A 56,441-nucleotide genomic window follows, 5' to 3' on the forward strand; every position below is an offset into this window, starting at 1 on the left:
GGAGGCAGGGGGGATGCCCAGAGCCGGCCATGGATGGCCGGCGGCCGGAACTGGGAGCAGGATGCGCATATTCCGGCTGGGCATCCCCCCTGCCTCCACGGCGGGCAGCGCACTCCCTCCCGCGGAAGACGACCAGCGGGGCGTATCACCCGAAAGCCCCACGCAATCGGGAGAAGGACCTTTCTTTCGCCCGGCCAGCAAGGTTCTGGAAAATCGGCGCAACGCCCCCATCCAAGGGGCTGGTAGGCTGGTTGATCGCCCACCCCCTCCTTCCCCCGGAATACCCGATGGCGCTCGACCTCATCCGCATCCGCGGAGCACGTACCCACAATCTCAAGGACATCAGCCTCGACCTGCCGCGCGACCGATTGATCGTCGTCACCGGACTGTCCGGGTCCGGCAAGTCCTCGCTCGCGTTCGACACGATCTACGCCGAGGGCCAGCGCCGCTACGTCGAGTCGCTGTCGGCCTACGCGCGCCAGTTCCTGAGCGTGATGGACAAGCCCGACATCGACCACATCGAAGGCCTCTCGCCGGCGATCGCGATCGAGCAGAAGTCGACCTCGCACAATCCGCGCTCGACGGTGGGCACCATCACCGAGATCTACGACTACCTGCGCCTGCTCTACGCCCGCGTCGGCCAGCCGCGCTGCCCGGACCACCACTACCCGCTCGAGGCGCAGACCGTCAGCCAGATGGTCGACCAGGTGATGGCCCTCGGCAGCGACCCGGCGCGTGCCGAGCAGCGCTGGATGCTGCTGGCACCGGTCGTGCGCGAGCGCAAGGGCGAGCATGCCCAGGTCTTCGAGCAGCTGCGCGCGCAGGGCTATGTGCGCGTGCGCGTGGACGGCGCCGTGCATGAAATCGACGCGGTGCCGCCGCTGGCGCTGCGCCAGAAGCACACCATCGAGGCCGTGATCGACCGCTTCCGCGTGCGCGATGACATGCAGCAGCGCCTGGCGGAATCCTTCGAGACCGCGCTAAAGCTGGGCGACGGCATGGCCGAAGTGCGCCCGCTCGACGATGCCTCGGCCGAGCCGCTGCTGTTCTCCTCGCGCTACAGCTGCCCGGTCTGCGACTACGCGCTGCCCGAACTCGAGCCGCGCCTGTTCTCGTTCAACGCGCCCGCCGGCGCCTGCCCGACCTGCGACGGCCTGGGCGTCAGCCAGTTCTTCGACCCGGGGCGCGTGGTGGTGCATCCCGAGCTGTCGCTGGCGGCCGGCGCCGTGCGCGGCTGGGACCGCCGCAACCACTATTATTTCCAGCTCATCGCGTCCCTGGCGCGGCACTATGGTTTCGACGTCGACAGCCGCTGGCAGGAGCTGCCGGAAGCGGTCCGCCAGGCGGTGCTGTTCGGCAGCGGCGGTGAGCGGATCCCCTTTACCTACGTGACCGAGAGCGGCGTGCGCAGCAAGCGCAGCCACGCCTTCGAGGGCATCGTCCCCAACCTCGAGCGCCGCTACCGCGAGACCGAATCCTCGGCGGTGCGCGAGGAGCTGTCCAAGTACATCAGCGAACAGCCCTGCCCCGACTGCGGCGGCGCGCGCCTGAACCGTTCGGCGCGCAACGTGTTCGTGGCGGAGCGCGCGATGCCGTCGATCGTGGTCCTGCCGATCGGCGAGGCGCTGCAGTTCTTCACCGGTCTCGAATTGCCCGGCTGGCGCGGCGAAGTGGCCGAGCGCATCGTCAAGGAGATCCGCGAGCGCCTGGGCTTCCTGGTCGACGTCGGCCTCGATTACCTGACCCTGGAGCGCAAGGCCGACTCGCTGTCCGGCGGCGAGGCCCAGCGCATCCGACTGGCCAGCCAGATCGGCGCCGGCCTGGTGGGCGTGATGTACGTACTCGACGAGCCCTCGATCGGCCTGCACCAGCGCGACAACGAGCGCCTGCTGGGCACGCTCACCCGCCTGCGCGACCTCGGCAATACCGTGATCGTGGTCGAGCATGACGAAGACGCGATCCGCCTCGCCGACCACATCGTCGACATCGGCCCCGGCGCCGGCGTGCACGGTGGCGAGGTGGTGGCCCAGGGCAGCTACGAGGACATCCTCGCCGCGCCACGTTCCCTGACCGGCCAGTATCTGTCCGGCAAGCGCCGGATCGAGATCCCGGCCACCCGCCACGCGCCGAATCCCAAGCTGGAACTGCGCCTGCTCGGTGCCAGCGGCAACAACCTCAAGGGCGTCGACCTGGTCATCCCCAACGGGCTTTTCACCGTGGTCACCGGGGTTTCCGGCTCGGGCAAGTCCACCCTGATCAACGACACCCTGTACGCCCTGGCGGCCAACGAGATCAACGGCGCCTCGCATACCCCGGCGCCGTTCCGTTCGGTCGAGGGCCTGGACCTGTTCGACAAGGTGGTCGACATCGACCAGTCGCCGATCGGGCGTACGCCGCGATCCAACCCGGCCACCTATACCGGCCTGTTCACGCCGCTGCGCGAGCTGTTCGCGCAGGTGCCCGAATCGCGCGTGCGCGGCTACGGCCCCGGCCGCTTCAGCTTCAACGTCCGCGGCGGCCGCTGCGAGGCCTGCCAGGGCGACGGCCTGATCAAGGTCGAGATGCACTTCCTGCCCGACATCTACGTGCCCTGCGACGTCTGCGGCGGCAAGCGCTACAACCGCGAGACGCTGGAGATCCGCTACAAGGGCCTCAACATCCACGAGGTGCTGGAGCTGACGGTCGAGGCCGCGCTGGATCTCTTCCACGCCGTGCCGACGCTGGCCCGGAAGCTCGAGACCCTCACCGACGTCGGCCTGGGCTACATCCGCCTCGGGCAGTCGGCGACAACGCTGTCCGGCGGCGAGGCGCAGCGGGTGAAGCTGTCGAAGGAGCTCTCGCGCCGCGACACCGGGCGCACGCTGTACATCCTCGACGAGCCCACCACCGGCCTGCACTTCCACGACATCGACCATTTGCTCGGCGTGCTGCACAAGCTGCGCGACGACGGCAACACGGTGGTGGTGATCGAGCACAACCTGGACGTGATCAAGACCGCCGACCGGGTGATCGACCTCGGGCCCGACGGCGGCCACCGCGGCGGCGAGATCATCGCCCAGGGCACGCCCGAGGAAGTCGCGGCGATGCCGCAGTCGCATACCGGGCGCTTCCTGGCGAAGCTCCTGGCCGAACACGCGGTGCGCTCCGGAGCGCCGGTGGTCGGCGAGGCGCCGCGCCCACGCTCGCGCGGAAAGACCGGAACCCCCACCCGTCGCCGCAAGGCCAGGGACATCACATGAACCGCGAACCCGCCGAACACGGCAAGCTGCTCCACCGCCTGCCCATCGAACTGCGCTGGCGCGACCTCGACGCCTTCAACCACGTCAACAACTCCAACTTCATGACCTACCTGGAGGAGGCGCGGATCCGCTGGTTCGAATCGTTGGGCACCGAGTGGGTCACCGACGCCACCGCCCCGCTGCTGGCGGCGGTGCAGATGAACTACCGCCAGCCAATCCCCTATCCCGGCTCGATCGTGGTCGAACTCACCGCCGACCGCGTCGGCACCAGCAGCGTCACGCTCGGCCACCGCATCACCAGCGCGGACGGCGCGGTGCTGCACGCCGATGGCCACGTGGTGATGGTCTGGATCGACCGCGCCAGCGGCCGCCCGACGCCGCTGCCCGAAGTCGTACGGACGATCGCGGCCGGCTGAGTCCGCCGCCCCTGCAGGCGCGGCAGCGCTCAGGCCGTGCCGGCTTCGTCTGCGCCGCCACGCAGGCCATGGCGATTCATCAGCCTGTACAGCGTGACCCGCGAAATCCCGAGATCGCGCGCCGCCGCCTGAAGGTGGCCGCCGTTGCGGACCAGGGCACGCTCGATCGCCACCCGCTCGCCCTCCAGGCGCGCTTCGCCCAGGGTCTGCAGGCTCACGCCGGCATCGTGCAGGCGCAGGTCGCGGGCGGTGATGCGCGCCCCCTCGGCCATCACCACCGCTTGGCGCACGCGATTGACCAGCTCGCGGACGTTGCCGGGCCAGGGATGGTCGTGCAGCGCACGCAGGGCGTCACGGGTGAAGCCGCGCACCCGGCTGCCACCCTCTCCTGCGTGCCGCGCAAGCGCCCAGACCGCGAGCAGTGCGATGTCGCTCCCACGCTGGCGCAGGGGCGGCATCTGCAGTTCGATCACGCGCAGGCGGTGATACAGGTCCTCGCGAAAGCGCCCCTTCTCCACCGCGGACTCCAGGTCGACGTGGGTCGCACAGATGATGCGTGCGTCCACGCCGATGTCCTCGTGGCCGCCCAGGCGCTGGATCGTGCCCTGCTCCAGGAAGCGCAGCAGCGAAGCCTGTGATTCCAGCGGCAGGTCCCCGATCTCGTCGAGGAACAGCGTGCCGCCGTCGGCATGTTCGAAGCGCCCGCGCTTGCGCTGGCTGGCGCCGCTGAATGCACCGCGTTCGAAGCCGAACAGCTCGGACTGCACCAGGCTTTCGGGGATCGCGCCGCAGTTGATCACCACCAGCGGCGCACCGTGCCGTTCGGAATGGCGATGGATCGCCGCTGCCGCGAGCTCCTTGCCGGTGCCGGTCTCGCCACCGATGCAGACCGGGGCCGCGGTCATCGCCGCCCGCTGCAGCTGGCGGTAGAGGGCGTGCATCACCGGGCTGTCGCCGATCATGCCGTCGGGCGTCGGGACCGGACGCAGTCCGACGCGGCTGCAATCCTCCAGCCGCGCCATGCCACAGGCGTGGCCGAGCACGGTCGCCAGCAGCAGGCCGTCGCAGGGCAGCACCACGTAGTCGTGGCAGTGGTCGCGGACCAGCTGGCGCACCGGGTCCAATCGCACCTGCCCAGAGGCAAGGCCGGCCACCCAGCCCCGGCCACCACCGGCCAGGACTTCACTGATGTGCTGCAGGCGGCGTGCCGAGAACGGATCGCAGCCCCGGAGGTCGAGCAGACCGGCGTGCCAGGCGTCGTCGCCATCGGCGTCAAGCGTCGGGATGACGCCCGTCCGGGGCACCATCCGCGGCCGCCAGCCACGCGCCTCAAGACCTTCGGGCAACGCCTCGACCAGTCCGCCGTCGGCGACCACCCAGTGGATGAACTCCCGCACTCCTGTGCAACCAGGCATTCGTCTCGCGCTGCACCCGCCCCCCTGCGGATGGCCTCCGTCGGTGTCCACCCCATCCAACGCCGAGGCAGGGGGCGGCCGGACATCCATCCGGCTGAACGGGGCGCCCGGGCTCAGAACCGGATCGGCAGTCGCGCCACCAGGGTCACGTCCGGGGTATCGCGGGTCATGCCTGCGCCCAGTGCGATGTTGATGCTCGTGCGATCGCTGATGCGGTACGTGCCACCAAGCAGCAGCGTGCCCAGCACCACGCGCACCGAACCCGGCAGGTCGCTGCCGTTCTGGCGCGAGCGCTGGACCATGCTGTGGTCATAGCCGATGCTGATCGCGGCGCGGTCGTTCAGGGCCAAGCCGACACCGAGGTTGAAGCCGAAGATGTCGCCGGCATCGATCTCGCCCAGGAACTCGGTCGTGGTTTGCGGGAAACCTTCCGGCGCGCCGCTGAGCGTCGTGCGCGAGACATCCTCACGGGCGAAGTTGTGCAGGTAGCTCAGGCTGCCGAAGAACACCACCGGGTCGGATGCGTACATCCAGGTGACGCCAGGCTGCAGCGCCGCGAAGCCGCTGCCGGTGGGCAACTCCAGGGGCAGCCCGGTGCCGGTGGCGTTGGCCACGCAGCGCGTGATGCAGTCGGTGGTGACCTCGAACAGGTCCTTGCCGGTGCGCGTCTTGTAGCGCAGCCACACGACGTAGAACGGCCTGTCCGCGCCCTTGTTCGGCAGCTGGTAGCGCGCGGTCAGCTCGAGGTCGCCGAGGCCGCTGCCATCCGCGCTGAAGACGCTGTCCTGCGCGGATCCGGTGAATATCTCCCGGCTCACCGTGTCGCCCCGGATGTACATGTAGGGGACCTTGAGTTCGAGCTCGAAGCGGTTGCCGACGCCATAGCGCGCAGCCAGCCCCGCGGTCACGCCGGTGGTCTTGACCTGGCGCACGTCGATCAGGCCGATCAGGATCGCCGGGATCACGGTGTACCCGATCAGCGCCACGCGGTCGTTGGAGTAGTAGCCGGTCTGCAGCGACGGCTCCAGGATCAGCGTCCCGGCCGGCGTCAGGACGCCGGGCTGGTCGAAAATCTGCGCCACCTCCGGGGGCCGGGTCGCTTCTTCCGGCGCTTGCCCGACCGGCATCGGTTCGCCTTGCTGCTGCGCCGCGGCCGCGGCTGCCGCGCCCGTGGCCGGCGCCGCCACGGGCAGCGCGCCCGCCAGCCCGCCGCGCGCGCGCAGCGCGTCGAGCTGCCACACATCGACGCCATTGGTGTCCGTCTCCCAGTCCGCCTGCCGGCCCGAGAGATAACTGCGCAGCGCCTCGATCTCCCGCGCCTGCACATCCAGGCGGGCCTCGAGCGCGCTGATGCGGCCTTCGGTGTCCTCGGGCGCCGCGGCCACTGCAGCCACCTGCGGCCACGCCGGCAGCGGCATCGCCAGCGCGGCGGCCAGCAGCGCGATTCCCCTCCATCCCCCGGCACCCATCAGGGTGTTCCCGCCGCCGACAGGCCCGAGCGGCCAAGGGCATCGTTGAAGTTGATCGCCTGCAGCAGGCCCAGCGTGTTGCTTGCCGCATCGATGGTGGTGGACACGCGGATGTGCACGCCGTCCAGGGTGTTCTGGAGCACCAGGCCGGCACCCGCGCCCGCGCCGCCGGCATCGAAGGTATTTCCCGGACCCACCTGCACCACGTGCACCTGGCGCAGCTGCGCGAGCTCCTGCGCCTGCGCCGGAGTGATGCGCGCGACGTCGGGGATGTCGATGCGCAGCGATGCGACCAGCTCGCCGTCGACCCAGGCCAGCCGCTCGAAGCCGAACGAGACCACCAGCCCCGAAGGCAGGGCGAAGCCGCCGCGCATCGCGTCAAGCCTGGCCGCATCCAGCGGCGTCCAGGTGTCCGGCAGTCCGGTTCCCGAGGCGCTGGCCTGCGACGGCCAGCCGACGGCCGCCAGCGCAAGCAGCGCGGTGACCAGCAGCTGCCACCCGATCCGGCTTGCGATTGCGCTTGGGCTCTTCATGATCAGATGTCCCCGGGGCCGCGACGGCGGATGACCACGTCCTGCAGCCCCTGCCGCTGGACCGCGGTGGCCAGGGGCGCCAACGGCGCCAGGCGCCAGTCGCGCGGATGGTTGAAGGCCGCCAGTGCGCGGCGGTTGTGGACGACGAACAGCACCCGGTTGTCCCACAGCCGGTCGAATTCGCGCCGCGGCAGCAGCCTGGTCCCGCGTGCCGGATCGCCAACGAGCACGCGCCCGTGGCGCATGCCCTTCACCACGACGAAATGCCGGTAGCCGCGGTCGTTCAGCAGGACGATCGCGGGCAGGCCTTCTTCCAGCAGGCGGTCGAGTGGCACTTCGAAGCCGTCGGCCGCGTAGCCCTGCGCCTGCAGGTACGCACGCATGTCCAGCATCGAGAAGCCTTCGCGTCGGATCCGGGCCTGGTCCCCGCGCTCGTACATGTGCCGGAACACGTCGGCCTCGCCGACCGACTGGCCGTACTGGAACGTCAGCAGCGTCGCCACGGACGCCGAGCCACAGCTGTAGTCGTACTGCTGCGGGATGGTGGTGCGATAGCGCGCGGCCTTCAGGCTGGTGACCTGCATCGAGTAGCTGCCGCCATAGGGCACGCGCACCTCGGCCCGCCCGGCCAGCGCCGCGCCCGGAAGCACCGCCAGCCCCACGATGCAGGCGACCGCCAGCCAGAGTCCGCTTGCGGCGCCTGCGCGGGTCACGGACCGGACCCGCCGAGCTGCACGTTGACCGCGGTGCCGTTCTGGATCAGGACATTGGCACCGCTGTTCTGGATGACGGTGTTGATGCCCGCGGCGTTGCCGAACGCACCGCCGGTGACGGTGTTCGGACCGCCGACGGTCCCGACCGCGGTGTTGCCGTCGACCTGGCCCTGGTTGTCGGTATGGACCACGGTGGTGATGGTGGAGTCACCGCCGCGCAGGGTCTGCAGGGCGGGAACGGAGACCGCCTGCCCGAAGCCTTCCACAGGCACCGGTGCGGTGGACGACGATGCCAGCGCGAGCGCGCCGGCGAGGACAGGAATCACGATGACAGGCATGGCAGCCTCCTTGACCGGATCAGGCAGCACACCGCGGGCATGCACCCGCGATGCGCGCCCGTGCCCGGATTACGGACCGCTGGTGCCGAGGTTCAGGTTGGCCTGGACCGTCACGCCCTGCTGGATCAGGGAAGATGCGCCGCTGTTCTGCGCCATGACCATGATGCCCGCGGCCGCGTTCGCCGAACCGTCCATCGAGTTGGACATGTCGAAGGCGCCGCCGTCGGCCCAGCTGGTGCCGCCCGCGCCGCCCGCGCCGCCCGCGCCGCCGGTCCCGGCACCGCCCGTCGCCGAGCCGCCCGCGCCGTCGCCACCCGCGCCGCCGGTACCGGCCATGGCCGTCGCGTCGCCGCTGCTGCCCGAGTTGTCGGCCGTGGTGTCGCCACCGGTCGCGCTGGCGTCAGCCATCGCGTCGCTGTCGCCCGACGCACTGTCCCCGATGGCAGCAGTGGAATCGCCCGATGCCGAGCCGGCAGCGCCAAGCGCACCAGCGAGGCCCGCTGCGGCGGCATCACCGTCGCGCGCGCTGATCGCACCGGCGTCACCACTGGAGCCGCCCTCGCCGCCGTCACCACCGCCAGCCAGGGCAATGCCGCCCAGGCCCGCACCACCGGCACCACCGGCACCACCATCGGCACTGCCGCCGTTGAGCGCGACGTTGCCCAGCACCAGCACGCTGTTGCCAGTCACCGTGCCCAGGAGGTTGGTTTCCGCGACCGCCGTGGAGGTGTTGAACGAGCTCGCGATGCTCGTGGAGGCCGTGCTGCCGTTGTTCGCCGAGGCGTTGGACATGCCGATGCCCGCCGCGCTGCCGGCGTTGTCGCGGCTGTCGCCGCTGCTGTTGTCTTCGGTATTGCTGGCGTTGTTGTCGCCGCGTCCGGTTTCGGTCTGATCCTGTGCCGATGCCTGGGCGGACAGGCCGATGCCAAGCAGCACCGCTGCTGCCAACATGCTCTTGTGGATGCGCATTGTCGTTCTCCTGGGGGGATGTCGCGCCAGCGCACAAGGGGGAGGTGCAGCACGCCGGTGCGACCCTGCCTTACGCAGGTTTGGTGCCAATCCAAAGAGGGTTACGCAAGCAATTGATAAGGCTGGATTTTTCGAGCCCGGGTCGCTGCTGGCCGCGGCCATGCCGCATTCATCGGCATCGACCGGCAAGGAAGTGATGCATCGCTGCAACATGTCGCGGCGCGCCACGCCCGGAGGCGCGCGACCAGGTGCGCTGGACCCGCAGCGGACATGGGCCGACGCCTGCGGAAAACGCAGCTGCCCGATGTTTCATTCCTGAGAATCGCGCCCCGGTGTCCGTCCGGCGCCCGGCCCTCGACCTCAGCGCGCGTTGGCGGCGCGCACCTCGAAATCGGCACCGATGCTGCGGCCGTCGGCGAGGGTGAATTCGACGCGTGCCGAGCCACCGCTCTGCAGCGGCGCCACCGGACGCATCAGCATCAGGTGCAGGCCGCCCGGCTGCAGTACCGCTTCGCCGTCCGCGGCCACGGCCAAGCGAGGCACTTCGCGCATCCTGCTGACGCCATCGACAACCCGGGTTTCATGCAGCTCGACGCTTGCGAACGCGTCGCTGTGCGCGCTGACGATTTCGACGCCGGTCGCGCACGGATTCTCGATGCGGGCGAAGCCCGCCATCATCGGCATCGGCATCGGCGGCGAACGCAGCCAGCCCTCGACCACGCGCGGGGCGCAGGCGTCGGGATCGGCGGCGGCTTCGGAGTCATTGCCAACAGGGCCGGACGCGAACGCGCCTGCGGTGGCTGCACACAGCAGCATGGCGGGAACGAGCGTGCGTAGGAGACTGGTCATGCACCTATGATAGCCATTCACTCCGGCGCGGACCCGACGACGCATGACAGCATTCATCGAAACCATCGACCACGGCGCGATCACCGAACTCAGGCTCGCGCGCGCTCCGGTCAACGCGCTCAATCCCGAACTCTGCCGCGCGCTGGCAGCAGCCGTGACCGCGGCCGTCGACGCCGGCGCGCAGGGCCTCGTGCTGTCGGGCGGCGAGAAGGTGTTCTCCGCAGGGCTCGACGTACCGCACCTCATGTCGCTGCAGTCGCGCGAAGCGCTGGGCGCGGCCTGGACCGGCTTCCTCGACGCCGCGCGCACGCTGGCAGCATCGAAGGTGCCCGTGGCCGCGGCGATCACCGGCCACTCTCCGGCCGGCGGCTGCGTGCTCGCCCTGTGCTGCGACTACCGGGTGATGGCCGAAGGGCCGTTCCGCATCGGCCTCAACGAAACGCAGGTTGGCCTGGTCGCGCCCGATGGCATCCAGCACCTGATGCGCCGCGTGATCGGTCCGCATCGCGCCGAGCGCATGCTCGTGGGTGGCGAGCTGGTCGAAAGCACGCGCGCCTACGAGATCGGACTGGTCGACGAACTCGCCGCTCCAGGCGAGGTGGTGGCGCGCGCCCGCGCCTGGCTGGAAGCGCTGCTGGCGCTGCCGCGCCGGCCGGTGCTGCACACGCGCGCGATCGCACGCGCCGACCTGCTCGCCGCGCTGGCGCCGGAGCGCATCGACATCGATACCTTCGTCGACGCCTGGAACGATCCGGATACCCAGGCCGGCCTGCGCGCGCTGGTGGCGCGGCTGGGCAAATAGCGCGGCGCTCAGTCCTTGCCGGTGGCGACCGGACGCGCGGGGTCTTCGATCCACCCGCTCCACGAGCCGGCGTACAGCCCGGCGCCATCCAGCCCGGCATGCGCCATCGCCAGCAGGTGATGGCAGGCGGTCACGCCGGAGCCGCACATCGCCACCACGCGCGCAGGGGCGTCGTTGCCCAGCAGCGCGCTGAACTCTTCGGCCAGCACGCCGCGCGGCTTGAAGCGGCCGTCGACCAGATTGAGCGCGTAGGGCCTCGACGTCGCGCCCGGCACGTGTCCGGCGCGCGCGTCGATGGGCTCGATCTCGCCGCGGAAACGCTCGCCGCCACGGGCGTCAAGCAGCCGGCCACCGGTGGCAAGATGGGCTTCGACACGCTGGCCATCGAACAGCCGTGCACGGTCGAAGGCCACCGGATACGGCGCGGTCGGCGGCGCGTGCGGAATGGCGCTGTCCAGCGGCAGGCCTTCCGCGCGCCAGGCGGCCAGGCCACCGTCGAGCACCGCCACCCGGGCGTGCCCGGCCAGGCGCAGCAGGCACCAGGCGCGCGCGGCGAACGCACCGTCTGCGGCGTCATAGGCGACCACCTGGTGAGCGGGGGTAATGCCAAGCGCGGCAAGCGTGCGCCCGAACTCCGTGGCGTCGGGCCAGGGGTGGCGACCGGCGCCCGGCAAGTGCGACCCGGACAGGTCGCGGTCCAGGTGGACGTAGAGCGCACCCGGCAGGTGGCCATCGCGCCACGCCGCCTCGCCGGCCGCGGGGTCGGCGAGCGAGAAGCGCGCGTCCAGCAGCACCAGCATCGGGTCTCCAAGACAGGCGGCCAACTCCACGGGCGAGACCAGGGTGCTCCAGTCCGGCGTTGCATTCATGGCAGGCCTCCGGCGGCCAGCAGGCGCTGGCGCAGGTTGTAGAGGATCGACGCCGTCGCGCCCCAGACGCGCTGGCCCGGTGCGGCATCGTGGCGATGGTATTCGAGCACGTGGCGCTCGCGCCCAAGGTAGTTGATCACGATGCGGTCGAGGTTCTCGGGGGCCATCAGCCACGCCAGCGGCAGGCTGAACACCTCCGCCACCTCACCCGGCCGCGGACGCGGCTCGAAGCCCGTCGGCACCCGCGCCACCACCGGCAGCACCCGGAAGCCGGAGACGGTCGCCAGCGGATCCAGATAGCCGAGCACGCGCGCATCCGCGGGCCGCAGGCCGATTTCCTCGTCGGCTTCGCGCAGTGCGGCGGCGAGCGGACCGGCATCACCCGGATCCACCCGCCCGCCGGGAAAGCTGACCTGCCCGCCGTGCTGGCGCAGGCCATCGTGGCGCCGGGTCAGGATGACGCTGGTCTCGCCTTCGCCGACCAGCGGCACCAGCACCGCGGCATCCGCCAGCGCGGCGTGCGCCGGAAGCAGATCGCTCAGTTCGTCGAGGTTCCAGGCCGGCCCGGCGGGTACCGCGCTCAGCGGACCCAGCGCGGCCTGCAGCGCGGCGTCGGCGGGCATGCCGGCCATCAGCCCCGGCGCGCCTCGCGCTCCGGCAATACCGAGTCCATGAGGTGCTCGCGCTCAGCGTCGTCCATCGCCAGCCAGCCCGCGATCTCGTCGCCGGTCCGCAGGCAGCCGTCGCAGAAGCCGTGCGGATCAAGGGTACATACGCCGGTGCAGGGGCTCTGCACTGCGCGGAAGGCGGTGTTCATCGCGGTATCCGGATCGTGGCGCGGGCCCCGGACACGAACGCGCCGGCACGGGGCCGGCGCGTCCTTGGAGCAGCAGCGTGCGCGGCGGAGGCCGCGCAGCTGGACAAGGGGCGCCGTCGGCGCCCCGCGGTCACTTGACGCTGACCAGCTTGACGTCGAACACCACCGCCTGGTTGGCCATGCGGCCGGCGCGGATGTCATTGCCATAGGCCTTGTCGCCCGGCAGCACCACTTCCCAGCGCGAACCGGCCGGCATCTGCAGCAGCGCCTCGCGCAGGCCGTCGAGCGGCACCTGGCTGACCTTGAGCTCGACCGGGCCCGGGGTCTGGCCCTGCGGCACCTGGTTGGTGTCGATCAGCACGGTGCCGTCGGGCAGCGAGCCCTTGTACGTCAGCGCGACGTCGCTGGCCTGCGTCGGCTTGGCGCCGTTGCCGGTTTCGATCACGCGGTACTGGACGCCGCTGGCCAGGGTCTTCACGCCGGGCTTGGCCTTGTTCTGGGCAAGGAAGCTGTCGCTCTCCGCCTTGTTGGCGTCGGACACCTTCTTGAACTCGGCTTCCATCTTCGCCTGCTGGCGCTTCTGCATGTTCTCGACGGCAGTGCGCAGCTGGTCGACGGCGACCACGGGGTCCTTCTTGCCGTAGGCATCCTGCAGCGCCTTGACGACGGTATTGATGTCGATGGCTTCGCCGCGCTCGGTCAGCTCCGCGAGCTCCGCGCCCGTGTTGTAACCGATCGCATAGCTGAGCTTTCCCTTCTCAGAGGTGGTGTCCTGGGCTGCGGCGGTGCCGGCAACCAGGGTGGTGGCCGCAAGGGCGATAGCGAGCAGGCGCAACTTCATTCGTGGGACTCTCCGGAATTGCCGATTGGTTGGGTCCAAGATGCGGCAGGGCGGCCTGGCCGCCCCGTCTGGACACGTTAGGATACCGGCCCCAGTGCTTAACCGCCACTGACACCGTCCACTCCGACCCCGCGCGGCGACAGAAGTTCCGCCCGGCCCGACACCGAGGATTCCATGTCCGAACTCATCCTGGCCGCCGACCACGGCGCCGTCCGCGTCCTCACCGTCAACCGCCCCGACAAGCTGAATGCGTTGAACCGGGGCACACTCGAGGCCCTGCAGCTTGCATTCGATGCCGCCGCGGCCGACGACGGTGTCCGCGCCGTGGTGCTCACGGGCAGCGGCGGCAAGGCCTTCGTCGCCGGCGCGGACATCGCCGAGATGTCGGCGCTGAGCGCCGTGCAGGCGCGCGATTTCTCGCTGGTCGGCCAGCGCCTGATGCGGCGCATGGAGCGCATGCCCAAGCCGGTGGTGGCGATGGTCAACGGCTTCGCGCTGGGCGGCGGGCTGGAGCTGGCGATGTGCTGCCACCTGCGCATCGCCGCGGACACCGCGAAGCTCGGCCTTCCCGAAGTCACCCTGGGCCTGCTGCCGGGCTTTGGCGGCAGCCAGCGCCTGCTGCGCCTGTCGGGCCGCGCCGCGGCGCTCGAACTCACCCTGCTCGGTGCGCCGGTGGATGCGGCCCGCGCCTTGCACCTGGGCATCGTCAACCGCGTGGTGCCGGCTGCGGAGCTCGAAGCCGAAACCATGGCGCTGGCCGCGAAGCTGGCCGGCAACGCACCGCTGGCGATGCGCGGCATCCTCGACGCGATCCACGTCGGCGGCGAGTGCGCGATCGACGACGGCCTGGAGTACGAGAGCGCGCAGTTCGGCCTCGCCTTCTCCACCGAGGACGCGCGCGAAGGCATGGGCGCGTTCCTCGAGCGCCGCAAGCCGGCGTTCACCGGCCGCTGAGCGGGGCATGTCCGGGCGTGACGCCACCCGCGATCCCGTTGGCCACGGCGGCCGCACCTATCCGACCGGCGACCCCGGTCAGGTAGAACACGGTGCCGGCGCGGATGCGCCGGATGCCGTGCAGGCCCGGCGCCTCTGCGACCTGCTGTGCGAAGACCAGTTGGACGCGGCGATCGATGGCGGCCTGGCGCGCTTCCAACCGCTGCCCGCGCTCGATGCCGCCTGCAACGCCATGCTGTCGGCCGCCCGCGACCGGCTGCTTGCGGCCTGGGCGGCGCGTGAGCGGTATCGCGCCCGCGACGCACGCCTGGAACGCATCGCCACGGAGCGCTTGCGCGCCCGCGGCGGGCTGCCGGCAGGCCATCCTGCAAACGAGGCGGCCGCGGGCGAAGCAGCTGCCGGCGGTGCAGCGCAGTCCGGCCACGGCATGAGCACCGACACTGGCGTTGGCACACTCCCGGCGCCCTCCCGCCCCGCCCTGCCCGCCGCGGCGGCCGCGGCGCTGGCACGCGCCAGGGCGCGCGCATCGGGCCAGCAGCCGTGAGCGCCGTTCCCGAGCGGCGCGGCCGGATCATGCCCAATGCCGACGTGCGCGAGATGTTCGCGCGCCTGCAAGCGCTCAACCCGAAGCCGGTCACCGAGCTCGAGTACGCCTCGCCCTATGAACTGCTGGTGGCGGTGACGCTGTCGGCGCAGGCCACCGACGTCGGCGTCAACAAGGCCACCCGGCGACTGTTCCCGGTTGCCAACACGCCTGCGGCCATCGCCGCACTCGGCGAGGACGGGCTGAAGCGCTACATCAGCACCATCGGCCTGTACAACGCCAAGGCCGCCAACGTGGTCGCGATGGCGAAGCTGTTGATCGAACGCCACGGCGGCGAAGTGCCGCGCACGCGCGAGGAGCTCGAAGCGCTGCCGGGCGTGGGCCGCAAGACCGCCAACGTGGTGCTCAACACGGCCTTCGGCGAACCGACGATGGCGGTCGATACCCATATCTTCCGCGTCTCCAACCGCACCGGCCTGGCCCACGGCAGGAACGTCCGCGCGGTGGAGGACCGGCTGCTGAAGCGGGTGCCGGCAGACTACCTGCTGGACGCCCACCACTGGCTGATCCTGCACGGCCGCTACGTGTGCAAGGCGCGGCGCCCGGAGTGCGGACCCTGCGTCATCCGCGACCTGTGCACGTATCCCGACAAGACGCCTGTTGACGGCCGGCCTGTTGACGGCACGCCTGCGGACGAGGCGAAGCCCGGCGCCTGAGCGCCGGGTGTCGCACTGGACTCAGCGCGCCGCCGTCCAGGTCACGGTGACGTTGGGCTGCAGCGGCAGCACGGTCTTGCTGGAGAAGCGCTGCGCATCGGGACCGGTCCAGCTGCAGGCCGATGGCGACGACCAGGGGCCGAGGTAGCACACCGGCCACAACAGCGTTGAGGCCACCGGCTCGCCGCCGACCTGCTCGCTGGAGAACCGCCACTGGCGCGAAGCATCCGCCGCGGCATCGGCCATCGCGCGCGAGACGGTACCGGTGGCGGCGTGCACGTCGGCATCCTTCACCGAGCCGTCGGCGGCGACCTCCAGCCGCAGCACCACCATGCCCTCGTTGCCGGCGAGCTGGTCGCGCATCGGGTATTCGGGTGGTGTCATCGCCGCCAGCGCCGGCCCGGTGGTGGCGGACACCACCTCGTGGCCACCGCCTGCGGCCTCGTCGACCACGACGCGGAGGAAGGTGCGCGAGGCGCCGTCGGCCGCACCGGAGTTGAACACCCAGTCGCGGATCTCCGCGGCCAGGGCGGACGTGGTGGGGCCGGGCGCGCTGCCGTGGGGCTCGAGGCTTGCGATGCGGCCGTCGGCGTCGAGCTCGACCGCGTAGGTGTAGACCTGCTGGGTCGACTGTGGCGCGGTGTCGGCCGCGGTGGCGGCGAACGGAAGGGCCACGGAGAGGAGAAGGGGGATTGCGATCCGCTGCATGTCGGTGCTCCTGCGCACGAAGCGCCTGTAGGTGATGCGGTGATCACACTACGCGCGGCGCTGCGTTGGGTTACACCTCGATGACAAAGCATCTTTCGATTGATGAGCGGTGCAAATACTCCGACAAGCGGTCGGTCACCGGTGCGGCCCGACTCGCAGCCACTTGGTCGCCACCCACTTTTCGCCCTCGATCACCGGTGCGCCGCCATGCAGGCTGCCGGTCATCGGATGCGGTCGATCGTAGGCGAAGAACACCGCGTTGCCCTTGACCGCCGCGACTTCAAAGCGGGCGTCGGGAAACGTGGTCGCACCACCGCAGTCGGGCGTATTGAGGTACATGACGATCGAGGCCACGCGCTGGCCGCCACGCGACAGCGCCACGTGTGCGCCGGGGCGGTCGGGATCGAAGTAGTCGTAGTGCGGCCTGTACTGCGCACCCGGGCCGTAGCGCAGCAGCTGCAGGCCTTCGCCGTTCTCGAGCGGCCAGTCGACCAGCGCCGCCAGGCGGCGTTCGATGCGCGCACAGAGCGCATTCTCGCCGCGGCTGAAGAACGTGCCTTCGCTGCTCCGCGCCTCGTGCGACTCGTCGGCGCCGGTGTCCGGGTTGAACACCGCCGAGGGTCGCAGGCGCTGCCGCCCCATTTCCACCAGGGCGTCGCACTCCGCATCCGACAGCACGCTGCCAAACACCACCACGCGCGGATGCAGCATGTTCGCCAGCACCGGCACACGCCGGTCCCCGGCATCGATCAACGACGGACCGTTCATCACGATCGGCGCGGGCACCCGTTCCGGCGGCGGCAGGTCGTTGGCGCGCGCATGGGCGTCGAGGTGCCCGCGCATCGCATCCTCGAGCGCGGCGACGGCATCGTCCTCCGCCCAGCCACGCGCGACCATCGAGGCCACCACGTCCTCTGGCGACGCGCCCGACTGCACCTGTCCCAGCAGCCACTGCAGCAGCGCGTGATCGATCACCGGTGTGTCCATGGTCATGCCCGTGAGGAATCGCCGGATGGAGCAGACACCGGGCACATGACCGCGCGATGACAGCCGTCTTCCGGATGTCACGCGATTGCCATGCATGAGCACTCGCCGCCGTGCGACTTGTCCCTGAAAGAAAGCTGTAACGGGACGCCCCTAGCCTTCATTTCCGATTCATCCGGAACGCAGCGGACGCCGCCCATCCAGGGGCGAGCAACGGCCGCGGTTCCATCGCTGCGTTCGCAGTCCATTCCTCCCGGAGACCCAACCGATGTCCATGCGCCATAGTTCCAAGGCCCTCCTCATGACCTTTGGCGCGGTGCTCGCGCTCAGTGCCTGCGGTGGCGGTGCCGACCGCGTCGCTTCGCCCGGCGAGGGCGCATTCCCGCCGCCGCCGACCACTCCGCCGCCCCCGCCGCCGACCACTCCGCCGCCGCCTCCGCCGCCGCCGACCAGTGGTCCGGCCGAGAACTGCCCGGAGGGCTTCAGGAACATCGGCACCATCGCCGACTTCCGCGCCTGCGAACTGCCGGAGCGGATCATCGGTGAACTCACGGTCCCGAAGGCTGCCGGCACCGTCTACGCCATCAATGGTGCCGTCCACGTCGGCGAGGACATGGGTGGCGACCCGGCCGCTCCGAGGGCCGGTGCGCGCGAAGGCATCCTCAACATCGAGCCGGGCGTGACCGTGTACGCCTCCGCCGGCCCCGACGCCCTGGTCGTCAACCGCGGCTCGAAGATCTATGCGCTCGGCACCGCCGAGCAGCCGATCATCCTGACCGCGAAGATCGACGTCGAAGGCAATGCCGACGCCGAGACCGACGGTCGCTGGGGCGGCCTGGTGCTCGCCGGCCGTGCGCCGGTCAACACCTGCATCGGCGACTTCGAGCCGGGCAGCGCAGCCTGCGAGACCAGGATCGAGGGCGGTGACCTCGGCATGTACGGCGGCAATTCGACCACCGACAACTCCGGCACCGTGCAGTACATGCAGATCAAGTACTCCGGCTTCGCCTTCTCCGGCGGCAACGAGCTGCAGGGCCTGACCATGGGCGGCGTCGGCAGCGGCACCACCATCGAGTACGTGCAGGTCCACAACAGCTCCGACGACGGCATCGAGATCTTCGGCGGCTCGGTCAACGCGCGCCGCATCGTGGTCACCGGCGCCAGCGATGACAGCCTCGACATCGACTCCGGCTGGAACGGCGGCGTGCAGTTCGGCGTGGTGGTCCAGCGCGACAGCACCGGCGACAACATGAACGAGTGGTCCGGCACCAACAGCAGCAACCCCATCCCGCTCACGCCCGAGCAGTACTCGAACCCGCAGGTCGCGAACTTCACCTACGTCGGCCGTGCCGGCGGCAGCAGCGGCAACGGCTCCGGCTTCACCGTCAACCTCGGCAGCCGCGCGGAGATCTACAACACCGTGGTCACGCGCAAGGCCGGCGGCACGGGCAAGGGCCTGACCTGCCTGAGCATCGAGCACGTGCCGGAGCGCGGCAGCACCGCCGTCCTCGAGTCGGTCTTCTTCGCCTGCCCGAACAACTTCAACAACGCAGACGCGGAAGCCGCCTTCACTGCCGGCACCAACACCGTTGCGGGCAATTCGACCCTGACCGGCGTGTTCGTCAACGGCGCCAACGAAAGCGCCGTACCGGCAGTCGCGAACCTGGCGAGCAAGCACAGCTTCTTCGAGCAGGTCGACTACATCGGTGGCGTGAAGGATTCGAGCGACACCTGGTGGCAGGGCTGGACCTGCGGCCTGACGGCCGACGCGTCCTGCTGATCGGGCCCGTCGCTGCAACAAGGGGCGGCCCGCACGGCCGCCCCTCCCCATGCCCGGCCCCGTAAACCGCACAGCCCAAGGTCACTTTATGAAGCGCATTCCGTCACGCAGCGTCCTCTTCGTCGCGATCACCACTCTCATCGCATGCCAGGGCGCGTGGGCCCGGCAGCCTGAAGCGCCCGGCGGCCAGTCCGTGGTGCCGTCCCAGGCCACGATCGTGCAGGCCACGATCGCCCAGTCGGCTGCCACGGCCGCCCAGCCGACGCCGGAACAGCCGGTCCAGCTCGACGCCGTCGAGGTGCGTGGCGAATACATTCCCGAGCCGATGCTGCAGACGGCCGAGGTCGCATCGTTCGTCCAGCGCGAAGACTTCGAACGCACCGGCGACGCCGACGCGGCCGCCGCCCTGCAGCGCGTGTCCGGCGTAAGCATCGTCGGCGACAAGTTCGTCTACGTCCGCGGCCTTGGCGAGCGCTACTCCTCGGCGCTGTTCAACGGTTCCCCGCTGCCCAGCCCCGAACCCATGCAGCGCGTGGTGCCCCTGGACCTGTTCCCGGCCGAAGTGCTGCAGGGCATGACCGTGCAGAAGACCTATTCGGTCAAGTATCCCGGCGAGTTCGGCGGCGGCGTGATCGACCTGCAGTCGCTCAACATCCCCGACGCGCCTTTCTTCAAGCTCAGCGTGGGCGGTGGCTTCAACGACAACACCACCATGGAGAAGGGCCTGACCTATTACGGCGGTGGCGACGACGACTTCTGGGGCTACGACGACGGCACCCGCAAGATCCCGCGCGCGCTCCAGGACGCCATCGGCACCGGCAAGCGGGTCGACCGCAACAACTTCAGCAACGAGGAACTCGCGACGATCGGCCGCAGCCTCGAAAACGCCAGCGTCAACGTGCTGCAGGAAAACGACAGCATCGACCCGGACGTCAACTTCGGCTTCAGCGCCGGCTGGTCCGCCGACATGGGCGACGACGCCCGCATCGGCTTCGTCGCCGTGGCCGGCTTCGAAAACGAGTGGCGCACCATCTTCGGCGACCAGGAGCAGGGCGTATTCCTCGGTCCCGACCTGGAAACGCTTGCCTACGGCAACGACTACGAGTTCCTTTCCACCCGCAACAACGCCCGCGTCAACGCGCTGCTCGGCGCCGGCTACGAGTGGGGGAACAACAGGATCAACCTCACCACCCTGTACGTGCACGACACGCTCAAGGAAGCCCGCAGCCGCGCCGGCATGGACTACATCAGCAACTACGGCTACCGCAGGGACGACACCCGCTGGTTCGAGCGCGAGATGATCAACAACCAGGTCAGCGGCTCGCACGAGTTCGGCGAGTACGGCGACCTCAAGGTCGAGTGGCGCGCCGCCTGGGCACAGGCGACCCGTGACGTGCCCTACGAGAAGATGATCGGCTTCCGCGACGAAGGCGACGGCTACTGGGCCTACTCGGTCGGAAACCAGGAGAACTACACCCGCTTCAGCCAGGTCGACGACGAGGTCGCCAGCGGCGGCGTCGACGTCACCTGGCGCCTGCCGATCGAGCGCGACGTGACGCTGAGCGGCGGTGCTTCGTACATGGACAACGACCGCAACGCCTGGTCGCGTGAGTTCAGGTACTTCGCCGGTGACGGCCCCGGCAACGGCGCCACCCTGCCCCACTACTTCCCGTACCAGCGCCCCGACTACCTGTTCTCCGACTACAACCTGAGCCAGGGCTGGCTGCGGCTGGAGGAGACCACCGGCCTCGCCGGCCAGGCCGCCTACGACGCCACGCTCAAGGTGCTGGGCACCTACCTGCAGGTCGACGGCGAAATCACCCCCAGGCTGCGCGGCACCCTCGGCGTCCGCTACGAGGACGCGACACAGGCGGTGCACCCGTACGACATCTATACCGGTGTCCGCAGCGGCGCGCTGGCACCGCTGAAAAACGACTACGTCCTGCCCGCGCTCACCCTGACCTGGAACGTCGCGGAGAACCGGCAGGTCCGCTTCGGTGCCTCGCAGACCATCGCCCGGCCACAGTTCCGCGAGCTCTCGCCGCAGCTGTACACCGACCCCGAGAAGGATCGCCAGCTCTACGGCAACCCTTACCTTGTCGACAGCGAACTGACCAACTTCGACGCCCGCTACGAGTGGTTCTTCGGCTCGGGCGAATACTTCACCGCCGGCCTGTTCCACAAGCAGATCGACAAGCCGATCGAATCGATCATGTTCACCGGCGGTGGCGACGAGCTCTGGCAGACCTTCGTCAACGCGCCCGAGGCCACCGTGTACGGCGCCGAGCTGGAGTTCAAGAAGTACTTCGACCCCGGCATCGCCGCGGACTGGTGGGACGGCAATCGCCTGTACCTGGCCACCAACTACACCTGGACGGACTCCGAGGTGACCGCGGGCGCGAACGACACGGTCGCCCTGGACGGCGGCAGCGGCACCACGCAGCCCGCGCGCAGCCTGATCCTTGACGGCAGCCGGATGCAGGGCCAGTCGGAGCACATCGCCAACCTGCAGTTCGGCATCGAGAACACCGCGAAGGACCTGCAGGCCACGCTGATCGCCAACTACGTCAGCGAGCGCATCTCGGCGCGCGGCAACAACCTGCGCCAGGACGTCATGGAAGATCCGGGCCTGACGCTGGACCTCGTCCTGCGCAAGACCATGCGCTTCGGCGAGACGCCGGTGACCCTGGGCTTCGCGGCGCGCAACATCCTCGATACCGAGTACGACGAGTACATCGAGGGCGGCGGCGGCCAGAAGATCCACGTCCTGCGCTACGACCCGGGCGTGTCCTGGTCGTTCAGCGTCTCGACCGAGTTCTGACGAACCCTCTTCCCCCGCCTGCGGGAGTGTCCGGACGCGCGAGCCCTCTTCCTCCGCCCGCGGGGGAAGAGGGCGGAAGGGCAGGCGGGGCAACGTGGGGGCGTGTCCCGCCAAAGCGCGCCCGGCAACACGACACCAATAAGTCAGCTGCAACAAGCCTGTCACGAAAGCTTCGCATGCTGTCGCGAGGGCGCAGCATCCTGCGCCACGACGCCCTTGCCCGTGCCCGCATTCCATTCCCTTCCCGACGTTCGCACCGCCCTTGACCGCTTCCGCAGGCCCGATGGCCTGCGGCGGGCCGTCGAAGTCGCCATCGTCGTGCTGCTGGCCTTCCAGGCAGCGCGCCTGTCCTGGCTGCTGCTGCCGCCCGCTGCGCTGGGCGCGCCCGCGATCGACGCTGCGACGGTCTTCCGCGAGCAGCCCGGGCGCCTGGCCATCGACGCCTTCTACCCCGACCACGGCGCGGCCATCACCGCCAGCGCCGACGCCTCCGGCCTGCGCCTGTTCGCGCTCCGCCCCGCTCCGGCGGGTGGCAGCGCCATCATCGCCATGCGCGAAGGCCCGCAGCGCTCCTACACCACCGGTGAAGCCGTGGCACCTGGCGTGACCTTGGCCGAGGTGCAGGCCGACCACGTGGTACTCGACAGCGGCGGGCGCCGCAGCGAACTCCGCTTCACGAAGCCCGACGCACGCCCCGCGCCAACCCGCCCGACAGCGGCGCGGGCAGCCGCGACACCCGCGCGTACAGCGCCAGCATCCGCGCCAGCCGCGGACGCGCCCGACGAGGCGATCGACCCGGCGCAGCTGCTCGCCCAGATGGGCCTTCGTCCGGACGAAACCGATGGCCGGATCACCGGCTACACCGTGATCCCGCGCGGCGATGGCGCCGTGCTGCGCCAGGCGGGACTGCAGGCAGGCGACGTGCTGCTGTCGGTGAACAACGAGGCACTGGACGCCGAACGCTACGCCAACCTCGCCAACAGCCTCTCCGGCGCGTCCTCCATTTCCCTCACCTACCGGCGCGACGGCCAGATCCGCAGCGCGACCCTGCAGGCCAAGACACCGTGAAACAGCGACTCCTCGCCGCCGCACTTGCCCTTGCGCTGCTTGCGCACCCGGCTCCCTTCGCCTTCGCCCAGGACACCGCGGGCGTGAGCGCGCAGGACGCCGACATCCGCGCCTTCATCCAGGACGTCGCACGCGCCACCGGCACCACCTTCATCATCGATCCCGCGGTGCAGGGCAGCGTCAGCATCACCCGCGACGTGGCCATGGACGAGGCCGAACTGCTGGGCGTGCTGCTGGCGGTGCTGCGCGCCAACGGCCTGGTGGCGGTGAGCGCGGGGCCGGGCGCCTACCGGGTGGTGCCCGACACCGCCGCGGCGCAGCTGCCCGGCGGCGGCAGCGGCTCGGCGTTCACCACCCAGGTGCTGCCGCTGTCGACCGTCGACGCCCGCATCGCCGCCGAAACGCTCAAGCCGCTGATCGGCCGCGGCGGCGTGGTGGTGCCGACGCCCCAGGGCAACGCGCTGCTGATCGCCGACTACGCCGACAACATCCGCCGCATCCGCGGCCTGGTGGCGCAGATCGACAGCGACACCGCCGGCATCGACACCGTCACCCTGCGCAACAGCTCGGCGCGCGAAGTGGCGGCGACGGTCAACCAGCTGTTCGGCGGTGGCGAAGGCCGCGGCGGCCAGCTCTCGATCCAGCCGGTGGACGGCAGCAACTCGATCGTGGTCCGCGGCGCGCCGACCGCGGTGCAGCGCGTGGTGCAGACCATCCTCGAGCTCGACCGCCGCGCCGAACGCACCGGCGGCGTGCGCGTGGTGCGCCTGCAGCACGCGAGCGCGGAACAGCTGCTGCCGGTGCTGCAGCAGCTGGTCGGGCAGTCGCCCGACGGCGCCGAATCCGCCACCGGAAGCGCGGCCAGCGCCGTGGGTGTCGCCACCGATGCCAATGCCGCACAGCTGATCACCGCCGTGCCCGGCAAACGCCCGACCATCGTCCGTTATCCGGGCTCGAACTCGCTGATCATCAACGCCGATCCGGAGACCCAGCGCCTGCTGGTCGACGTGATCACCCAGCTCGACACGCGCCGGGAGCAGGTGCTGGTGGAGGCGATCGTGGTCGAGATCTCCAACAACGCCGCGCGCCGCCTCGGCGCGCAGCTGCTGATCGCCGGCAAGGAAGGCAGCAACATCCCCTTCCTCGCCACCCAGCACCCAGGCGCCGGTACCGCGATCATGCCGCTGGCCGCGGGCTACGCCGCCGAACGCACGCGCGGCGACGACGATGACGACGACAACGGCGTGCTCGACCTCGCCCGCCAGGCCGCGGTGCAGTCACTGCTGGGCATCAACGGCGCGCTCGGCGGCATCGCCGGCAGCAACGACAACGCCACCTTCGGCCTGATCATCGACGCGGTGAACAGCGACACGGCGTCGAACCTGCTGTCGACGCCGTCGATCCTGACGCTCGACAACGAGGAGGCGCGGATCCTGGTCGGCCAGGAAGTGCCGACCACCAGCGGCGAGGTGCTGGGCGACAACAACAGCAATCCCTTCCGCACCATCGAACGCCAGGACGTGGGCATCCAGCTCGAGGTCACGCCGCAGATCAACGCCGGCGGCGGCATCACGCTCACCCTGCGCCAGGAGGTGTCTTCTATCGCCGGGCCGGTGAGCGACGACTTCGCCGAGCTGGTGCTCAACAAGCGCGAGGTCGAGACGCGGGTGCTGGTGGACAACGGCGAAATCGTCGCGCTCGGCGGCCTGCTCGACCAGAGCGACCGCAACACCGTGTCCAAGGTGCCGCTGCTGGGCGACATCCCGATCGTCGGCCACCTGTTCCGGCACCGCTCGCGCTCGCGCGACAAGACCAACCTGATGGTGTTCATCCGTCCCACCATCGTGCGCAGCACCGCAGACGCGCAGGCCATGAGCGCCGGGCGCTGGGACTACATGCGCAGCCAGCTGCCGGTGATGGGCGAGCGGGAGAACGCGCTGGACGAGCTGGTGCGGGAGTACCTTCGGACCGCGCCGCCGACGATGCCTGCGCCTGCCGCGACGCCCGGCGCCGCAGCGACGCCCCTGCCGGCATCGGCGCCTGCCGACGCACAGGCCTTGGCACCCTTGCCGGTATCCGGGCCTTCCCAGCCGACATCCGGCGACGCCAGCACCACCGGCGACCACGTGCGATGAACGAGGCGCTGCCTGCCTTCGCCTACGGCTTCGCCAAGCATCACGGCGTCGTGCTGCTCGGCATGGGCGAATCGGGCGCGCATGCACGCGTCGGCCTGCGCGAGGACGCCGATCCCGCGGCGCTGCTGGAAGCGCGGCGGAGCCTGGGCGTCGAGCTTGAGGTCGAAGTCTTGCCGCGCAGCGCCTTCGACCGCCGGCTGTCGGAGCTCTACGCCGACGCCGCGCTGACCGGCGGCAGCGGCGAGTTCGAGCTTCCCGGCGACCTCGACGCCCTGGCCGGCGACATCCCCGCCACCGCCGACCTGCTCGACGCGCAGGACGACGCACCGGTGATCCGCCTGATCAACGGCCTGATCGCCGAAGCCGCGCGCATCGGCGCCTCCGACGTGCACATCGAATCCTTCGAATCCGCGCTGGTGGTGCGCATGCGTGTCGACGGCGTGATGCGCGAGGCGCTGCGCCTGCCGGGGCGCATCGCGCCGCTGCTGGTGTCGCGCGTCAAGGTCATGGCGCGCCTGGACATCGCCGAGAAGCGGCTGCCGCAGGACGGCCGCATCGGCCTGAGCATGGGCAGCAAGGCGCTGGACGTGCGCGTCTCGACGCTTCCCGCGCGCGGCGGCGAGCGCGTGGTGATGCGCATCCTCGACAAGGACCAGGGCACGCTGACGCTCGACGGCCTGGGCCTGGAGCCGCCGGTGCGCGCGGCGCTGGAGCGCGCGCTGCGCGTGCCCAACGGCATCATCCTCGTGACCGGCCCCACCGGCGCCGGCAAGACCACCACCCTGTACGCCGCGCTGGCCGCGCTCAACGACGGCCGACGCAACATCCTCACCGTCGAGGACCCGGTGGAGTACGCGATCGACGGGATCGGCCAGACCCAGGTCAACGCGCGCGTCGGCATGAGCTTCGCCACCGGCCTGCGCGCGATCCTGCGCCAGGACCCGGACGTGGTGATGGTCGGCGAGGTGCGCGACCCGGAGACCGCGCAGATCGCGGTGCAGGCCAGCCTGACCGGCCACCTGGTGCTGTCGACGGTGCATACCAACGACGCGCCGGGCGCAGTGACCCGGCTGCGCGACATGGGCGTTGAATCCTTCCTGCTGGCGTCGAGCCTGCGCCTGGTGCTGGCGCAGCGCCTGCTGCGGCGGTTGTGCAAGGCCTGCCGCCAGCCGCTGGTCGATGATCCGGCAGCCATGCGGCTGCTCGGCCCGGCCGCGGCCGGCGCCACCCTGTACCGCGCCGCCGGCTGTGCGCAGTGCAGCCACAGCGGCTACGCCGGCCGCCTGGGCATCCACGAGGCGCTCGAGATCGATGAACCGATGCGCCAGCTGATCGGCGCCGGTGCCGACGAGGACGCGCTGGCGGCACAGGCCTTCACCGCCGCCGGCCGCCTCGGCGACGCCGCGCGCAGCGCCGTGCTGCGCGGCGACACCACGCTCGAGGAAGCCATGCGCGTCACCCGCCAGGAGCTGCAGGACCATGGCGGCGTTTGAGTACTCCGCGCTCGACGTCCAGGGGCGCAGCCGCGAGGGCGTGCTCGACGCCGGCAATGCGTCGGAAGCGCGGCGGCTGCTTGAAGGCCGGCGCCTGCTGCCGGTGCGGGTCGAGCCCGCCACCGAACGCGCGGAGAAGACGACGCGCCTTGGCGGCCGCTTCAGCGCCAAGGACCTGACCCTCCTCACCCGCCAGCTCGCCACCCTGGTGGCGGTGGCGCCGCTGGAAGAGGCCCTGCGCACCATCGGCAGCCAGTCCGAACGCGCGCCGGTGCGTCGCGTGGTGATGGCCACCCACGCCCGCGTGGTCGAAGGCTTTCGCCTGTCCGACGCCATGGCGCGCGAACCCCGCGCGTTCCCGCCGCTGTACCGGGCGATGGTCGCCGCCGGCGAAGGCACCGGCGCCCTGCCCGCGATCCTGGAACGCCTGGCCGACCTGCACGAGCGCGACCAGCAGGTGCGCGGCAAGCTGGTATCGACCCTGATCTACCCTGCGGCGCTGGCGGTGACCGCGGTGCTGGTGGTGGTCGCACTGATGGTCTTCGTGGTGCCCAAGGTGGTCGAGCAGTTCGAGTCCATGGGCCGCGAGCTGCCGCTGCTGACCCGCATCGTGATCGGCATCTCCGACCTGCTCGCGACCTGGTGGCTGCCGATCCTGGCGCTGCTCGCCGCGCTTGCAATCAGTGCGGCGCGGATGCTCCGCCGGCCCGCCGTCCGCCGCCGCTTCGACGCTGCCCTGCTGCGCCTGCCGCTGCTCGGCCGCATCCTGCGCGACGTCCACGCCGCGCGCATGGCGCGCACCCTGGCCACGATGTCCGAGAGCGGCCTGCCGCTGATCGAGGGCCTGGCGATCACCGCGCGCACCGTCGGCAACACCGTGCTGCGCGAAGCCACCGGACAGATGGTGGACGTCATCCGCGAGGGCGGCAGCCTGTCGAACGCGATGAAGCGCGCGGCGGTGTTCCCGCCGACCCTGCTGTACATGGCCACCAGCGGCGAGGACAGCGGACGCCTGGCCCCGATGCTCGACCGCGCGGCGGACTACCTGGAACGCGAGTTCAACACCTTCACCACGGCGGCGATGAGCCTGCTCGAACCCCTGATCATCATCGTGCTTGGCGCGGCGGTGGCGGTGATCGTGCTCGCCATCCTGCTGCCGATCCTGCAATTCAACGCCCTCGTGGCGGGCTGACGGAGGCCCCATGCAAAGTCGCTACACACGCACTTCCATCCATCCCGGCAGCGGCGCCCGCAATCGCGTCGCCGGCTTCACCCTGGTCGAACTGATGGTCGCGATCGTGATCATCGGCCTGCTGTCGACGGTGGTGATGATCAACGTGATGCCCAGCCAGGACCGGGCCATGGCCGAGAAGGCCCGCGCCGACATCTCGGTGCTGGAGCAGGCGCTGGAAACCTACCGCCTGGACAACCTCGCCTATCCCTCGACGCCGCAGGGCCTGGATGCCCTGCTTGATGCGCCCGCCGGGCTGGCGCGCCCCGAGCGCTACCGCAAGGGCGGCTACATCCGCCGCTTGCCCGAGGATCCCTGGGGCAATGCCTACCGCTACCGCCAGCCGGGCCGCAGCGGCGGCTTCGACGTGTTCTCCCTCGGCGCCGACGGGGCCGAGGGCGGCGAAGGCGACGCCGCCGACATCGGCAACTGGCGCTGAGGCCAGGCCATGTTGCGGGCGCGCGGGTTCACCCTGGTCGAGCTGATGGTGGTGCTGCTGGTCATCGGCCTGGCCGGTGCGGCCGTGACGCTGACGCTGCCCTCCGCGGACGACGCGCTGGCGAAGGAGGCGGACGCCTTTGCCGCGCGCCTGGGCCACGCCCGCGACGAGGCGATCCTCGGCATGCGCACGGTGGAGGTCCGGGTGACGGCGGATGGCTACGCATTCTCGCGCCGGCGCTTCGATGGCTGGCAGCCGCTCGACGGTCGCGCCTTTGCCGGCGTGGACTGGGCGCCGGGCACGCAGCCGCGGCTTCCGCGGCGCGATGCCGGGGTTTCGTTCCGCTTCGACCCCACCGGCGCGACCACGCCGCAGAGCCTGGTGCTGCTGCGCGAAGGGCGACAGGCGCACGTGGCGGTGGGCGGTGGCGGCGAGGTGGAGATCGATGGCACCGCCCGCTGATCCCCGCGCCGCCGGCTTCTCGCTGATCGAGATGCTGGTGGCGCTCGCGGTGTTCGCGCTGGCCGTGCTCGGCCTGCTCAACCTCGCCGGCGAAAGCACGCGGACCGCGGTTGCCATCGAGGAGCGGGTGCTGGCCGCGGTGGTCGCCGACAACGTCGCCGTGGACGCGGCCACGCTCGACCTGCGCGCGCTCGCCGGCGACGCCGCGGGCAGCGAAGAGGCCGGCGGCCTGGCCTGGCGCTGGAGCCGCCGCACCACGCCGACCGCCGACCCGGCGCTGCTGCGCGTCGACATCAGCGTATCGCCGCCCGGCGGGCAGCGCGTGGCCGCCGAGGTGTCGCTGTTCCGGAGCGTGCCGCAGTGAGCCATGTCGCCCCGCGAGGATGCGCGCGTCCCGTCCGTGCGTGCCCGGCCGCCTGCGCCATGCGCGGGCACCGCGGCTTCACCCTGCTCGAGGTGGTGGTTTCGCTGGCGCTGTTCGGCCTGATCGCCGCCGCCGGCGTCGCCGCTATGGCCTACACGGTCGACAGCCAGGGCGTGCTGCGTGCGCGCATGGACCGGCTGGGCGAGTTCCAGCGCGCGCGTGCGCTGCTGCGCGCCGACCTCTCGCAGGCCGCGCTGCGGATGGTACGGCGCGCCGATGGCAGCAACGCGCGCGACGCCTTCATCGGCGGCCGTCCGGGCGAGGCGGGACCGCTGTTCGCCTTCGTCCGTCGCGGCCTGGAGAACCCGGACGGCAGCTCGCGCTCATCGCTGGAATACGTCGAATACCGCATCGTCGACGGCCGCCTGGAGCGCAGCGCGCGCGCGGCCGTGGACGGCGCCACCCCGCCATCGGCACGGGTGCTGATCGACGGCGTTTCCGCCGCGCGCGTGGCCTATCTTTCCGACGGCCACTGGAACGACGGCTGGCACGGCGGCACCACCGGCCTGCCGGCGGCGATCGAACTGGAGCTCGAGCTCGACGCCATCGGCGGCGTGCGCCAGCGCTTCCTGCTTCCGGGGACCGGGCAGTGAGCCATTCCGCCCGCCACCGGCCCGGCCGCGGGCGCGCTGCGCACAGCGCGCGCGAAGGCGGCGCCGCGCTGCTCACGGTGCTGCTGCTGGTGGCGGTGATGACCGTACTGCTGGTGGCGGTGCTGGACGACATCCGCTTCGGCCTTCGCCGCACCGGCAACGCACAGGCGCTGGTCCAGGCGCAGTGGTACGCGCTGGGCAGCGAGGCGCTGGCGCGCACGCGCATCGCGCAGCTCGATGCCGGCGACCGGCGCACTACGCTGGCCGGCAACTGGAACGGCCGGCCCTTCGTCTTCCCGATCGATGGCGGCACGATGCGCGTGCGCATCGACGACGGCACCGCCTGCTTCAATCTCAACAGCGTGGTCGAAGGCGTTCCCGGGCAATGGTCGCGGCGCGAGGCAGGCGTGCGCCAGTACCTCGCGCTGCTGCGCGCGCTGGAGTTCGATCCCGCGCAGGCCGCCACCCTGGCCGACGCCCTGGTGGACTGGATCGACAGCGACCAGCTGCCCGGACCCGCGGGAGCGGAGGACGCGGCCTATGCCACGCGCCACCCGGGCGACCGCACCGCGGGCGCGCTGCTGGCCGAAGCCAGCGAACTGCGCGCGATCGCCGGCCACGACGCCGCGGCCTACGCGCGCCTGCGCCCCCACGTCTGCGCGCTGCCTGACAGCACGCTGGCGCCGGTGAACGTCAACACACTGGAAGAGGATGACGCCGTGGTGCTGGCGATGCTCAGCGATAACGCCCTCGACATCGCCGCCGCGCGACGCCTGATCGCCACGCGTCCGGCCGGCGGCTGGCTCGACGTGACCGCGTTCGCGACCCGGCCTCCGGTACTGGCGGCGCGGCTGTCCAACCCCGTGCTGGAGCAGCTTCGCGTGCGCACCCGCTACTTCAAGCTCCGGACAGAAGTGGAATACGACGGCGCCGAGGTGGTCCTGAGCGCGCTGCTCGACGCCGGCTCCGATGGCCCCGCGCGCCTGGTGGCGCGCCGATGGACACACGACGAATGAACACCCGCATCCTGTTCCTGCCTGCCGATCCCGCAGCATCGGCCACCTGCCTGGACCTGGCCGACGATGGCCGCGTGCTGTCGCGGGCCGAGCTGTCGCCAGGGACCGTGGCGCCGACCTCGGCCACCGCAGCACGCACCGTGCTGGTGGTGCCCGGCGAGGCCGTGCGCATCGACCACATCGCACTGAAGGCGCACTCCGCGGCCCAGGCACGCGCGGCGGCGCAGGCGATGCTCGCCGAGCGACTGGCGCGCCCCGCCTCGCTGCACGTCGCCCTCGACGCCGGCGCCGCGGGTGACGCCCGCACCGTCGCATCCGTGGAGCCCGCGGCTTTGCACGAGTGGCTGGCGCGCGCGGCGGATTTCGGCCTGCGTCCCGACGCCGCGGTCCCGGAACAGCTGCTGCTGCCGGCGGATTTCGGCCTGCGTCCCGACGCCGCGGTCCCGGAACAGCTGCTGCTGCCGGCGCCATCCGACGACGTGCAAGCGGTGCACGTGCTGGACGCAGGCGAGCGCTGGCTGGTGCGTGGCCCGGGTCTGGCCTTCTGCGCCACCCCGGCGCTCGCGGCGCAGGTGCTGGCGGGACGCGAACAGCTGCGGCTCCAGGGGGGCCTGGAGGCCTGTGCGGCGCGCGCGCTGCATCCGGACGTCGATCTGCTGCAGGGCGCGTTCGCGCCTGCATCGGCGCAGGCAGGCAAGCCGCGGTGGCGGCGCCTTGCCTGGCTTGCCGCCGCCCTGGTCGCGTCACCCCTGGTCCTGGTGGCGGCGCAGGCGCTGCGCCTGGAGCTGGCCGCTCACGCGCTTGAATCGCGCGCCGGGGCCCTGGTGCGCGACGCCCTGCCCGGCAACGCCGGTGGCGACGGCGTCGGCGCCGACGCGCTCGCGCGCCAGCTCAGGGCCGCGCGCGAGCCGCGCGCCTTCACGGCCGCGAGCGGCGCGCTGTTCGCCGCCGTCGCCGGCCGCGCCGGCACCCACCTGGTCGAGCTCGACTATCTGCGCGGTGACCGCCTGCGCGCAGTCGTGTTCCACGCCGTGGCCGACGATATCGAGGCCATCCGCGGCGCGCTGGCCGCGGACGGGTGGACGCTGGTGGAGGGCGGCAGCAGTGACGTACCCGGCGGCCTGCATACCGGCCTGGTCCTGGAGCCCTCGTCATGACCATCGCCGCCCGGATCCGGAGCTGGTGGCGCGGCCGCGAACCGCGCGAGCGCGCGATGCTTACGGTGATGGCCGCGCTGATCGCGGCCTTTGCCTGGTGGTACGGCCTGCTGTGGCCACTGCAGGCGATGCGCGAAGGCGCCGAAGCCCGCCACGCACGCGCGGTCGCCGACCTGCACCAGGTCGAGGCCGAAGTCGCGGTGCTGGCCGGTTCCGGAGGCCCGTCGCCACCTGTGGGCGGCGACGCCCTGCAGCGGCGGATCCTCGACAGCGTGCGCGAGGCAGGCCTCAGCCCGAGCCGCCGGCGCAGCGCCGCCGACGGCGCCTTCGTGCTCGATTTCGAACGCGTGGCCGCGCCTGCGCTGCATGGCTGGCTGGGCCAGTTGGCCGGGCGCGATGGCATCGCCCCCTCGGCGCTCCACGTCGAGCGCGCCGACGGCGGCCTGCGCGCCGAAGTGGGCTTCGGCGGGGCGGCGCCGTGAGCGGCCGTCGCCTGGCGGCATGGTTTGCCGGCGCCTTCGCGGTCGCCCTGCTGCTGGCGGTGCCGCTGCAGCTGCTGCTGCCGCGCCTGCCGCTGCCCCCGGGGCTGACGGCGGTGGACGCCGGTGGCAGCCTGTGGCGCGGCGAACTGCGCGAGCTGCGCTGGAACGGCGCGGCGTTCGGCGACGTGCGCACGCGCTTGGCGCCGCTGCCCCTGCTGACCGGCCGCCAGCGCCTGTGGCTGCACCTGCCGGAGGCGCGGCTGGCGCTCAACGGCGGGCGCCTGCGCGGCATCGACGGCGGCAACGGCCTGCTGCCCCTGCCGGCGCCGCCGGGGCTGGGCCTGCGGGCATCGCTCGAGGATGTACGCCTGCTGTTCGACGGCGAAGCCTGCCGCGAGGCCGGCGGCCGCGTACGGATCGAGGCGACGCTGCCCGGAACCGGTTCCGGAGGGCAGGCGCCCTCTCCGATGCTGCTGAGCGGCAGTCCGGCCTGCGAAGGCCGCACCGGTTCGCTCACGCTGCTCCCGGAGGCTACCGGCGGCCCCCTGCAACTCGAGGCGACCCTCGCCATCGAAGCCGACGGGCGCTACACCCTGCAGACGCTGGCCCGGAGCGACGAGCCCGCGCTGCGCCTGGCGCTGGAGGCCGCCGGCTTCCAGGAGGCCCCGGGCGGCCTGAGCCGCGTGGACACGGGCCAACTGGGCGGCTGAGCGGCCTGGCCGCTGGGCGCGGCTGGGCGACTGTCTGCGGGTGCGACCGGCCCCGCCGACGCCACACGCTGCGTTCCAGGGGCTGCTCACGGCACGCGCGCTAAACTCCGCCGCGCTCCCATGACCGGATCATGACGTCCCGATGAAACTCCTGCTGTTGCCGATCGCTTTGACCGCCGCCTGCTGCCTTCCCGCCCACGCCGAGATCCCGCTGGGCACCGTCGCCGGCTCCGACGTCGCCTTCGAAGGCATGTTCCAGGTCGACGGCTACTGGTTCGACAACGACGTGATGGACCTCGACGGACGCGACGACGGCCGCGACCGCGCCACCGGCGTGCGCCGCTTCGAACTGGTGCTCAAGGGCAGCGGCCCCGGCAACCTGTCGTGGGTGCTGGGCTACGACGTCGAGGGCGAGAACTACCTCGACAACAACCTGTCCTGGCGCTTCGGCGGCGACGAGGGCCCCAGCCATACCCTGCTGCTCGGCCAGTCCAAGCAGCTCAACGGCCTGGAAGAGCTGTCCCCGACCAGGAACAACGACTTCATCGCCAAGTCGGCCGCCACCGGCACCTTCGCCACCGGCCGCCGCCTGGGCGCAAGCTGGAGCTACGACGCCGGTGGCCACGGCGCCACGCTGGGCTGGTTCGGACGCAACCTCGACCATGACGCGCACGGCGCGGGCTACGGCCTTCGCACCTGGTGGGCGCCGATCCGCGACGACGGCCAGGTCCTGCATCTCGGCCTGAGCCATGTCGACCGCGATACCGACAGCGACCAGCTGCGGCTGCGCGCGCGCCCCAACGCCGACTTCGCCCAACGCCTGGTCGACAGCGGTCCGATGGCCGACGTCGACCGCCTGGCGACCACCGGACTCGAGGCGCTGTGGATCCGCGGCCCGCTGAAGCTGCAGAGCGAGTACTTCCTCGCCCGCGGCGACCGCATCGACGCCTCCGGTTACGACACCAGCGGCGGCTACGCCAGCGCGGTGTGGACGCCGGGCGGCAGCACCTGGGACTACCGGGGCGGCCTGCCGCGCACGCAGGTGGGCGAGAACGGGCTCTGGCAGCTCGGGCTTCGCTACGACCAGCTCGACCTCGACGACGGCGCCGTCCGCGGCGGCCGCATGGAGGCCTGGACCGTGGGCGTCAACTGGTACTGGCGCAGCAACGCCAAGCTGGCGCTGAACTACGTCGACGTGGCCAGCCGCCGGACCGACGCCGCCAGCGGCGCCGTGGTCAGCGACGATCCGTCGATTGTCGAAGCGCGGATGCAGCTGCACTGGTAGGCGCCATTCGCACGCAGGTCCCGGACAGGCAGCGAACCGGGTCACACGGCGGTCACATTGCTGCAACAGGGGCGACACCGCCAGGCGCCAGGCTTCGGTCAAACCGGAGCCCCGCATGCACTACGCCATCGTCACCGAGACCTATCCGCCGGAAGTCAACGGCGTAGCGCTCACCGTGCAGGAGCTGGAGCGCGGTCTGCGCGCCCGCGGCCACGAGGTCGAGGTGGTGCGCCCGCGGCAGCATCGCGGTGAGGCCGGGGCCACCGGCCACGTCCTGGCCCGCGGCATCCGGGTGCCGTTCTATGCCGGCCTGCGCCTCGGCCTGCCGTCGGTCGCGAAGCTTCGCCGCCGCTGGCGCCGGCAGCGGCCGGACGCGGTGTACATCGCCACCGAGGGGCCGCTGGGCTGGTCGGCGATGCGCGCCGCCAGGGCGCTCGGCATCCCGGTGGCCTCGGGCTTCCACACCCGCTTCGACCACTACATGCGCGACTACGGCGCGGCGTTCATGCAGCCGGTCGCGCTGGCATGGATGCGGCGCTTCCACAACGGCTCCGCCGCCACCCTGGTGCCGACCAGGGAGCTGTGCGCCGGGCTTGGCCGCCTGGACTTCGAGCACGTGGTGCACCTGCCGCGCGCGGTCGATACCCGGCGCTTCGACCCGGCGCACCGCGACGGCGCGCTGCGCGCCCGCTGGGGCCTGGGGCCGGACGACCTCGCCGTGGCCTACGTCGGCCGCGTGGCCGCGGAAAAGAACCTCGACCTCGCGGTCCGTGCCTTTCGCAGGCTGCAGGAGCTGCGGCCGGACGCACGCTTCGTCTGGGTGGGCGAAGGCCCGGAGCTGGCTCGGATCCGCGAGGCCAATCCGGACTTCATCTACTGCGGCCTGCAGCGCGGCGACGAGCTTGCCCGCCACTTCGCCAGCGCCGACCTGTTCCTGTTCCCGAGCCTCTCCGAGACCTTCGGCAACGTCACCATCGAAGCCATGGCCAGCGGCGTGGCGACCGTCGCCTTCCGCTACGGCGCCGCGGCCGAACACCTCTGCCACGGCCTCCACGGCGCAGCGATCGAGCCGCACGACGAAGCCGCCTTCATCGATGCCGCCTGCCGCCTCTCGCTGGAAGACGGCTCGCGCCGCGACATGGGCCACGGCGCGCGCCTGGCCGTGCAGCCGCTGCGGCCGGCGCAGGTCGCCGCCGATTTCGACGCCATCCTGCGGGGGATCGCCCGCCACCGGAGCCACGCCGATGCCCACCCTGCCCTCGCCTGACCGGCGCGTTACGGCCGACAGCTTCCTCTGCCTGCGCACCAACGGCTGGTGCGCGCGCGGCGGCGTGCTGCGCGTCTTTTCCGCGGTCAGCCGTGCCGGCGACGGAGCGGCCTGGTACCTGCTGATGACGGCGATGGTGCTGGTGGACGGCCTCGACGGCCTGCGCGCCTCGGCGCACATGGCCGCGACCGGCGCCATCGCGCTGCTGCTCTACAAGATGCTCAAGCGCTGGACGCGGCGTCCGCGGCCCTTTGCCGCCGACGTCCGCATCCGCGCCTGGATCGCGCCGCTGGACGAGTTCAGCTTCCCCTCCGGCCATACCCTGCACGCGGTCTCGTTCACCATCGTCGCCCTGGCTTATTACCCGCAGCTGGCCTGGCTGCTGCTGCCCTTCACCGCGATGATCGCCCTGTCGCGCGTGGTGCTGGGCCTGCACTGGCCCAGCGACGTGCTCGCCGCCACCGTGACCGGCTCGCTGCTCGGCGGCGGCGCGCTGTGGCTGGGCTCGCACGTGCCGGGCCTGTCCTGAGGGTCCAGTCGCTCAGCGACCCGCCGAGGGCAGCGCGGCGCCCACGCGGTACCAGTCGATCCTGCGGGTCAGGACCATGATCGCCGCCAGCACCACGAACAGCAGGCCGGCGCCGAGCACCAGCGCATTGTCCTCGGACACCAGCAGGCCGTAGAGCGCCGCGTAGAGCGTCGCCAGCATCGCCGCGAAGCCGGCACCGCGCAGCGCACCGCCAAGCACCGCCGCGAGGTAGAAGCCGATCAGCCCGATGCACGCCGTCGCCGCCGCCAGGTAGGCGAGTCCGAACGGGATGTGTTCGCCCAGGCTGACCAGCAGCAGGAAGAAGATCGCGATCGCCAGGCCCACCAGTCCGTACTGGATCGGGTGGATCGGCTGCTGGCGGATCAGCTCGAACATGAAGAAGGCGACGAAGGTCAGCAGCACGAACAGCACGCCGTACTTCGTCGCGCGCTCGGCCTGCAGGTAGGCGTTCACCGGGTCGACCAGGGTGATGCCGGCGGCGTCGGGGTCCGGGCTCCACTGCAGCGACGGACCGGCGTCGCCCAATGACGCCTGCCGGCGATAGCGACGCTGGGCGTCGGTGGCGAGCGAGGCCACCTTCCACTGCGCGCTGAAGCCGGCGCCGTCGCGGTCGTGCACCGGCGACAGGCCTTCGAAGCGCGGATGCGGCCAGTCCGAGCGCAGGCGCAGGTCGTTGTCACGCGCCAGCGGCATCATGGCAAAGGATTCGGTGCCACGCAGCTCGATGTCCAGCCGGGTCTCGAAGGCGAGCCGTGCGCCGGCCGCGGGCGCCGGCAGCCGCGCATGCACGCCGGGGCCGTCCTCGTGGCCGATGCCCTGCGCCAGCGGCAGCGCGCGCCCACCCACCTGCATCCGCGGCAGCTCGCGCAGGCCGCGCACGTCGGCGATGCCGAAGGCCAGCCACGGTTCACCGATGCTGCGCTCGGCGCCCTCGGGCCCGCCATCGGGAACGCGTGCGTCGAAGCGCGCCTGCACCGTGCCCTGCCACTGGTAGACCCGGACCTCGTGCAGGCCGCGCTTGCGGGTCTCGGGCACCAGCTCGCCGTCCACCACCAGGGTGTCGGGGAAGAAGGTCCAGTGCCGCGTACGCCGCCGCAGCGTGGTGCGCATGACGCCGGCGGCATCGGCCACCTGCTCGCGCACGTTCTCGGTATAGGGCACCACCAGCACCGGGCCCGAGACCACCTGGCGCCCGCCAAAGCTGGCCGCGATGCTCGCCACCGCCTCCGCGCGCCGCGACTGGCGCTCCTCGACCACGCCGCCCACCATCGCCAGCGGCACCAGGATCGCGAGCGTCATCGCCGCCACCATCAGGATCTTCAACCACAGTCTCATGTCCAGTCCTCCCGGGAAGTGCGGGCAGCCTGGCGGGGCCGCGTGTGTGGAACGCGGCGTGGCGGTGAGGCGAGTGTGAAGCGGCGGCAGCCCGCGGGCGGGCGAGGTGCAAAGCGCGGTGATGTCAGGCGCCGGCGCAGGAACCCGGTGATCAGCCAGCGGGCAGTTCGATGCCGGCAAGCGCCCCGCCGCCATCGCGATTGCGCAGCCATGCCCGGCCACCATGCAGCTTGGCGACCTCGGCGACGAAGGTCAGGCCGATGCCGCTGCTGCGGCCGCCGTCGCCGGGGCGCGACAGCGAATAGAAACGCTCGAAGACCTGGTCAAGCGCATAGTCGGGCACGCCGGGACCGTCGTCGGAAACTTCCAGCGCCACGCCGCCGTCGCGCGCACGCAGCGTCACCGACACCCTGCCGCCGCGCGGCGAGAACGCGATCGCGTTGTCGACCAGGTTCTCCAGCGCCTGGCGCAGCAGGAACGCGTCGCCCACCGGTGACGGCAGCGGTTGATCGGCCTCGAGTCCCAGCGCGACGTCATCGGCCCGCAGCCGGGGCGCGACCGCTTCAGCGACATCGCGCGCGATCGACGCCAGGTCCACCGGCGCCGGATTCTCGATGCGCTGGCGGTGCTCCACCGCGGCCAGCGCCAGCAGCTTGTCGATCATCGCGGCCATGCGTTCGCTCTGCGCGCCGATGTTGGCGGCGAAGCGCCGGCGGTCGGCTTCGGGCAGCGGTGATTCAAGCAGCTCGGCCGAGCCGCGGATCGCCGCCAGCGGCGACTTCAGCTCGTGGGTGAGCGTGTGCACGTAGCGTTCGACATAGCCGCGGTCTTCCAGGCGTTCGCGCATGGTCTGCAGCGCGCGCCCGAGGTCGGCGAACTCCCCCGCCGAGCGCGGCAGCACCGCGCGCCGGCCGGCGGTGACCGCGTCGGCATAGCCGCGCAGACCACCGAGTTGGCGCGAGAGCCACCAGGCCGCGGACAGGCCCACCAGCAGCGCGCTGCCCAGCAGCACCAGGCCCCAGCGCAGGATCACCGCTTCGCTGCGCGCGATGAACGGCGCCATCGCGCGGTTGGGCTTGGACACGGTGAGCACGCCGGCGATGCGCGCGCCGTCGCGGATCGGCGCGGCGACGTGCATCACCGAGCTGCTGTCGTCCTCCGGGTCGCTGCGCGTGGAGCGCGCGCCATAGCGGCCGCGCAGCGTCCGGTGGACATCGTTCCAGCGCGAGTAGTCGGCGCCCAGATCGCGGCCGGCGGAGTCGAACACCACGATGCCGCGGTCGTCGGTCACCGTCACCCGGTAGTTCACTTCGCGCTTCTCGAAGCCCCAGATGCCGGCGCCGATGTCGCGCCCTGCCAGCGCCCGGATGCGGGTCGCGAAGCGGCCGTCATCGATGCGCCCGGACAGCAGGTCGTCGGTGGCGAGTTCGGCCAGCACGTTGGCGGTATCCACCAGCGTGTCCTCCATCGCCTGGCGGACGCCGGGCTTCACTTCGCGCAGGAACACCTGGCCCAGCAGCAGCGCCGCCAGCGCAACGATCAGGAAATAGCCCAGCAGGATGCGCAGGCCGATGCGCACCGGCCTCAGTCCACGTCCAACGAATAGCCGATGCCGCGATGCGTGCGCACCGGATCGGCGCCGGCGTCGACCGCGCGCAGCTTGCCGCGCAGCGTCTTGACGTGGGTATCGACGGTGCGTTCGCCGCTGTCGAGGGCGTCTTCCCAGGCGCGATCGAGCAGCTGCGCGCGGCTGAGGATGGCGCCGGGGCGGCGCAGCAGTTCGGCAAGCAGGGCGTATTCGTAGCGGGTCAGGTCCAGCAGTGCGCCGTCGAAACGGACCCGGCGCGCGGCAGGGTCGTGTTCGAAACGGCCGTGCCTGAGGGGAGCACAGTCCGCGGGCGCGGATCCGCCGCGGACGCCAGGCTCGGCCGCTGCGGCCGGATGCCGGCGCAGCCGCGCCCGAACGCGCGCCGCCAGCTCGCGCAGGGAGAACGGCTTGGCGATGTAGTCGTCCGCGCCCAGCTCCAGCCCCAGCACCCGGTCCACCTCGTCGCCGCGCGCGCTCAGGAACACCACCGGCACCGCGCTGAAGGCGCGCAGCTGCCGGCACACCTCGAAGCCGCCGATGTCCGGCAGGCCGACGTCGAGCAGCACCAGGTCGACGCCGCCGGCGCGCACCCGCGCGGCGACGCCGCCGCCCAGCAGCAGGTGCTCGACCACGTGGCCCTCCGCGCGCAGGGCGTAGAGCACGGCCTCCGCGATCGCCGGATCGTCCTCGACCAGCAGCAGGGTGGATGGGGGCGGCGGCGCGTGCGCGGGCATGGCGCGCAGCATACCGGGGCCGCGGGCCGGCGCAGGACCGGTATCCTTCGCCGATGAACTACCGCCACGCCTTCCACGCCGGCAACCACGCCGACGTCCTCAAGCACGTCGTCCTGCTGGCCCTGTGCGATGCACTGGTGGCCAAGCCGGCGCCGCTGTTCGCGCTCGATACCCACGCCGGCCGCGGCCTTTACCACCTGGCCGGCGCCAGCGCCAAGCGCACCGGCGAGGCCGATGACGGCATCGCCCGACTGTTCGCCGAAACGCCGAAGGATCCGCTGCTGCGCCGCTACCTGGACGCCGTCCGCGCCTGCCGCAAGGAGCACGGCGCCGACGCCTATCCCGGCTCGCCGTGGCTGCTCGCGCACGCGCTGCGCGCCGACGACCGCATCGTCTGCTGCGAGCTGCAGCCGGAAGAATCCAAGGTCCTGGACGCCACCTTCGCCGACGACCGCCGCGTGCGCGTGCAGCGTGGCGACGGCTATGCCGCCATGCGCGCCCTTCTGCCGCCGCGCGACGGCGAGACCCGCATCGGCCGCGGCCTGGTGCTGGTCGACCCGCCCTACGAAAGTCAGCTGGCCGAGTTCGACGACTCCCTGGCGGCGATCCGCGAGGGCCTGCGGCGCTTCCCGCAGGGCGTGTTCGCGCTCTGGTACCCGATCAAGCTCCGGCGCACCCTCGGGCCGTTCCAGCGCCGCGCCGCCGACCTGCCGGCGAAATCCGTGCTCTTGGCCGAGCTGATGGTGCGCCCGGACGACTCGCCGCTGCGGATGAACGGCAGCGGCCTGCTGGTGGTCAATCCGCCGTGGCAGTTCGACGCGGCGCTGAAGCCGGCGCTGACCGGCCTGGCCGCGGCCCTGGGCGAACGCGGCGCAAGCTCGCGCCTGCACTGGCTGCGCAGCCCGCCCTGAGGTCGCCGCCCGGGGGGCAGCGGAATGCGATCGCCACCTGGCCACCACCGCGGGATGTAGAGGCGGGCTTCACTTCGACCGTGACAGCATCCAGCACATGGTCGCCAGAAACCGCCTTCCGCCGTGGCACGAGGAGATCCGCCTCGGCAACGGCCGTGATGTCCTGATCCGCCCCATCCGCTCCGAGGATGCCCCCGTGCTCCGGGCAGGCTTCGAACTCATGGAGCCCGAGGAACTCGGCCGCCACCTGCTGGCCGGCGCCGACGCCATGGGCACCGACGAGGCCGTGCGCCTCGCCCAGCCCGATGCCCGCAACGCCTTCACCCTGGTCGTGGCCGAGCCGCTGCCGCCGGGCGAGGCCATGCTCTCCGGCCTGGCCCACGCCGCCGTGGTCCCGGGCACGCGCGAGGCGCGGTTCGCGATCCTCGTCGGGCGCAACGTCGCCGGCATGGGACTGGGCCGCCACCTCATGCGTCGGGTCGCGCGCTGGGCCCGCGGCAAGCGGCTCGAGGCCGTGCACGGCGACGTGCTCGAGGACAACGGGCCGCTGCTGGACCTGGCGCGCTCCATGGGCTTCGAGCTTGTCGATGGCGCCGACCCCGGCTTCGTGCGCGTGCGCCTGCCCCTGGCCGCAACCACGCCCGTCGCCGGCGTCGACGGGGCCACGGGTTAAACTGCGCGCCCTCGCACCGGCGGCACCATGCTGCCGGCGCCGCCGCTTTTACGCGCGTTGATGACCGACAAGACTCCCCCAGGCAGCCCCGCTCCCCTTCCGCTTCCCGTTCCCCCGCTGCCCGGCCCCGGGCGCCCGCGGGCGTGGTGGCGCGCGCCGGCCTCGCGCTCGGCGCTGGCCTGGTTCGTGGCGGCCGCCGCGCGTGCCCACGACGGCGTGCTGCTGGCGGTGGCGCGCGACAACCACGCGGCGACCCAGATCGAGGCCGACCTGCAGACGCTCCTCGGCGCCGACCCCGTGCTGCCGGTGCTGGGCTTCCCCGACTGGGAGACCCTGCCCTACGACCGTTTCAGCCCGCACCCCGAGATCGTCTCGCAGCGCCTGGCCACCCTGCGCCGCCTGCCGACGATGAAGCGCGGCGTGCTGGTGGTGCCGGTGCAGACGCTGATGCAGCGCCTGCCGCCGCTGTCCTACGTCATCGGCAACAGCTTCGACCTGCGCGTGGGCCAGCGCCTGGACCTCGACGCCGAGAAGCGCCGCCTCCACGCCGCCGGCTACCGCAACGTGCCGCAGGTCTACGATCCCGGCGATTTCGCCGTGCGCGGCGCCCTGCTCGACGTCTATCCGATGGGCGAAGCGGCGCCGTTCCGGGTCGAGCTGCTCGACGACGAGATCGACACCATCCGCGTGTTCGACCCCGAGAGCCAGCGCTCGCTGGACAAGGTCCAGGCGATCCAGCTGATGCCCGGCCGCGAGGTCCCGCTGGACGAGGCCTCGCGCGAGCGGGCGCTGGACGCGCTGCGCGAACGCTTCGACATCGATACCCGGCGCAGCGCGCTGTTCCAGGACCTCAAGGCCGGTGCCGCACCGGCGGGCATCGAGTACTACCTGCCGCTGTTCTTCCCCGACGGCGCCACCGCGACCCTGTTCGACTACCTCGGCGAGGATGCCCTGCCGCTGGTTGACGAGGGCGCCCCTGCTGCGGCCGACCACTTCTGGGCCCAGGCCGGGCAGCGCCACGAGCAGCGCCGCCACGATGTCGAACACCCGGTGCTGCCGCCGGGCGCGCTGTGGCTGGCGCCGGACGAGCTGCGCGCGCGCTTCAACGACGCGCCGCGGATCGAGCTTGCTGGCGCCGACCACCCGCGCCATGCGGAGGCCGCGCGCCTGGGCGAGCAGCCGGCACCGGAACTTCCGGTGGCCGCCCGCCACGACGCCGCCGCCGCGCCGCTGAAGGATTTCCTCGGCAGCTATCCGGGCCGCGTGCTGGTCTCGGCCGACAGTGCCGGCCGCCGCGAGGCGCTGCTTGAAGTGTTGGACGCCGCCGCGCTGCGGCCGCAGGTGCTGCCCGACTTCCGCAGCTTCGCCACCGGCGATGCGCGCTTCGCGATCGCGGTGGCGCCGCTGGAGGATGGCTTCGCCCTTGATGGCGACGCGGCGGCCGGCAGCGAGCCGATGGTGGTGCTCACCGAACGCCAGCTGTTCCCCGAGCGCGCCGCGCAGCCCCGTCGGCGCAAGCGCGTCGGGCGCGAGCCCGAGGCGATCATCCGCGACCTCGGCGAGCTGTCCGACGGTTCGCCGATCGTGCACGAGGACCACGGCGTCGGCCGCTATCGCGGGCTGGTGACGCTCGAGGCCGGCGGCATGCCGGCCGAATACCTCGAAATCGAATACGCCAAGGGCGACCGCCTCTACGTGCCGGTCGCGCAGCTGCACCTGATCAGCCGTTACTCCGGCGCCTCGCCGGAGACCGCGCCGCTGCATTCGCTGGGTGGCGAGCAGTGGACCAAGGCCAAGCGCAAGGCGGCCGAAAAGGTGCGCGACGTGGCCGCCGAGCTGCTGGAAATCCAGGCCAAACGCCAGGCCCGCGCCGGACTCGCGATCGACGTCGACCGCGGCATGTACGAACCCTTCGCGGCGACCTTCCCGTTCGAGGAAACGCCCGACCAGCACGCCGCCATCGAGGCCGTGCTGCGCGACCTGCAGTCCTCGCAGCCGATGGACCGCGTGGTCTGCGGCGACGTCGGCTTCGGCAAGACCGAGGTCGCGGTGCGCGCGGCTTTCGCCACCGCCGCCGCCGGCAAGCAGGTCGCGGTGCTGGTGCCGACCACGCTGCTGGCCGAGCAGCACTACCGCAACTTCGCCGACCGCTTCGCCGACTGGCCGATCCGGGTGGAAGTGCTGTCGCGCTTCAAGAGCACCAAGGAGATCAAGGCCGAGCTGGAGAAGGTCGCCGAGGGCACGATCGACGTCATCGTCGGCACCCACCGCCTGCTGCAGAAGGACGTGCGCTTCAAGGACCTCGGGCTCGTGATCGTGGACGAGGAGCAGCGCTTCGGCGTGCGCCAGAAGGAGGCGCTGAAGGCGCTGCGCGCCAACGTCCACCTGCTCACGCTCACCGCAACGCCGATCCCGCGCACGCTCAACATGGCCATGGCCGGGCTGCGCGACCTGTCGATCATCGCCACCGCGCCGACCAACCGGCTGGCAGTGCAGACCTTCGTCGTGCCCTGGGACGACGCCCAGCTGCGCGAGGCCTTCGACCGCGAGCTCGCGCGCGGTGGCCAGCTGTTTTTCCTGCACAACGACGTCGAGAGCATCGGCCGCATGCAGCGCCAGCTGCAGGAGCTGGTGCCCGAGGCGCGCATCGGCGTGGCCCACGGCCAGATGCCCGAGCGCGAGCTCGAGCGGGTGATGCTCGACTTCCAGAAGCAGCGCTTCAACGTGCTGCTGGCCTCGACCATCATCGAGTCCGGCATCGACATCCCCAACGCCAACACCATCATCATCAACCGCGCCGACAAGTTCGGCCTGGCGCAGCTGCACCAGCTGCGCGGCCGCGTCGGCCGTTCGCACCACCGCGCGTACGCCTACCTGGTGATCCCGGACAAGCGTTCGATCACCGCCGACGCACGCAAGCGCCTGGACGTGATCGCATCGATGGACGAGCTGGGCGCCGGCTTCACGCTGGCCACCCACGACCTCGAGATCCGCGGCGCCGGCGAGCTCCTGGGCGAGGACCAGAGCGGGCAGATGGCCGAGGTCGGCTTCAGCCTCTACACCGAGCTGCTGGAGCGCGCGGTGCGCAGCATCAAGCGCGGCGAGCTGCCCGACGTCGACGGCACCGCCGCGCGCGGCGCCGAGGTCGAGCTGCACACGCCGGCCCTGATCCCCGACGATTACCTGCCCGACGTGCATGCCAGGCTGACGCTGTACAAGCGCATCAGCTCGGCCCGCGACGCCGAGGCACTGCGCGAGCTGCAGGTGGAGATGATCGACCGCTTCGGCCTGCTGCCCGACCCGGTGAAGTACCTGTTCGCGATCGCCGAGCTGAAGCAGCGGGCAAGCGAGCTGGGCATCCGCAAGATCGACATCGGCGCCAGCGGCGGGCGGGTGCAGTTCGTCGAGAAGCCGTCGATCGACCCGATGGCGATCATCAACCTGGTCCAGGGCCAGCCGAAGAGCTACCGCATGGACGGCCCCGACAAATTCCGCCTCACCCTGGAACTGCCGACGCCGGAGGAACGCCTCCAGGCCGCCCGCGGCCTGCTGTCCGTCCTCGCCCCCGGCCCCTGATCACACCTTCCCGGTGGGGGCGGCCATCGCCGCGATCGAAATGCCTGGAAAAGCGTTTGCCGCGGATGTGTGCGGATCACGCCGATCTGGCTGCACTTCCGCGTCAGCCCTGGGAGCGATTGGTCGGGGTCACGGTGGCGGCGGAGTCGGCGATGCGCCACAGGTACAGGGCGGCGTGCGTGCGATACGGCCCCCAGCGCTCGCCCCGGGCCGCGAGTTCGCGCGGCTTCGGCATCTCGTCGGTGCGATCCACCAGCTGGGCACCCTTGCGGATCCCGAGGTCGTCGATCGGCAGCACGTCCGGGCGGCCGAGGCGGAACATCAGCATCATCTCGACCGTCCAGCGGCCGATGCCGCGGATCGGCACCAGCGCCGCGACGATGGCGTCGGCGTCCATCACCGACATCCGCCGCAGGTCGGGGATCTCGCCCCGGGCCTCGCGTGCCGCGAGGTCGCGCAGGGCCAGGGCCTTGTTGCCGGAGACCCCGCAGGCGCGCAGGGTCGCATCGTCGATGCGGCCGAGGGTGTCGCTGTGCAGGCGCGCGCTGCCGATGGCCACCTCGACCCGCCCGACGATCGTCGACGCCGCCTTTCCGCTGAGCTGCTGGAACAGGATCGCCCGCGCCAGCGCATCGACTGGATCGAACGTACGCCGCCACCTCGGATCGGGATCGATCGGACCCAGGCGCCGGATCCAGGTGCCCAGGCGGCGGTCGCGGCGCGCCAGCCAGGCCTCGGCTTCGATGGTGTCGTAACCGCGGGAAAACCGGGGCATCGCCTCAGCGCCGCAGTGCGGCCGCGGCGTGGGCGAGCCAGCCGAGGATCATCAGGCTGCCGCCCGCCGGTGCCAGCCGCGTCGGCAGAGCGAAGAAATGTGCGCCGGCCAGCGAGCCCGCGAACAGCAGCACGCCCAGCAGCAGCGCCCACAGCGCCGCCGTGGCCAGGCCTCCGCGCGCGCGCGGTGCCAGCGCCGCCAGCGCCAGCCCGTGGCCGAAGGCGAACGCGGCGGCCAGGCCGAGGCGCATCCCCGCGTCCGGACCCGCGGCATGCGATGCGTATGCGGCCAGCGCCACCGAGACCGCCGCCAGCAGCGCGCCGGCGGCCGCAAGGGTTCGGAGGCCGGCAGGCGTTGCTCTGGTGAAACCGGCGTTGATCATCGCGCGCTGCTCCGTGAAAGCAGAACGCCGCATCCAGGGATGCGGCGTTCTGCGTGGCAATCGTCATCCAGCCTCGCGGCTCAGCGCTTCAGGTTCCAGAACACCTTGAACCGGCCTTCGGCGGTGAACGCGGCATCGATGCCGTTGAGGTAGTACTCGTACGGCCGGCCGATGGCTTCCTCGCCCTGGGTCAGCGCCCAGGCGCGGGTGGCGTTGCGGGCATTGTCGAGTTCGGCCATGAAGCCCTTGTAGTCGCCGCGGACCACGTACAGCGGCTCGCTGCGGACATAGGTCACCGGGCCCAGCAGCTCGAGCGAATCCTCGTCGATGGCGTCCGATTCGGTCACCGTGAAGGCCGGGGCGGCGGCTGCCTGCTCGCCATCCTCGCCCTCACCCGTGGCCTTGTCGTCCGCGGCGGCCGCGGCATCGTCAGCCGCAGCGCCGGTGCCCTTGCGGCGCACGGCCTGGACGACGTCGAAGGTGTAGGTCGCACTCGCGAACTCGGTGGTCACGATGCGCACCGGACCGATCGGCTCGAGATCGCTCTCGGCCATGGTGCGGTTGATCCACTCGACGTTGTCCTTCATCGCCTTCTTGATGACTTCGTTGTTGCGCTCGATCGCGCCGGCGTTGACCACCAGCAGGTTCTCCGCCGGGATCTCGGCGAACTCGAGGCCGGTCAGCGTCGAACCTTCCACCCGGTAGTCGAAGTTGGGCACCGAGGCCAGCATGTTGGTCAGGCGACCAAGGCCGAGCTTCATGGTGTCGCCGATGTTGCGGCTGACGTACAGGCCCGCGTAGCGACCGAGCAGGTTCCAGCCGTAGTCGACGCTGTAGGCCTGGGTGATCTCGATGTTGCGGCCGCCGCGACCGGTCGGCTTCAGGGTGAAGCTGGTCTGCTTGTTGGAACCGCGCTTGTTGTCCTCGATCCTGTAGGCCACGCGCGCGTCCTGCTCGGACTCGACGATCTCCCAGCTGCCCTTGCCAACGCCGGACACTTCCGAGTCGTAGTCGATGCGGGCGCCGACGCCGGAATCCGGGCCCGAGCGGTTCAGCTTGACCTGGCCCAAGGCAAAGGGATGCCAGTCGTCGAAGCGCTTGAAGCTGTTGAGCGTGTCGAACACGATCGCCGGCTTGCGATTGGTCTCCACGCTTTCGGTCAGGGAGCGGCTGGACGGCAGCAGCACGCCGACGACGATGAACAGCACGGCGACGATCGCCAGGGAAATCAGGAGCTCAAGAAAACGGGTCATTCAGGGTTCTCCGGGACCAGGACCGGCCGAGGCCGGGGCGCAGACCGGCAATCCTAGCAAGATTGCCGCCGCCGCCGCGACCTTCGCAGCGCGCTTTTTTCGATATCCGGCTTCGCGGGTGCGCCGTGGCCACCGCGCGTCCGGCGGCTCAGACCAGCTGGAGCTCGAACGCCTTGAGCACCGCACGCGTGCGGTCGCGCACGCCAAGCTTGCTGAGGATGTTGGAGACGTGGTTCTTGATCGTGCCTTCGGCCACGCCCAGCGAGTTGGCGATCTCCTTGTTGGAGAAGCCCGAGGCCATCAGGCGCAGGATCTCGGTCTCGCGATCGGTCAGCGGATCCGGCCGGTCGAGGCTGACGAAATCGTTGCGCATGTGCTCCAGGCCCGACAGCAGGCGCTGGGTGACCGCCGGCTGCACCAGCGAGCCGCCGCCGGCCACCGTACGGATGGCGCCCACCAGCTGCTCCAGCGACACGTCCTTGAGCAGGTAGCCCTTGGCCCCGGCCTTGAGCCCGGCCAGCACCAGCTGGTCGTCGTCGAAGGTGGTGAGGATGATCGTGGGCGGCAGCGTCCCGGCCTGCGACAGCGCCTGCAGCGCCTCGAGGCCCGACATCGCCGGCATGCGCATGTCCATCAGCACGACGTCGGGAGCGACCTGCGGGATCATCTCCACCGCCTGTCGGCCGTCAACGGCCTCGGCCACCACTTCGATCCCGCCATCAAGCGCGAGCAGGGAGCGGATGCCCTGGCGTACCAGGGTCTGGTCATCGACCAGGCACACGCGGATGGCGCGCCCGGGATCGCTGGTACCGGTGGTCATGGAGCCTCCATGGTGATTGGCGGCGCCGCGGGCGGTCCCGCCACGGGCATCGCGATGTCTGGGACGTCGTCGGTGGGCAGCCGCAGGCGCAGGGTGAAGCCCTGCCCCGGCGCGGTCTCGGCGTCGACCTCGCCACCATACGCCGACAGCCGCTCGCGCATGCCGCGCAGGCCGTTGCCGGCAGTGAACCCGTCGGCGCCGCGACCGTCGTCACGGGCCACCAGGTGCACCGCGCCGCGGTCGAGCCGGTATTGCAGCTGCAGCACGTTGGCCTGGGCGTGGCGCACGGCGTTGGTGATGATTTCCTGGGTGCAGCGCAGCAGCACGTGGGCGCGCTCGGGATCTTCCATCGGGAACGGCCGCGGCAGCCGCATTTCGACCTTCAGCCCCGGCACGTTGCCCACCAGCGGCTCCAGCGTGGCGGCCATGTCGATGGTCTCGTTGCCGCGGATCTGGCTGACCGCCTCGCGCACGTCGGACAGCAGCAGCCGCGCCAGGGTATGCGCCTGACCGACGTGTTCCTGGGCCTTGCCGCTGGTGAGGTGGTTGGCGACCTCCAGGTTCAGGCTGAGCGCGGTCAGGTGGTGCCCCAGCAGGTCGTGCAGCTCGCGCGAGATCCGCGTGCGCTCGTTGACGCGCACGCTTTCCGCCAGCAGGGCCCGGGTCGCGCGCAGCTCTGCATTCAGCCGGCGCTGTTCGTCGCGGGCCTGGGCCTGCTGCCGGGCCACCAGGCCGGTGACGAAGGCGAAACCGGTGAAGCCGACGTACAGGCTGGCCTGCAGGATGGCCTCGCCCCATGAAAAATCGAAGCCGCGCACGTAGACCGGCACGATCACGAATTCGCACAGCACCAGCAGGGCCACGCCCTGCCAGACCGGTAGCAGCCACGGCAGCACGCTGGCCACCACCATCAGCAGGATGCTGCCCAGCCCGCTCTGGCTGTAGTAGCTGATCGAGATCGCGCCACCGGCCAGGCCCGCCAGCAGCACCCGGTCCACCGCTCCGACCCGGTGCCGCCCCAGGCCCCGGGTCAGCCAGGCATAGCTGGCGCCGAAAACCGCCCAGGCCAGCCACGCGCGGATGGCGCCGGGGGCAGCCGGCACGGCGAGGCCTTCGCGGTCTGCCTGGGGAATGGTCAGCAGCAGCAGTGGCAGGCCGATCACCGCCCAGGTGAACAGTCCCGCGTAACGCAGCAGCCGGTTGTGGTCGAAGCGCTGGAGCATGGGCTGCATGGTAGGCGCAAGCGCCGCCGGCGCGACGGTCCGGAAGTCATGTCCGCGCCGCGGCCACCCGGGTGTGGCCACGCGATCCCGCCATGCGATAATGGCCGCTGTCGCCGAACGGGCGCCGCTGGCCCATGCGCCGCGCGCGCCACGTTGACGGTCATTGGCCACACCACGGAGTCTGGAATGTCGATTGTCATCCGCGACGTGCGCGAGCACGAGCTGGATTCCGTCCTTGCCCTGAACAATGCCGCCGGTCCGTCGATCCTTCCCCTGGATTCGGCCCGCGTGCGCCATTTCCACGATACCGCCGATTATTTCCGGGTCGCGGAGCGCGACGGCACCCTGGCCGGCTTCCTGATCGGCTTCGGCTCGCGCCGCGGGCATGACAGCAGCAACTTCGACTGGTTCGCCGCGCGCCATCCCGAATTCATGTACATCGACCGCGTGGTGGTCGCCAGCCGCCGCCGCGGTGGCGGCGTCGGCCGCACCATCTATGCCGACGTCCAGGGCTATGCCGAGCTGCGCTACCCGGTGCTGGCCTGCGAGGTCCTGATCGAGCACGACAGCGATCCGGCCCGCATCTTCCACGGCAGCTTCGGCTTCCGCGAGGTCGGCCAGCACGTGATGCCCGACACCGGCATCCGTGCTTCGATGCTGACCAAGGAACTCTGCAGCTACGCCTGGGTCCGCGACACCTACGGCGACAACCTGCCCGACGCCCCCTGGCTGGTGCAGCCGCGGTCCGCCGGCCAGGCCTGCCGCGCGACGGGCACCCGCTGATGGCGGGCAGCGTGGGCGCACCGGCCGCGAACTTCGAACCTGCCGGCGAGCTCAAGATCGGCCAGGTCGGGATCGCCAACCTGCGCATCCGCACCCTCGACATCGAGCGCCTGGCCGCGGAAATGCGCGAGCGCGTCCAGCGCGCGCCCAAGCTGTTCGCCCGCGGCGCGGTCGTGCTCGATTTCGGCGGCCTGGCCGCGATTCCGGACCCGGCCACCGCGCGTGCGCTGCTCGCCGCCCTGCGCGAGGCCGGGGCGCTGCCCGTGGCCCTGGCCTGGGGCAACAGCGAGAACGAGCAGTTGGCGGCTGAGCTCGGCCTGCCGCTGCTGGCGCGGTTCCGCGCCCAGTACGAGCCCCTCGGCGGCCCGGCGCCCGCCGCCGAACCCGAGCCGGCTCCCCGCCAGCGCGCCGTCCCTGACCGGCCGGAACCGGCCGCGCCGGCGGCGGCGTCCCAGGGCGGCGGCCCCGGCGTGGTCCAGACCACTGCGGTGCGTTCCGGCCAGCAGGTCTACGCCGACAACCGCGACCTCACCGTGCTGGCCGCCGTCGGCGCCGGTGCCGAGGTCATCGCCGACGGTTCGATCCATATCTACGGCGCGCTGCGCGGGCGGGCGCTGGCGGGCGCGCAGGGCAACGCCAAGGCACGTATCTTCTGCCGCGAGTTCCATGCCGAACTCGTGGCAGTCGCCGGACACTACAAAGTGCTGGAAGACATTCCGTCCGACCTGCGCGGCAAGGCCGTGCAGGTGTGGCTGGATGGCGACCAGCTGAAAATAGCAGCGCTCGACTGAGCAGCGCGCACACAGGAGATAGACTTTGGCCGAGATCATCGTAGTCACATCCGGAAAGGGCGGCGTCGGCAAGACAACCAGCAGCGCAAGCCTGGCCTGCGGGCTGGCGCGGCGTGGCAAGAAGGTCGCGGTCATCGACTTCGACGTCGGCCTGCGCAACCTCGACCTGATCATGGGCTGCGAGCGCCGGGTGGTGTACGACTTCGTCAACGTCACCCAGGGCGAGGCCACGCTCAAGCAGGCGATGATCAAGGACAAGCGCTTCGACTCGCTGTTCATCCTCGCGGCGTCGCAGACCCGCGACAAGGACGCGCTGAACAAGGAAGGCGTGGAGAAGGTGCTCAAGGACCTCGCCGCCGACGGCTTCGACTACATCGTCTGCGACTCGCCGGCGGGCATCGAAAAGGGCGCGTTCCTGGCCATGTACTACGCCGACCAGGCGGTGGTGGTGGTCAACCCGGAAGTCTCCTCGGTGCGCGACTCCGATCGCATCATCGGCCTGCTCGACTCCAAGACCCGCAGGGCCGAGGCCGGCGAGTCGATCAAGTCGCACCTGCTGCTGACCCGCTACAACCCGGCGCGCGTGGAAACCGGGGAAATGCTGTCCATCACCGACGTGGAAGACGTGCTGGGCCTGAAGACCATCGGCGTGATCCCGGAGTCGGGCGACGTGCTCAACGCGTCCAACAAGGGCGAGCCGGTGATCCTGGACATGGAGTCGGACGCCGGCCAGGCCTATGACGACGCCGTCGCGCGCATCACCGGCGAAGAACGCCCGATGCGCTTCACCCAGCTGGAGAAAAAGGGTTTCTTCAGCAAGCTGTTCGGGGGTTGAGGCATGGGCATGTTTGATTTTCTCAAGGTCAAGAAGAACACCGCGTCGATCGCCAAGGAGCGGCTGCGCATCATCGTCGCCCAGGAGCGCGGCTCCCGCGGCGCACCCGACTACCTGCCGCTGCTGCAGCGCGAACTGCTTGAAGTGATCCGCAAGTACGTCAGCGTCGACATCGACGCGGTCAAGGTCGACCTGACCAAGGACGGCGAGCACGACGTACTCGACATCACCGTCGCCCTGACCGACGAACGCGCCGCGGCCGGCTGAGCGCGCCGTTGTGGACACCGCGGATGGTGTGGGAGCGGCCATGGCCGCGATGCCGGATGTCCCGGCCATCGCCCCTGCAGGAGCAGCTATAGCCGCGATCCCGGATGGCCCGGTCGCGGCCGTTGTGACTGCGGTTAATACGGCGACACCGGGTATTCCGGTCGCAGCTATAGCTGCTCCTACTGTGGGAGTCGCGGGGGTGGGGGGTGGCGGCGTGCTGGTGGTTGGCGACGTTGGCTTCTCCGAGGTGGCGGGGCTGCTTTCGCGGCAGGGGCTGGAGCTGGTGGGCGTCGAGAATGGGGCGCCGATTCCCGGCAGCTACTGGGGCGAGCCTGAAGCCGGGATCATTGGCAGTACCGTTTATGCGCGCGCCGATACACCCGTGCACTCGCTGCTGCACGAAGCCTGCCATCTGATCGTGCTGCCGCCGGAGCGCCGCGCCCGGGTGCATACCGACGCCACCGATTCGGTGCCCGAGGAAGACGCCAGCTGCTACCTGCAGATCCTGCTTGCCGATGCCCTGCCCGGGGTCGGCCGCGACCGGCTGATGGCCGACATGGATGCCTGGGGCTACAGCTTCCGCCTCGGCTCCACCCGCGCCTGGTTCGAGCGTGACGCCGACGATGCCCGCGCCTGGCTCGAGGCCCGCGGCCTGCTGCCGGCCTGAGCCTCCGCCACTTGCGGGGGCCTCACCCGCCCACTAGCCTGCGGGGGTTTCGCGCCGCCAGCAGGCGCCATCGGAGATCCGCAGTGAAGCCACGTACCCGCCTTGCCCTTGCCGTCGCCACCGGGCTGGTCCTCGCCGCCTGCTCGCGGACGCCCTCCACCGCCCCGGGCCCCGACGGCACGCCGTCCCAGGCCCAGCTGGAGAAGGAAACCGCCGACGAGTTCATCGCGCGCGTGAACGACGAACTCACCCAGCTGATGCCGGAGCTGACGGCCTCGCAGTGGGTCGCCTCCACGTACAGCAACGACGACAGCGAGCTGCTCGCCTCGAAGGGCAACGAGCGCTACCTGGCCCGCACCCAGCAGTGGGTCGAACAGTCGCGGCGCTTCGAGGGCAAGGAGATGTCGCCGGCCACCGAGCGCGCGATCAGCCTGCTCAAGCTCGGCACATCGATGCCGCCGCCGCGCGACCCCGCCAAGCTGTCCGAGCTGACCCGCTTGGCCAGCAAGATGGAAGGCACCTACGGCCGCGGCGAATACTGCACCGGCGAAGGCGAGGCCCGCTCCTGCCGCCAGCTCGGCGCGCTCGAGGACGTGCTGCGCAACGACCGCGACTACGATGCCCAGCTCGACGCCTGGCAGGGCTGGCACACGGTTTCGATGCCGATGCGCGAGGACTACGTGCGCTTCGCCGAGCTGGTCAACGAGGGCGCGCGCGACCTCGGCTTCGCCGACGCGGGCGAGCTCTGGCGCGCCGGCTACGACATGACCCCGGCCGAGCTCTCCACCGAGACCGACCGCCTCTGGAGCCAGGTCGAGCCGCTGTACGAGCAGCTGCACTGCTACGCCCGTACCCGACTGGAAGCCGAATATCCGGGCCAGGGCTCGATCAACGGCATGCTGCCCGCGCACCTGATGGGCAACATGTGGCAGCAGGACTGGAGCAACCTCTGGTCGCTGCTGGCGCCGTATCCGCAGGCCAGCCAGCTTGACGTCAGCGGCGCCCTCGAGCGTCAGTACCAGGCCACCCTGAACGAGCAGCTGGTGCGCGAGAACGCACTGCTGGAAACCGACCAGCGTGCCGAGATCGCGCACGCCGCGCGCCTGGAACATGCCAAGGCCATGACCCGCCAGGCTGAGGAGTTCTACACCTCGCTGGGCATGCCGGCGCTGCCGGAAAGCTATTGGCAGAAGACCCAGTTCATCAAGCCGCGCGACCGCGACGTGGTCTGCCACGCCAGCGCCTGGCAGATGAACGCCGACGCGACCGACGTGCGCACCAAGATGTGCATCAAGCCCAACGAGGAAGACTTCACCACCATCTACCACGAGCTCGGCCACGTCTATTACTACCTGGCCTACGGCAAGCAGCCGCCGCTGTTCCAGAACGGTGCGCACGACGGCTTCCACGAGGCCATCGGCGACACCATCGAACTGGCGATGACGCCCGGCTACCTGCAGTCGATCGGGCTGGTCGAAGGCCAGGCGCCGGGCGAGGAAGCGCTGATCAACGCGCAGATGCGCATGGCGCTGTCCAAGGTCGCCTTCCTGCCCTTCGGCCTGATGATCGACCGCTGGCGCTGGGGCGTGTTCGACGGCTCGATCACCCCGGACAACTACAACAAATCGTGGTGGGACCTGAAGGCCCGCTACCAGGGCGTCGCCCCGGCCACGCCGCGCGGCGAGGAGTTCTTCGACCCGGGCGCGAAGTACCACGTGCCGGGCAATACGCCGTACACGCGCTACTTCCTCTCGCACGTGCTGCAGTTCCAGTTCTACAAGGCGCTGTGCGATGCCGCCGGCCACGACGGCCCGCTGTCTGCGTGCACCTTCGCCGGCAACCAGGCCGCGGGCGAGAAGTTCCAGACGATGCTGTCCAAGGGCAACAGCCAGCCCTGGCAGCAGACGATGAAGGAGCTCACCGGCGGCGAGACCATGGACGCGGCGGCGGTGCTGGAATATTTCGAGCCGCTGCAGGCCTGGCTCGTGACGCAGAACGAGGGCAAGACCTGCGGCTGGCAGGCCTCGGCGCCGGTGGCCACGGCGGCGGCGGCCCCCTGAGCGTGATCGACGCCCGCGCATCGCGCGGGCGTGACCGGGCCGTGAGCGCCTTGCACACGGCCACGCTCGACTTGCCGATCGGCGGCCGCTGAACCCGCGGCCGCTGGCCGCCGAGGTCAGACGTGCTCCGCCGGATCCGGCATCCCCGGCTCGCACTGCCCCGCCGGCAGTCGCTTGGTCCGGTAGCGCTCCAGGCGCCACACCAGCCAGCCCGCGAGCGTGAACGCCGCCGCGGCCAGCGCAAGCGTCAGCATCGAACCACTGACCATCGGCGACAGCAGCCCGGCCACCGCGGCGTTCAGCGCAAGGCTGGTGAAGGCCTGCAGCGACGACGCCGAACCGCGCTGGCGCGGATACATGTCGAGGATCGCCAGGGTCAGCACCGGGAACACCATGGCCACGCCAAAGGCACCGAGCGCCACCGGCAGCACGGCCCAGGGCACCGCAGGCACGTCCACCAGCAGGCCGTAGGCGACGTTGGCCAGCGCCGCCACTCCGCAGCAGGCGAAGCCGATGTTGACCTGCACCACGTGCGGCATGCGTCCGGCCACGCGGCCGGAGGTGAAGGCACCGAGCATCATCCCGCCGATCATCGGCCCGAAGAACCACACGAAGCTGCGCTCATCGAGCCGCAGCAGGTCGAGCACGAAGGCCGGCGCCGAAGCGATGTACAGGAACAGCGCCGAGAAGTTGAGCGCGCCGGCCGCCGCCAGCCGCTGGAAGCGCCGGTTGGTGAAGATCAGCACGTAGTCCGCGAGCATCCGCCGCGGCACCGGGGCGCTGCGGTTCTGCGCGGGATGGGTTTCCGGCAGCCACATCCAGGTCGCTGCCAGCAGCAGCACGCCGAAGCCGACCAGGAACCAGAAGATGTCGTGCCAGTGGCCCCAGCCGAGGATCCAGCCGCCGATCACCGGCGCGATCGCCGGCGCGATGCCGAAGATCATCGACACCTGGCTCATCAGCCGCTGCGCATCGTCGCCGTCGAACAGGTCGCGGATCACCGCACGGCCCACGATCAGGCCCACGCCCGCCGACAGGCCCTGCAGGGCACGGAAGGCCAGCATGGTCGTCAGGTCGTTGGCCAGCGCGCAGCCCACCGAGGCGGCGATGAACACCACCAGCCCGCCAAGGATCACCCGCCTGCGGCCGAAGGCGTCGGACAGCGGGCCATGCACCAGGCTCATCAGCGCATAGGCCACCAGATAGACGCTGATGGTCTGCTGCATGGCCAGCTTGTCGGCGCCCAGCGCCTCGCCGATCACCGGGAACGCGGGAAAGATCGCGTCGATCGAGAACGGGCCGAACATTGACAGACCGGCGAGCAGCAGCGCCAGCCGGCCGGTGGACTTGGGGAAATGCGGGGGCATGGGCGGGCCGGCGCGGCGGCCGGCGGCAGAAAGGCGGCCGGCAAGGATACCGGCTCCCCCCCCCGTCCGCTGTAGGAGAGGCTCCTGTGGGAGCAACTGTCTTTGATTAGTCCAGGGCTGGCTGCCAGGATTTGCCGTCCCTGAGCATGGCGTTGAGCTGTCCAAGGAAGGCGCGCATGCAGGCGACCAAGGCCACCTTGGCGCATTTCCCGCGGGCTCTCAGGTCCTGGTAGCGCTGCTTGAGGGCTGGCTGGGCGCGGATGGCGCTCCATGTGGCCATGTACAGCACGCGTCGGATCCCGGCGCGGCCGC

Annotated in this window: 51 protein-coding genes and 3 pseudogenes; 32 read left to right on the forward strand and 22 right to left on the reverse strand. The window is 71.1% G+C overall.

Going from position 1 to position 56,441, the window contains the following annotated elements:
* Positions 1-287: 287 nt before the first annotated feature.
* Together uvrA and WCD84_RS10855 are read left to right on the forward strand one after the other, a co-directional pair.
* Positions 288-3,151 (forward strand): annotated as a pseudogene (gene uvrA / locus WCD84_RS10850) (excinuclease ABC subunit UvrA); the annotation flags it as partial.
* A gap of 84 nt (positions 3,152-3,235) precedes the next feature.
* Complete coding sequence (locus WCD84_RS10855; RefSeq protein WP_343253570.1) at positions 3,236-3,655, forward strand: acyl-CoA thioesterase; 420 nt, start codon at positions 3,236-3,238, stop codon at positions 3,653-3,655.
* Positions 3,656-3,684: 29 nt separating this feature from the next.
* Here WCD84_RS10855 and WCD84_RS10860 read toward each other — a convergent pair whose 3' ends face one another.
* From WCD84_RS10860 to WCD84_RS10890, 7 genes are all read right to left on the reverse strand, one after another.
* A complete protein-coding gene (locus WCD84_RS10860) occupies positions 3,685-5,052 on the reverse strand; it encodes a sigma-54 dependent transcriptional regulator (RefSeq protein WP_343281377.1) in 1,368 nt (455 codons plus the stop codon).
* 131 nt (positions 5,053-5,183) lie between these two features.
* Positions 5,184-6,539 (reverse strand): acetate kinase, encoded by a 1,356-nt coding sequence (locus WCD84_RS10865; RefSeq protein WP_343281378.1) that lies wholly within the window; start codon positions 6,537-6,539, stop codon positions 5,184-5,186.
* Positions 6,539-7,072 carry a hypothetical protein gene (locus tag WCD84_RS10870; protein WP_343281379.1) on the reverse strand — a complete coding sequence of 178 codons (534 nt, stop codon included), beginning with the start codon at positions 7,070-7,072 and terminating at the stop codon, positions 6,539-6,541. The genes WCD84_RS10865 and WCD84_RS10870 overlap by 1 nt, the downstream gene beginning before the upstream one ends.
* Positions 7,073-7,074: 2 nt before the next feature.
* Positions 7,075-7,785: a C39 family peptidase gene (locus WCD84_RS10875; protein WP_343281380.1), complete on the reverse strand. Its 711-nt coding sequence runs from the start codon at positions 7,783-7,785 to the stop codon at positions 7,075-7,077.
* The gene (locus tag WCD84_RS10880) at positions 7,782-8,123 is read right to left on the reverse strand and encodes a hypothetical protein (protein WP_343253575.1); all 342 of its coding nucleotides are present in this window, start codon (positions 8,121-8,123) and stop codon (positions 7,782-7,784) included. The genes WCD84_RS10875 and WCD84_RS10880 overlap by 4 nt, the downstream gene beginning before the upstream one ends.
* A gap of 69 nt (positions 8,124-8,192) precedes the next feature.
* Positions 8,193-9,092, reverse strand: a complete 900-nt coding sequence (locus tag WCD84_RS10885; protein WP_343253576.1) for a hypothetical protein — start codon at positions 9,090-9,092, stop codon at positions 8,193-8,195.
* Positions 9,093-9,452: 360 nt separating this feature from the next.
* A complete protein-coding gene (locus WCD84_RS10890; protein WP_343253577.1) occupies positions 9,453-9,941 on the reverse strand; it encodes a copper chaperone PCu(A)C in 489 nt (162 codons plus the stop codon).
* A 43-nt stretch (positions 9,942-9,984) separates the two neighbouring features.
* Here WCD84_RS10890 and WCD84_RS10895 point away from each other — a divergent pair, with 43 nt between their 5' ends.
* Positions 9,985-10,743, forward strand: a complete 759-nt coding sequence (locus tag WCD84_RS10895; RefSeq protein ID WP_343253578.1) for an enoyl-CoA hydratase/isomerase family protein — start codon at positions 9,985-9,987, stop codon at positions 10,741-10,743.
* 8 nt (positions 10,744-10,751) lie between these two features.
* Here the strand turns inward: WCD84_RS10895 and WCD84_RS10900 are convergent, their stop codons facing one another.
* From WCD84_RS10900 to WCD84_RS10910, 3 genes and pseudogenes are all read right to left on the reverse strand, one after another.
* Entirely contained in the window at positions 10,752-11,612 is an 861-nt protein-coding gene (locus tag WCD84_RS10900; RefSeq protein ID WP_343281381.1) for a sulfurtransferase, read from the reverse strand.
* Positions 11,609-12,429: pseudogene (locus tag WCD84_RS10905) on the reverse strand (NUDIX hydrolase). The gene WCD84_RS10900 and the pseudogene WCD84_RS10905 overlap by 4 nt, the downstream one beginning before the upstream one ends.
* A 130-nt stretch (positions 12,430-12,559) precedes the next feature.
* Positions 12,560-13,270 carry an FKBP-type peptidyl-prolyl cis-trans isomerase N-terminal domain-containing protein gene (locus WCD84_RS10910; protein WP_343281382.1) on the reverse strand — a complete coding sequence of 237 codons (711 nt, stop codon included), beginning with the start codon at positions 13,268-13,270 and terminating at the stop codon, positions 12,560-12,562.
* A gap of 174 nt (positions 13,271-13,444) precedes the next feature.
* Here WCD84_RS10910 and WCD84_RS10915 point away from each other — a divergent pair, with 174 nt between their 5' ends.
* From WCD84_RS10915 to nth, 3 genes are read left to right on the forward strand one after another with little or no spacing between them, the layout of a single operon-like run.
* On the forward strand, positions 13,445-14,224 hold the full coding sequence (locus tag WCD84_RS10915) for an enoyl-CoA hydratase-related protein (RefSeq protein ID WP_343281383.1): 780 nt from the start codon (positions 13,445-13,447) through the stop codon (positions 14,222-14,224).
* A 7-nt stretch (positions 14,225-14,231) separates the two neighbouring features.
* Positions 14,232-14,768, forward strand: a complete 537-nt coding sequence (locus tag WCD84_RS10920) for a hypothetical protein (protein ID WP_343281384.1) — start codon at positions 14,232-14,234, stop codon at positions 14,766-14,768.
* Positions 14,769-14,797: 29 nt separating this feature from the next.
* Entirely contained in the window at positions 14,798-15,484 is a 687-nt protein-coding gene (nth, locus tag WCD84_RS10925) for an endonuclease III (protein ID WP_343253707.1), read from the forward strand.
* 21 nt (positions 15,485-15,505) lie between these two features.
* Here the strand turns inward: nth and WCD84_RS10930 are convergent, their stop codons facing one another.
* Together WCD84_RS10930 and WCD84_RS10935 are read right to left on the reverse strand one after the other, a co-directional pair.
* Positions 15,506-16,192, reverse strand: coding sequence for a TonB family protein (locus WCD84_RS10930; RefSeq protein WP_343253583.1), 687 nt, complete (start codon positions 16,190-16,192; stop codon positions 15,506-15,508).
* A gap of 135 nt (positions 16,193-16,327) precedes the next feature.
* Positions 16,328-17,179 (reverse strand): 2OG-Fe(II) oxygenase, encoded by an 852-nt coding sequence (locus tag WCD84_RS10935; RefSeq protein ID WP_343253708.1) that lies wholly within the window; start codon positions 17,177-17,179, stop codon positions 16,328-16,330.
* Between the two features lie 265 nt (positions 17,180-17,444).
* Here WCD84_RS10935 and WCD84_RS10940 point away from each other — a divergent pair, with 265 nt between their 5' ends.
* From WCD84_RS10940 to WCD84_RS11020, 17 genes are all read left to right on the forward strand, one after another.
* The gene (locus WCD84_RS10940; RefSeq protein WP_343281385.1) at positions 17,445-18,956 is read left to right on the forward strand and encodes a hypothetical protein; all 1,512 of its coding nucleotides are present in this window, start codon (positions 17,445-17,447) and stop codon (positions 18,954-18,956) included.
* 88 nt (positions 18,957-19,044) lie between these two features.
* On the forward strand, positions 19,045-21,777 hold the full coding sequence (locus WCD84_RS10945) for a TonB-dependent receptor domain-containing protein (protein ID WP_343281386.1): 2,733 nt from the start codon (positions 19,045-19,047) through the stop codon (positions 21,775-21,777).
* 222 nt (positions 21,778-21,999) lie between these two features.
* Complete coding sequence (locus WCD84_RS10950) at positions 22,000-22,845, forward strand: type II secretion system protein N (protein ID WP_343281387.1); 846 nt, start codon at positions 22,000-22,002, stop codon at positions 22,843-22,845.
* Positions 22,842-24,980, forward strand: a complete 2,139-nt coding sequence (gspD, locus tag WCD84_RS10955) for a type II secretion system secretin GspD (protein WP_343281388.1) — start codon at positions 22,842-22,844, stop codon at positions 24,978-24,980. The genes WCD84_RS10950 and gspD overlap by 4 nt, the downstream gene beginning before the upstream one ends.
* On the forward strand, positions 24,941-26,473 hold the full coding sequence (locus WCD84_RS10960; RefSeq protein ID WP_449280106.1) for a GspE/PulE family protein: 1,533 nt from the start codon (positions 24,941-24,943) through the stop codon (positions 26,471-26,473). Before gspD ends, WCD84_RS10960 begins: the two co-directional genes overlap by 40 nt.
* A complete protein-coding gene (gspF, locus tag WCD84_RS10965) occupies positions 26,460-27,665 on the forward strand; it encodes a type II secretion system inner membrane protein GspF (protein ID WP_343281390.1) in 1,206 nt (401 codons plus the stop codon). Before WCD84_RS10960 ends, gspF begins: the two co-directional genes overlap by 14 nt.
* Positions 27,666-27,675: 10 nt before the next feature.
* Positions 27,676-28,143, forward strand: a complete 468-nt coding sequence (gspG, locus tag WCD84_RS10970) for a type II secretion system major pseudopilin GspG (protein ID WP_343281391.1) — start codon at positions 27,676-27,678, stop codon at positions 28,141-28,143.
* Positions 28,144-28,152: 9 nt separating this feature from the next.
* Positions 28,153-28,605 (forward strand): GspH/FimT family pseudopilin, encoded by a 453-nt coding sequence (locus tag WCD84_RS10975; RefSeq protein ID WP_343277930.1) that lies wholly within the window; start codon positions 28,153-28,155, stop codon positions 28,603-28,605.
* Positions 28,589-28,969: a type II secretion system minor pseudopilin GspI gene (gene gspI, locus WCD84_RS10980; RefSeq protein ID WP_343277929.1), complete on the forward strand. Its 381-nt coding sequence runs from the start codon at positions 28,589-28,591 to the stop codon at positions 28,967-28,969. Before WCD84_RS10975 ends, gspI begins: the two co-directional genes overlap by 17 nt.
* A gap of 59 nt (positions 28,970-29,028) precedes the next feature.
* Positions 29,029-29,622, forward strand: coding sequence for a type II secretion system minor pseudopilin GspJ (gspJ, locus tag WCD84_RS10985; RefSeq protein ID WP_343281392.1), 594 nt, complete (start codon positions 29,029-29,031; stop codon positions 29,620-29,622).
* The gene (gspK, locus tag WCD84_RS10990; RefSeq protein WP_343281393.1) at positions 29,619-30,638 is read left to right on the forward strand and encodes a type II secretion system minor pseudopilin GspK; all 1,020 of its coding nucleotides are present in this window, start codon (positions 29,619-29,621) and stop codon (positions 30,636-30,638) included. Before gspJ ends, gspK begins: the two co-directional genes overlap by 4 nt.
* Complete coding sequence (gene gspL / locus WCD84_RS10995) at positions 30,635-31,795, forward strand: type II secretion system protein GspL (RefSeq protein ID WP_343281394.1); 1,161 nt, start codon at positions 30,635-30,637, stop codon at positions 31,793-31,795. Before gspK ends, gspL begins: the two co-directional genes overlap by 4 nt.
* Positions 31,792-32,277, forward strand: coding sequence for a type II secretion system protein M (locus tag WCD84_RS11000; protein WP_343281395.1), 486 nt, complete (start codon positions 31,792-31,794; stop codon positions 32,275-32,277). Before gspL ends, WCD84_RS11000 begins: the two co-directional genes overlap by 4 nt.
* The gene (gspN, locus tag WCD84_RS11005; protein ID WP_343281396.1) at positions 32,274-32,987 is read left to right on the forward strand and encodes a type II secretion system protein N; all 714 of its coding nucleotides are present in this window, start codon (positions 32,274-32,276) and stop codon (positions 32,985-32,987) included. The genes WCD84_RS11000 and gspN overlap by 4 nt, the downstream gene beginning before the upstream one ends.
* Positions 32,988-33,129: 142 nt before the next feature.
* Positions 33,130-34,272 (forward strand): OprO/OprP family phosphate-selective porin, encoded by a 1,143-nt coding sequence (locus tag WCD84_RS11010; RefSeq protein WP_343281397.1) that lies wholly within the window; start codon positions 33,130-33,132, stop codon positions 34,270-34,272.
* Between the two features lie 115 nt (positions 34,273-34,387).
* Complete coding sequence (locus WCD84_RS11015; protein WP_343281398.1) at positions 34,388-35,539, forward strand: glycosyltransferase family 4 protein; 1,152 nt, start codon at positions 34,388-34,390, stop codon at positions 35,537-35,539.
* Positions 35,517-36,068, forward strand: coding sequence for a phosphatase PAP2 family protein (locus WCD84_RS11020; protein WP_343253600.1), 552 nt, complete (start codon positions 35,517-35,519; stop codon positions 36,066-36,068). The genes WCD84_RS11015 and WCD84_RS11020 overlap by 23 nt, the downstream gene beginning before the upstream one ends.
* Before the next feature lie 12 nt (positions 36,069-36,080).
* Here the strand turns inward: WCD84_RS11020 and creD are convergent, their stop codons facing one another.
* From creD to creB, 3 genes are all read right to left on the reverse strand, one after another.
* Positions 36,081-37,424: a cell envelope integrity protein CreD gene (gene creD / locus WCD84_RS11025; RefSeq protein WP_343281399.1), complete on the reverse strand. Its 1,344-nt coding sequence runs from the start codon at positions 37,422-37,424 to the stop codon at positions 36,081-36,083.
* Between the two features lie 151 nt (positions 37,425-37,575).
* Positions 37,576-39,003 carry a two-component system sensor histidine kinase CreC gene (gene creC / locus WCD84_RS11030; protein WP_343281400.1) on the reverse strand — a complete coding sequence of 476 codons (1,428 nt, stop codon included), beginning with the start codon at positions 39,001-39,003 and terminating at the stop codon, positions 37,576-37,578.
* A gap of 5 nt (positions 39,004-39,008) precedes the next feature.
* Entirely contained in the window at positions 39,009-39,758 is a 750-nt protein-coding gene (gene creB, locus WCD84_RS11035; protein WP_343281401.1) for a two-component system response regulator CreB, read from the reverse strand.
* 41 nt (positions 39,759-39,799) lie between these two features.
* Between creB and WCD84_RS11040 the strand changes: the two genes are divergently transcribed.
* From WCD84_RS11040 to mfd, 3 genes are all read left to right on the forward strand, one after another.
* Positions 39,800-40,657, forward strand: a complete 858-nt coding sequence (locus WCD84_RS11040; protein WP_343253604.1) for a 23S rRNA (adenine(2030)-N(6))-methyltransferase RlmJ — start codon at positions 39,800-39,802, stop codon at positions 40,655-40,657.
* A gap of 97 nt (positions 40,658-40,754) precedes the next feature.
* Positions 40,755-41,330: a GNAT family N-acetyltransferase gene (locus tag WCD84_RS11045; protein WP_343281402.1), complete on the forward strand. Its 576-nt coding sequence runs from the start codon at positions 40,755-40,757 to the stop codon at positions 41,328-41,330.
* Positions 41,331-41,390: 60 nt separating this feature from the next.
* A complete protein-coding gene (gene mfd, locus WCD84_RS11050; RefSeq protein WP_343281403.1) occupies positions 41,391-44,906 on the forward strand; it encodes a transcription-repair coupling factor in 3,516 nt (1,171 codons plus the stop codon).
* 103 nt (positions 44,907-45,009) lie between these two features.
* On the opposite strand, the gene WCD84_RS11055 is transcribed toward mfd, so the two are convergent.
* The 5 genes from WCD84_RS11055 to WCD84_RS11075 all read right to left on the reverse strand — a co-directional run bounded on the left by WCD84_RS11055 (position 45,010) and on the right by WCD84_RS11075 (position 49,359).
* Positions 45,010-45,681 (reverse strand): DNA-3-methyladenine glycosylase family protein, encoded by a 672-nt coding sequence (locus tag WCD84_RS11055; protein ID WP_343253608.1) that lies wholly within the window; start codon positions 45,679-45,681, stop codon positions 45,010-45,012.
* 4 nt (positions 45,682-45,685) lie between these two features.
* Positions 45,686-46,096 (reverse strand): DUF423 domain-containing protein, encoded by a 411-nt coding sequence (locus tag WCD84_RS11060; protein ID WP_449280105.1) that lies wholly within the window; start codon positions 46,094-46,096, stop codon positions 45,686-45,688.
* Positions 46,097-46,143: 47 nt separating this feature from the next.
* A complete protein-coding gene (locus WCD84_RS11065) occupies positions 46,144-47,316 on the reverse strand; it encodes an SRPBCC family protein (RefSeq protein ID WP_343277911.1) in 1,173 nt (390 codons plus the stop codon).
* A 148-nt stretch (positions 47,317-47,464) separates the two neighbouring features.
* Positions 47,465-48,136, reverse strand: coding sequence for a response regulator transcription factor (locus WCD84_RS11070; RefSeq protein WP_343281404.1), 672 nt, complete (start codon positions 48,134-48,136; stop codon positions 47,465-47,467).
* On the reverse strand, positions 48,133-49,359 hold the full coding sequence (locus WCD84_RS11075; RefSeq protein WP_343277926.1) for a sensor histidine kinase: 1,227 nt from the start codon (positions 49,357-49,359) through the stop codon (positions 48,133-48,135). Before WCD84_RS11075 ends, WCD84_RS11070 begins: the two co-directional genes overlap by 4 nt.
* 186 nt (positions 49,360-49,545) lie before the next feature.
* Between WCD84_RS11075 and WCD84_RS11080 the strand changes: the two genes are divergently transcribed.
* The 6 genes from WCD84_RS11080 (at position 49,546) to WCD84_RS11105 (ending at position 54,762) form a co-directional block, all read left to right on the forward strand.
* A complete protein-coding gene (locus WCD84_RS11080; RefSeq protein WP_343277910.1) occupies positions 49,546-50,142 on the forward strand; it encodes a GNAT family N-acetyltransferase in 597 nt (198 codons plus the stop codon).
* Entirely contained in the window at positions 50,142-50,933 is a 792-nt protein-coding gene (gene minC / locus WCD84_RS11085) for a septum site-determining protein MinC (protein ID WP_343281405.1), read from the forward strand. Before WCD84_RS11080 ends, minC begins: the two co-directional genes overlap by 1 nt.
* A 25-nt stretch (positions 50,934-50,958) precedes the next feature.
* Positions 50,959-51,768 carry a septum site-determining protein MinD gene (gene minD, locus WCD84_RS11090; RefSeq protein ID WP_343281406.1) on the forward strand — a complete coding sequence of 270 codons (810 nt, stop codon included), beginning with the start codon at positions 50,959-50,961 and terminating at the stop codon, positions 51,766-51,768.
* A gap of 3 nt (positions 51,769-51,771) precedes the next feature.
* Positions 51,772-52,035 (forward strand): cell division topological specificity factor MinE, encoded by a 264-nt coding sequence (minE, locus tag WCD84_RS11095; RefSeq protein WP_343253614.1) that lies wholly within the window; start codon positions 51,772-51,774, stop codon positions 52,033-52,035.
* Positions 52,036-52,204: 169 nt separating this feature from the next.
* Positions 52,205-52,702 carry a hypothetical protein gene (locus WCD84_RS11100; RefSeq protein ID WP_449280107.1) on the forward strand — a complete coding sequence of 166 codons (498 nt, stop codon included), beginning with the start codon at positions 52,205-52,207 and terminating at the stop codon, positions 52,700-52,702.
* Between the two features lie 83 nt (positions 52,703-52,785).
* Positions 52,786-54,762, forward strand: a complete 1,977-nt coding sequence (locus WCD84_RS11105) for a M2 family metallopeptidase (RefSeq protein WP_343281407.1) — start codon at positions 52,786-52,788, stop codon at positions 54,760-54,762.
* Between the two features lie 116 nt (positions 54,763-54,878).
* Here the strand turns inward: WCD84_RS11105 and WCD84_RS11110 are convergent, their stop codons facing one another.
* Together WCD84_RS11110 and WCD84_RS11115 are read right to left on the reverse strand one after the other, a co-directional pair.
* Positions 54,879-56,129: a multidrug effflux MFS transporter gene (locus WCD84_RS11110; protein ID WP_343281408.1), complete on the reverse strand. Its 1,251-nt coding sequence runs from the start codon at positions 56,127-56,129 to the stop codon at positions 54,879-54,881.
* A 106-nt stretch (positions 56,130-56,235) separates the two neighbouring features.
* Positions 56,236-56,441, reverse strand: a pseudogene (locus WCD84_RS11115) (IS110 family transposase); the annotation flags it as partial.

It is taken from the genome of Luteimonas changyuni, from assembly GCF_039548395.1.
Taxonomy (GTDB): Bacteria; Pseudomonadota; Gammaproteobacteria; order Xanthomonadales; family Xanthomonadaceae; genus Luteimonas.

Excerpts from the sequence above, each read along its gene's own strand:
- WCD84_RS10855 (WP_343253570.1), top strand. The coding sequence starts at position 3,236 with ATGAACCGCGAACCCGCCGAACACGGCAAGCTGCTCCACCGCCTGCCC.
- WCD84_RS10865 (WP_343281378.1), bottom strand. The coding sequence starts at position 6,539 with ATGGGTGCCGGGGGATGGAGGGGAATCGCGCTGCTGGCCGCCGCGCTG.
- WCD84_RS10870 (WP_343281379.1), bottom strand. The coding sequence starts at position 7,072 with ATGAAGAGCCCAAGCGCAATCGCAAGCCGGATCGGGTGGCAGCTGCTG.
- WCD84_RS10880 (WP_343253575.1), bottom strand. The coding sequence starts at position 8,123 with ATGCCTGTCATCGTGATTCCTGTCCTCGCCGGCGCGCTCGCGCTGGCA.
- WCD84_RS10885 (WP_343253576.1), bottom strand. The coding sequence starts at position 9,092 with ATGCGCATCCACAAGAGCATGTTGGCAGCAGCGGTGCTGCTTGGCATC.
- WCD84_RS10890 (WP_343253577.1), bottom strand. The coding sequence starts at position 9,941 with ATGACCAGTCTCCTACGCACGCTCGTTCCCGCCATGCTGCTGTGTGCA.
- WCD84_RS10895 (WP_343253578.1), top strand. The coding sequence starts at position 9,985 with ATGACAGCATTCATCGAAACCATCGACCACGGCGCGATCACCGAACTC.
- WCD84_RS10900 (WP_343281381.1), bottom strand. The coding sequence starts at position 11,612 with ATGAATGCAACGCCGGACTGGAGCACCCTGGTCTCGCCCGTGGAGTTG.
- WCD84_RS10910 (WP_343281382.1), bottom strand. The coding sequence starts at position 13,270 with ATGAAGTTGCGCCTGCTCGCTATCGCCCTTGCGGCCACCACCCTGGTT.
- WCD84_RS10915 (WP_343281383.1), top strand. The coding sequence starts at position 13,445 with ATGTCCGAACTCATCCTGGCCGCCGACCACGGCGCCGTCCGCGTCCTC.
- WCD84_RS10920 (WP_343281384.1), top strand. The coding sequence starts at position 14,232 with ATGTCCGGGCGTGACGCCACCCGCGATCCCGTTGGCCACGGCGGCCGC.
- nth (WP_343253707.1), top strand. The coding sequence starts at position 14,798 with ATGCCCAATGCCGACGTGCGCGAGATGTTCGCGCGCCTGCAAGCGCTC.
- WCD84_RS10930 (WP_343253583.1), bottom strand. The coding sequence starts at position 16,192 with ATGCAGCGGATCGCAATCCCCCTTCTCCTCTCCGTGGCCCTTCCGTTC.
- WCD84_RS10935 (WP_343253708.1), bottom strand. The coding sequence starts at position 17,179 with ATGGACACACCGGTGATCGATCACGCGCTGCTGCAGTGGCTGCTGGGA.
- WCD84_RS10940 (WP_343281385.1), top strand. The coding sequence starts at position 17,445 with ATGTCCATGCGCCATAGTTCCAAGGCCCTCCTCATGACCTTTGGCGCG.
- WCD84_RS10945 (WP_343281386.1), top strand. The coding sequence starts at position 19,045 with ATGAAGCGCATTCCGTCACGCAGCGTCCTCTTCGTCGCGATCACCACT.
- gspF (WP_343281390.1), top strand. The coding sequence starts at position 26,460 with ATGGCGGCGTTTGAGTACTCCGCGCTCGACGTCCAGGGGCGCAGCCGC.
- gspG (WP_343281391.1), top strand. The coding sequence starts at position 27,676 with ATGCAAAGTCGCTACACACGCACTTCCATCCATCCCGGCAGCGGCGCC.
- WCD84_RS10975 (WP_343277930.1), top strand. The coding sequence starts at position 28,153 with ATGTTGCGGGCGCGCGGGTTCACCCTGGTCGAGCTGATGGTGGTGCTG.
- gspI (WP_343277929.1), top strand. The coding sequence starts at position 28,589 with ATGGCACCGCCCGCTGATCCCCGCGCCGCCGGCTTCTCGCTGATCGAG.
- gspJ (WP_343281392.1), top strand. The coding sequence starts at position 29,029 with ATGCGCGGGCACCGCGGCTTCACCCTGCTCGAGGTGGTGGTTTCGCTG.
- gspL (WP_343281394.1), top strand. The coding sequence starts at position 30,635 with ATGAACACCCGCATCCTGTTCCTGCCTGCCGATCCCGCAGCATCGGCC.
- WCD84_RS11000 (WP_343281395.1), top strand. The coding sequence starts at position 31,792 with ATGACCATCGCCGCCCGGATCCGGAGCTGGTGGCGCGGCCGCGAACCG.
- WCD84_RS11010 (WP_343281397.1), top strand. The coding sequence starts at position 33,130 with ATGAAACTCCTGCTGTTGCCGATCGCTTTGACCGCCGCCTGCTGCCTT.
- WCD84_RS11015 (WP_343281398.1), top strand. The coding sequence starts at position 34,388 with ATGCACTACGCCATCGTCACCGAGACCTATCCGCCGGAAGTCAACGGC.
- WCD84_RS11020 (WP_343253600.1), top strand. The coding sequence starts at position 35,517 with ATGCCCACCCTGCCCTCGCCTGACCGGCGCGTTACGGCCGACAGCTTC.
- creD (WP_343281399.1), bottom strand. The coding sequence starts at position 37,424 with ATGAGACTGTGGTTGAAGATCCTGATGGTGGCGGCGATGACGCTCGCG.
- creB (WP_343281401.1), bottom strand. The coding sequence starts at position 39,758 with ATGCTGCGCGCCATGCCCGCGCACGCGCCGCCGCCCCCATCCACCCTG.
- WCD84_RS11040 (WP_343253604.1), top strand. The coding sequence starts at position 39,800 with ATGAACTACCGCCACGCCTTCCACGCCGGCAACCACGCCGACGTCCTC.
- WCD84_RS11045 (WP_343281402.1), top strand. The coding sequence starts at position 40,755 with ATGGTCGCCAGAAACCGCCTTCCGCCGTGGCACGAGGAGATCCGCCTC.
- mfd (WP_343281403.1), top strand. The coding sequence starts at position 41,391 with ATGACCGACAAGACTCCCCCAGGCAGCCCCGCTCCCCTTCCGCTTCCC.
- WCD84_RS11055 (WP_343253608.1), bottom strand. The coding sequence starts at position 45,681 with ATGCCCCGGTTTTCCCGCGGTTACGACACCATCGAAGCCGAGGCCTGG.
- WCD84_RS11060 (WP_449280105.1), bottom strand. The coding sequence starts at position 46,096 with ATGCGGCGTTCTGCTTTCACGGAGCAGCGCGCGATGATCAACGCCGGT.
- WCD84_RS11065 (WP_343277911.1), bottom strand. The coding sequence starts at position 47,316 with ATGACCCGTTTTCTTGAGCTCCTGATTTCCCTGGCGATCGTCGCCGTG.
- WCD84_RS11070 (WP_343281404.1), bottom strand. The coding sequence starts at position 48,136 with ATGACCACCGGTACCAGCGATCCCGGGCGCGCCATCCGCGTGTGCCTG.
- WCD84_RS11075 (WP_343277926.1), bottom strand. The coding sequence starts at position 49,359 with ATGCTCCAGCGCTTCGACCACAACCGGCTGCTGCGTTACGCGGGACTG.
- WCD84_RS11080 (WP_343277910.1), top strand. The coding sequence starts at position 49,546 with ATGTCGATTGTCATCCGCGACGTGCGCGAGCACGAGCTGGATTCCGTC.
- minC (WP_343281405.1), top strand. The coding sequence starts at position 50,142 with ATGGCGGGCAGCGTGGGCGCACCGGCCGCGAACTTCGAACCTGCCGGC.
- minE (WP_343253614.1), top strand. The coding sequence starts at position 51,772 with ATGGGCATGTTTGATTTTCTCAAGGTCAAGAAGAACACCGCGTCGATC.
- WCD84_RS11110 (WP_343281408.1), bottom strand. The coding sequence starts at position 56,129 with ATGCCCCCGCATTTCCCCAAGTCCACCGGCCGGCTGGCGCTGCTGCTC.